The organism is Streptomyces sp. NPDC026515 (assembly GCF_055567595.1).
Genome location: NZ_JBVHQD010000020.1, coordinates 114214 through 171884, shown reverse-complemented (window position 1 = coordinate 171884; position 57671 = coordinate 114214). Strand labels below are relative to the sequence as shown.

The window sequence follows — 57671 nt, the reverse complement described above, 5'->3', positions numbered from 1 at the left end:
TCGGCGTTGCGGTACGTGGGGTACTGGCGGACCTTCGCCATGAAGGTCTCCACCAGGCCGACGGCGATGTCGTCCGCGCGGTCGTCGTTGTTGCCGTACGCCGGGAAGTCGCCCTCGGTCCGGAAGCCGACGGCGAGTCCGGCGGCGTCCCGGAACACCTTCACCCGCGCGTACTTGACGGCGGACAGGCTGTCGGCGGCGACCGAGAGGCCGGCGATGCCGCACGCCATGAAGCGGTGCACCGGGTAGTCGTGCAGGGCCATCTCGACGCGCTCGTAGGCGTACTTGTCGTGCATGTAGTGGATGACGTTGAGGGCGTTGACGTAGGTCCGGGCCAGCCAGTCCAGGACGTGGTCGTAGGCCTCCGAGAGTTCCTCGTGGTCGAGGTACTCGCCGGTCAGCGGGGGTGCCGAGGGGGCGATCTGTTCGCCGGTCATCTCGTCGCGGCCGCCGTTGATCGCGTACAGCAGCGCCTTGGCCAGGTTGACCCGGGCGCCGAAGAACTGCATCTGCCGGCCGACCTGCATCGCCGACACGCAGCAGGCGATCGCGGTGTCGTCGCCGGTGCGCGGGCGCATCAGTTCGTCGGACTCGTACTGGACGGCGCTGGTGTCGATGGAGACCCCGGCGCAGAACTCCTTGAAGGCGGCGGGCAGCCGGGACGACCAGAGGACGGTCAGGTTGGGCTCGGGGGCGGGGCCGAGGTTGTAAAGGGTCTGCAGGAAGCGGAAGGAGGTGCGGGTGACCAGGGTGCGGCCGTCCGCGCCCATGCCGCCGATGGACTCCGTGACCCAGGTCGGGTCGCCGGAGAACAGGGCGTCGTACTCGGGGGTGCGCAGGAACCGCACGATCCGCAGCTTGATCACGAAGTCGTCGATCAGCTCCTGGGCGCGCGTCTCGTCGAGGACGCCGTCGGCCAGGTCCCGCTGGAGATAGACGTCGAGGAAGGTGGAGGTGCGGCCGAGCGACATCGCGGCGCCGTTCTGCTCCTTCACGGCGGCCAGGTAGCCGAGGTAGAGCCACTGCACGGCCTCGTGTGCCGTGGTGGCGGGGCGGGAGACGTCACAGCCGTAGCCGGCCGCCATCCGGGTCAGTTCGCCCAGCGCCCGTATCTGCTCGGCGAGTTCCTCCCGGTCGCGGATGACTTCGGAGCCGGACCCGCAGGCGTCGAGCTTGGCCCGCTCGGCTTTCTTGGCCTCCACCAGCCGACTGGTGCCGTAGAGCGCGACTCGCCGGTAGTCGCCGATGATCCGGCCACGTCCGTACGCGTCCGGGAGGCCGGTGATGACGCCCGCCCTGCGCGCGGCACGCATCTCGGGGGTGTAGGCGTCGAAGACCCCGTCGTTGTGGGTCTTGCGGTACGTGCCGAAGACGCGGGTCACGAAGGGATCGGGCTCGTAGCCGTACGCGCGCAGCCCGTTCTCCACCATGCGCAGGCCGCCGTTGGGCATGATCGCGCGCTTGAGGGGGGCGTCGGTCTGGAGGCCGACGATCAGTTCACGGTCGCGGTCGATGTAGCCGGGGGCGTGGGAGGTGATCGTGGAGGGGGTGGCCGTGTCCACGTCGAGGATGCCCCGGCGACGCTCCTCGGGAAAGAGCGAGCTGACCTTCGCCCAGACCGTTCGGGTGCGGTCGGTGGGGCCGCTCAGGAACTCCGGGCCGCCCTCGTACGGCGTGTAGTTGGCCTGGATGAAATCGCGTACGTCGATCTGTTCGCGCCAGCGGGTGCCTGCGAAGCTTCGCCAGGCGTCCGTCGTCGTGCGGTCGCCGGCTGTCGTGGTTGCGGTCATCGTGGTTCCTCTCCCCTTCGCTCACCCCGGATGCTCGTCGCCCGCCGCGCGCGGCGGGAGTGCCGTCCGGTCCCCACGGCGGGGCCGGACGGCCCTGGGACCCGTCACCCGCCGTCGAGGTCCGGCCGGACGAGCGTGCCCGAGCGGGCATGGACGATCTCGTACGCCGCGTCCAGGGCGCCGATGGCGGCCAGCCCTCCGGTGCGCTCCACGAAACGGGCGGCCGCCTCCGCCTTGGGTCCCATGGAGCCCTCGGGGTATCCCGCGCCGCGCAGCCGGGCCGGGGTGGCGTCGAGCACCGGCCGCTGGTCCGGGGTGCCGTAGTCCGCGTACACGCAGGGGACGTCCGTGAGGATGAGCAGGAAGTCGGCCTTCAGTTCCTCGGCGAGCAGGGCGGCCGTGAGGTCCTTGTCGACGACCGCCTCGACGCCGGTGAGGGCCCCCGAGACACGGTCGGCGGTGACGGGGACGCCTCCGCCGCCGGCGCATATCACCAGCGTGCCGGCGTCGAGGAGTTCGCGGATTGTCTCGATCTCGACGATGCCCCGCGGCGACGGAGAGGGCACGACGCGGCGCCAGCCCCCGCCGTCCAGCCCCGTACGCCAGCCGCGGCGCCGTGCGAGTGCCTTGGCGACGTCCTGGCCGTAGACCTGGCCGACGAACTTGGCGGGGTGCTCGAAGGCCGGGTCGTCGGCCCGGACCAGGGTATGCGTGACCAGGGTGGCGACACGGCGGCCGGGCAGGGCGTTGTGCAGGGCGCGGGCCAGCAGGGCGCCGATCATGCCCTGGGTCTCGGCACCCAGCATGTCGAGCGGGTAGGCGATGGTGAGGGCGGGGTCGGCAGCGCTCTCCATGGCGAGCAGGCCGATCTGCGGTCCGTTGCCGTGCGTGATGACCAGTTCGTGGTCGTGGGCGAGCGCGGCGAGAGCGGTGACGACCCGGTCGACGTTCTCCTGCTGCACGGCCGCTTCGGGGCGGTCGCCGCGGCGCAGCAGCGCGTTGCCGCCGAGGGCGACGACGATACGCATGGCTCAGTCCTCCAGGGTGGCGACGAGTACGGCCTTGATCGTGTGCAGCCGGTTCTCCGCCTGGCCGAGGGCGATCGGCGCAGGGCGACGAGAAGACCTCGTCGTCGCCCTCCGGGCCGTCCAGGCCGTGGGCGGAACGCGGGTCCCGGCCCAGGCAGGTGCCGAGGTCGTGCAGGCAGGCAGGCCGTGCATGGACTTCACGTCGGGACTGCCGGTGCCGGCCGGCGTCATATCGGGATCCTGGACATGGCCGTGCTCCTTGTGCGTGGCGCCGTGGACGAATCGATGCGAAACCGATCGTTCGCGCCACGGAGGGGTGTGAGGAGGGCCTTACGGGTTCAGGGACGTACTGAAGGTCCCCGGCTGCCGGGACCGTTCGGCCCATGTCCGGTCCGGGATGTCCGCCGCACGCTGGCAGTACCAGTCAGTACGCCCTGCCGGGAGGTAGCCATGCTCACCACACCGACGCCCACCATGCTGCGTGCGCTTCCCGCCGAACACCGGGAACGGCTGATGCGCGTCGCCCGGGAGGTCTCGTTCCCTCAGGGGGCCCGGCTCTTCGAGGAAGGCGCTCGCGCCGACCGGTTCTGGATCATCCGTTCCGGCCGGGTCGGACTGGACATGCACGTTCCCGGCCGCCGGGCGGCCGTCGTCGAGGACCTCGGCCACGACGAGCTGATCGGCTGGTCCTGGCTGTTCGCACCCCATGTGTGGCACCTGGGCGCCGAGGCCACCACACCGGTGCGGGCCTACGAGTTCGACGCCGTCGCCGTCCGCTCCATGTGCCAGGACGACCCGGCACTGGGGAACACCGTGAGCCAGTGGGTGGGCCAGGTGCTCGCACACCGTCTGCGTGCCGCCCGTACCAGCCTGCTGGACCTGTACGCACCGTACGGCGCCGACGCCGGCGTCTGAGGACGTGTCCCCGCACCTTCGGTTCTCCTTGGGAGTGACCATGCACGGCACACCGCACATCGTGAGCGACGTCATGACGCAGACCGTCGTCAGCGTCGGACCGCAGGCGCCTTTCAAGGAACTCGTGCGGCTCATGCGGGACTGGCAGGTCAGCGCCCTGCCGGTCGTCGAGGGCGAGGGCCGCGTCGTCGGCGTCGTCTCCGAGGCGGACCTCCTGCTCAAGGAGGAGTTCCGGGACGGCGACCCGGACCTCCCCCCGTCTCGGCCGCGCCGGACGGCCGGCCTGACGAAGGCCGGCGCGGTGACGGCGGAACAGCTGATGACCTCTCCCGCGCTCACCACCCGCCCGGACGCCACCCTCGCCGACGCCGCCCGCACCATGGCACGGTCCAAGGTCAAGCGTCTCCCCGTGGTGGACCAGTTCGGTCTGCTCCAGGGCGTGGTCAGCCGGGCCGACCTGCTCAAGGTCTTCCTGCGCGAGGACGAGGAGATCGCCGAGGAGGTACGGCGCGAGGTGGTCTCCTATCTCTTCCCGCCGCCCTCCTCGGTGCTGCACGTCGAGGTCCACGAGGGGGTGGTGAAGCTCGTCGGCCGGATCCGGGACAACGCTCTCGTGCCTGTCGCGGCGCGGCTGGTGCGGGCGGTCGAAGGAGTGGTGGACGTCGAATTCGAGCTGACGGGCAACCGTCCGGAGGAAGCAAGTGGGGCCGGTCGGCCCTAGTACGACCGGCCCGGGCGGGCGATGATCGACCCGGGCGGTACGCAGTCCGCCCTTCAGTCGGGGAACAAGGGGACCTCAATGACACAGCCGCGCACCTTCTCGGAGCAGGACCCGATCCGCGTGTTCCTGCTGGACGACCACGAGGTCGTCCGGCGCGGCATCACCGACCTCCTGGACGCGGAATCCGACATCGCGGTCGTCGGCGACGCCGGCACCGTCCAGCACGCCCTCGCCCGCGGCCCGGCACTGCGCCCGCACGTCGCCGTCCTGGACGTCCGTCTGCCCGACGGCGACGGCATCACGGTCTGCCGGGAGCTGCGCGACCAGATGCCGGAGCTGGCCTGCCTCATGCTGACCTCGTTCGACGACGAGGACGCCCTCCTCGACGCGATCATGGCCGGGGCCTCCGGCTACGTCCTCAAGCAGATCAAGGGCTCCGACCTGGTCTCCGCGGTTCGCACCGTCGCCTCGGGCCAGTCGATGCTGGACCCCGCGACGACGGCCCGCCTCATGCGCTCCCTGCGCGCCGACCCGGCCGAGACCCCGTCCGTGGCACCCGAGCTGGCGGGCCTCTCGCCCCGCGAGCGGGACATCCTCGCCCTCATCGGCGACGGCCTGACCAACCGCGAGATCGGCAAGAAGCTCTACCTCTCCGAGAAGACCGTCAAGAACCACATCTCCCGCCTCCTCGCCAAGCTGGGCGTCCAGCGCCGCGTCCAGGCCGCCGTGCTCGCCTCCCACCTGGACCAGCCGGGGACCGGGGACCGGCCGGCGAGGTGAGCCGAACGGAGAGCCGGGTGGGCCGAACGGCCCCTGCCGCCGCGCACCGCCGCCCGGGAGGCTGGGCAGCCGCCGCCCCACCCGTCCCATGACGTCGCGGGGCGGCCCGGTCGGGGAGGGAGGCGCCATGCCCGCCACGGCTCCCGGCGCGTTCACCCTGGAGATACCGGTCGCCGCCGCCGTTGCCGCGCCGTCGGTCCACACCACTCAGCCGTGGCGCTTGCGTCCGCAACCTCGGCACGCTCACCCTCCGGATACGGGCCACCACCGACCGCGCGATGCGCCACATCGACCCGACCGGCAGGGCCCTGCACGTCTCGGTCGGCTGCGCCCTCTTCAATCCCAGGGCCGTGGCCGCCCACTTCGGCTGGGAGCCGGTGTCCCGGCTGCCGCCCTGCCCGGTGCAACCGGATCTGCTGGCCACGGTGCGTCTGGCCGGTGCGAGCAGGACATCGGTATCCCCGGCCCCGTACGAAGCGGTGTGGCGGCGCCACAGCAGCCGTTTCCCCTTCTCTGACCGCGCGCTGCCCGCCACCGTGGTCACGGAACTCCGCGACGCCGCGGGTGCCGACGGTGCCGATCTCCACCCCGTGTCGCCCACGGACGTGAGTCCCCTTCCCCGGCTGATCAGTGAGGCCGAACACCGCAACACCGCCGGCACCGGCCGAGCGGCGGAAGACCGCCGCTGGGTGCACGCGGCCGACGGCGCGGCCGACGGCCTCACCCCCGAGGTCCTCGGCCCCCAGGACTTCCGGGAACGGGTCCCGATGCGGGACTTCGGTGCTCATCGGCGTCCGGGCGCGCTGACCGCGGGTCCCGGAGCAGGCTCTCGAACACGTCCTGCCGGCTGTCACCGTGCAGGACGTGCGGGCCTCGCTTGCTCCACCAGGCGCTGGAGTGGCCCGATCTGCGGGACCGGCTGCTCCCGTCGGCGAACGGACGGCGTCGCCCCGCTCCGATGGTGATACGTACCGGGTACGGCCCGGAGGGACCCGCGTCGCCGCGTCTGCCGGTGCCGCCGGTCCGCCCGGGCCGTCCGGACCCGTCCGGTGACCCATGGCCCAGTGACCGCGCCCCTCGCGCGGGAAAACGTGGGAGGTGCGGTTCCCGAAGCACGGGCGCGAGCGACGAGGAGCGTTCTGATGGCGAAGGCATATCTGGTGGGCAGCGGGATCGCGGCGCTCGCCGCGGCGGCGTTCCTGATCCGCGACGGCGGCTTCGAGGGTCCGGACATCCACCTCTTCGAGGAGCAGATGGGCATCGGGGGCAGCCTGGACGCGGGCGGCACCGCCGAGGCCGGCTACACCATGCGCGGCGGGCGGATGTTCGAGGCCGAGTTCCGCTGCACGTACGACCTGTTGTCCGGCATTCCCACGCTGGACGATGCCTCGGTGTCGGTGACGCAGGAGATCATGGCCGGGCACGAGGCGTTCGCCTGGGACGACATCGCCCGGCTGGTCGACGGTGACGGGAAGATCGTCGACACCCGATCGATGGGGTTCTCCGAGCGCGACCGGCTGGACCTGGTCCGGTGTCTGGCCGCTCCAGAGGGTCACCTGGACGACAGGCGGATCAACGACTGCTTCGGCGAGCACTTCTTCACCACGAACTTCTGGTTCATGTGGTGCACCACGTTCGCCTTCCAGCCCTGGCACAGCGTGATCGAGTTCCGCCGGTACCTGCGCCGCTTCATCCACCTGTTCCCGCAGTTCGGCTCCATGTCCGGCATCCACCGGACCCGGTACAACCAGTACGACTCGATCGTGTGCCCCCTGGCGGCCTGGCTGCGCGGGCGCGGCGTGACCATCCACCCCGGATGCACGGTCACCGACCTCGACTTCGCCCCCGGGGAGGACGGCAGGACGGTGCGGGCCGTCCGCCTGTCCCGGGCCGACCACGAGGAGCGGATCGCCGTGGCCCCCGAGGACCTGGTCCTGGTGACCAACGGCTCCATGACCGACGCCTCCAGCCGCGGCACGCACACCTCTCCACCGCCGCCGCCTCCCCAGCGCTCGGACGCCTGGCTGCTCTGGCACCGGCTGGCCCGGGGCCACCGTGACTTCGGCAACCCCGACGCCTTCGACAGGCACGTGAAGGAGTCCCGCTGGGAGTCCTTCACCGTCACCGCCAGGGACCCCGCCTTTCTCGACGCCCTGGCCGAGTTCAGCGGCCGGGCCACCGGCAGGGGCGGGCTGATGACGTTCACCGGCTCCAACTGGCTGCTCACCATCGTCGCCAACCGCCAGCCCGTCTACCGCGACCAGCCGGACGGCGTCTGGGTCTGGTGGGGCTACGGCCTCTTCCCCGGCCGCGCCGGCAACCACACGCCCAAGCCCATGACCATGTGCTCGGGCCGGGAGATCCTCGAAGAGGTCCTGCACCACCTGCACTTCGGCGAACGCACCAGCGCCCGTGTCCTCGAGACGTCCACGGTCATCCCGTGCGTGATGCCCTACATCACCAGCCAGTTCCTGAACCGCCGCCGTGACGACCGCCCCGCCGTCGTGCCCGAGGGCTCGGTCAACCTCGCCTTCATCGGACAGTTCGCCGAGGTGCCGGACGACGTCGTCTTCACGGTCGAGTACTCCGTACGCACGGCGTGGACCGCGGTGTCCCGGCTGCTCCACCTCGACCGGCAGCCGCCTGCCGTCTACAAGGGCCACCACGATCCCCGCGTCCTGGCGGCCGCACTGGAGACCATGCACCACCGCTGAAGCACGCCCCCGGGCGGGTCACACGGGCCGACCGGGACCTTGGGAGCCGGGCCGACCGCTGGACGGCGCATCGTGGACTCTGTGCGCCGCCGCTCACCGTGACAGAGGCCTCGCAGCGGGCCGTGGGCGCTGCTCACGCACTATGCCGCCGCCTTCGGGCCCGCCGCCGGCCGGGCCCTGCTCGAACGGCGGCGACGGTCATGATGGGGGCCGACCGGCCCATCGCAGGGGACCGCCAGCACCTGGCCAGCCGGCTCCGGCGGGCGTTCGCTGGAGGAGCATCCAGCCGAAGCCCGACGGAGGAGACCGAGATCATGGTCCGTTACGTGTACGACTTCGCAGAAGGCGGCCGCGACCAGGCCGGACTGCTCGGCGGCAAAGGGGCGAACCTGGCCGAGATGACCACGCTGGGGCTGCCGGTGCCGCCCGGTTTCACCGTGACCACCGAGGCCTGCCGGACGTTTCTGAGCACCGGGAACGAGCCGTGCGGGCTGGCCGAGGAGATCTCCGAGCACCTGGCGGCTGTGGAGAACACGGCCGGCCGGAGGCTGGGGCAGGCCGACGACCCGCTGCTGCTGTCCGTCCGCTCCGGGGCACGCTTCTCCATGCCCGGCATGATGGAGACGATCCTGGACATCGGCCTCGGCGACGACTCCGTGCTCGGTCTGGCGAAGGTGTCGGGGAATGAGCGCTTCGCCTGGGATTCCTACCGCCGCCTGGTGCAGATGTTCGGCAGCACGGTGATGGGCGTCGACAGCGACGTGTTCGAGAGCGCACTGTCCGACCTCAAACGTTCCCGGGGCGCGGCCGACGATCTGGGCCTGGACGCCGCCGACCTGGCCGAACTCGTCGAGACGTACAAGACCCTGATCCGCAGGGAGACCGGCGAGGACTTCCCGCAGTCCCCGGACGAGCAACTGCGGCGGGCGGTGCTCGCCGTCTTCGAGTCCTGGAACGGCGAGCGGGCCCGGGTCTACCGGCGCCGCGAACGCATCCCGGACGACCTCGGCACGGCGGTGAACGTGCAGACCATGGTCTTCGGCAATCTCGGCGCCGACTCGGGCAGCGGTGTCGCCTTCACACGCGATCCCGCCACCGGGCGCCCCGGACTGTACGGCGACTACCTGCCGAACGCCCAGGGCGAGGACGTCGTGGCCGGCATCCGCAACACCGTCTCCCTGGCGGACCTGGAGAAGCTCGATCCCGTCTCGTACGCGCAGCTGCGCGGTCACATGGAGACCCTGGAGACGCACTACCGGGATCTGTGCGACATCGAGTTCACCATCGAGCGCGGCCGGCTGTGGATGCTTCAGACCCGGGTCGGCAAGCGAACGGCCGAGGCCTCGTTCGCCATCGCCTCCGAGCTGGTGGACGAGGGACTGATCAGCCCGGCCGAGGCGCTGGGACGCGTCGCCGGGGAAGGCCTGGCCCGGCTGATGTTCCCCCGTTTCGACACCTCCGCCGTCGGCGAGGCGCTCGCGCACGGCCTTCCGGCCTCACCGGGCGCGGCCGTGGGTCAGGCCGTCTTCGACTCCGCCGAGGCCGTCCGCCGCGCCGCGGCCGGCGACCAGGTGGTACTCGTCCGCCAGGAAACCGCCCCCGACGACCTGCCGGGCATGATCGCCGCCCAGGCGGTGCTCACCAGCCGCGGCGGCAAGACGAGCCATGCGGCCGTGGTCGCCCGTGGCATGGGCACGGTGTGCGTCTGCGGCGCCGAGGAGATCACCGTGGACACCGCGTCGCGTCGCTTCACGGTGGGTGACGTGACCGTCGAGGAGGGCACGGTCATCTCCGTCGACGGCTCCGAGGGGGCCGTGTATCTGGGCCCGGCTCCGCTGGTGGACTCCGCCGTGATGCGGTACTTCGAGTCGGGCGAGCGGTCGGCCGGGCTGGTCGACTCCGTGGCCCGTGCCATGGAACAGGCCGATCGCGTCGCCCGGCTGGAGGTGCGGGCGAACGCCGACACCCCGGAGGACGCGGCCCGCGCCCGGCGGTTCGGCGCACGGGGCATCGGGCTGTGCCGTACCGAGCACATGTTCCTCGGCGACCGGCGCAAGCTGGTCGAGGCGATGATCCTGGCCCGCGACGAGAACGAGCGCAAGGACGCGCTCGGCGCGTTGCTGCCGCTCCAGCGCCAGGACTTCATCGGCATCCTGGAGGCGATGGACGGCCTGCCGGTCACCATACGGCTCATCGATCCGCCCCTGCACGAGTTCCTGCCCGACCGCACCGACCTCGCCGTACGGATCGCCGCCGCCGAGGCCCGGGGCGAACAGCCGGACCCGCACGAAGTCGAGTTGCTGGCCGCGGTCAGCCGGATGCACGAGGAGAACCCGATGCTCGGCCTGCGCGGCGTGCGCCTGGGCCTGGTGGTGCCCGGTCTGGTCGCCATGCAGGTGCGGGCGATCGCCGAGGCCGTCGTGGCGCGCACGCGTGCCGGGGGCGCCCCGGAGGCGGAGATCATGGTGCCGTTGGTGGGCGCCGTCGAGGAACTGCGCATCGAGCGGGCCGAGGTGGAGCGGGTGCTTGCCGAGGTGTCCGAGGAGACCGGCGTGCCCGTGCACTGCCCGATCGGCACCATGATCGAGCTGCCCCGTGCCGCGCTCACCGCGGGCCCGATCGCCGGGGAGGCGGAGTTCTTCTCCTTCGGCACGAACGACCTGACCCAGACCACCTGGGGTTTCTCCCGCGACGACGTCGAGGCGGCGTTCTTCTCCGCCTACCTGGACAAGGGCATCTTCGCCACCTCTCCCTTCGAGACCCTCGACCGCGACGGGGTGGGCCGGCTGGTCCGGATCGCCGTCGACGAGGGCCGCGCCGCCCGCCCCGACCTGAAGATCGGCGTCTGCGGCGAGCACGGCGGCGACCCCGGCTCCGTCCACTTCTTCCACCAGGCCGGACTGGACTACGTCTCCTGCTCGCCCTTCCGCGTCCCGGTCGCCCTGCTGGAGGCCGGACGGGCCGCGCTGTCCGGGACGGCGGCGAGCGACAGCAGGTGAGCGCCGGGCCGGGGCTCGCGTCCCCGAGCCCCGGCAGAAAGGAGGTGGGTGCCATGCCCCGCATCGTCGGTGAGGTCATGACCTCCGATGTCGTCGAAGCGCACCCGGAGACGTCGTTCAAGGACGTCGTCCGGCTGCTGGACCGGCACCGGATCAGCGGCCTGCCCGTCGTGGACCACGACGACAAGGTCGTGGGCGTCGTCTCGCAGACGGACCTGATCCGTCACCAGGTGACCCGGTCCCCGGACGACCGGACCCGGCGGGCACGGAGACAGCCCTCCACCCGCCTCAGGCACCCTCGCTCCGGTGCCGTCGCCCACGCCCTCACGGCACGGGAACTGATGTCGACGCCCGCGATCACCGTCCATCCGGAACAACGCATAGCGGATGCCGCACGGGTGATGGAGCGGCACGGCGTCGAGCGTCTTCCCGTCGTGGACGAGGAGGACCGGCTGATCGGCATCGCCACGCGGCGGGACCTGCTGCGGGTCTTCCTGCGTACGGACGACGAGATCGGCCAGGAGGTCCGCGACGACGTACTGGACCGCGCGCTCGGTCTCCCGGCAGGCAGCGTGACCGTCTCGGTCAGGGAGGGCATGGTCACGCTGACGGGAGCCGTACCGCACCACGGCGACGTTCCGAACGCGATCCGGTTGACGTACCGGGTGGACGGAGTGGTCGGTGTCGTCAACGGCCTGGCCCTCCGCGCCGACGACGCGGCTTCCTCCGGAGTGCGCCACGACTAGGCCGGACGTCGGGAGACCTGGCTCCGGGGCCCTGGGCCGATGAGTCCCCGCCGGAGCCGGACGGGACCGGGGTGCGGTGCCACACGTCTCGGTGACCCGCCCGGTGACCAGCGGGCTCAAGGCCCTCGCCGACCACGAGGGGCTCGGGCAGGAGCTCCTGCGGCGGCCCGAGAACCGTCGTCTGGTCGTGGCCGCATGCCTTTGCCGACCTTCCAGGGGCTGGACGTGCCCGGACGCTCCCGCACGACGCGTGGGGGCTGCAACGAACGACGGAAGTGACGCGCGGGAGCGTGTGAGGAACGATAGAAGCGAGGTACGGGATCGACGTGGCGAGACCGGGCGCCTCGGGTCCATGGCCTTCGTGGCCTTCGTCCGGGGCCACGGTGGACGAGCCGGCAGGACGGGCGGTGACCGACATGCGCGATGCCATCCCATTCAGCGGAAGCCCGGGCGCACCGCCCGATCCGGTGGGACCGGCCACGGCGGTCGTCGACGACCGGGGAGTCGTGACGGAGGCCCTCGGCAGTCCCCCCAGCCGTCGGATCGTCTCGGTAGCGAGGAGCGAGGAGTCCCTTCCGGCCGCCGTCGCGCACGTCCGCGAGGCTCTGGGCCGGGACAGCCGGTCCCTAAAGGCGCAGGGGCGGCTGTATCCGTCGGTCAATCGCAGAGCCGCTCCCAGCGGGTCCTCATCGTGACGCCACCGCAGCGGTCACGACCGGACCTGGCGACGGCCTACGAGGCGTTCACGCAGTGTCAGCTACCGGTGATGGTGTACGACGACGAGCTGCGAGCGGTGCGAGCGAGCGCCGGCGCCGCACGTGAGCTCGGGCTGAGTGAGAAATGGATGCGGGGCCAACGCGTCACCGAGATCCTCCCGCACCACCTCTGCAACCGGGTCGAAGACGGCATGGAACGGGTGCTCATGTCGGGCGAAACCGAGCACTTCCATGTGCGGGGCAGAGCCCGGCCGGACGTATCGGAGAAGGTCTACTCCGTCACCGTGTCCCCGCTCGTCACACCGGCGGGCCAGATACGACACGTGGAGGTCTCCGCGCTCGACGTCAGCGAACAGTACCTGGCCAGAGAACGGCTCGCACTGCTGAACGAGGTCAGCACACAGGTGGGGAGCACCCTGGACGTGATGCGCACGGCCCAGGAAATGGCCGACTTCGCGGTGGGCCGGCTCGCGGACTTCGTCACCATCGACCTGCTCGACTCCCTGTTCCGCGGCGTCGAACCGAAGCCTTCCGCAACGGGTGCGGTCCCGCTGCGCCGTGCGGCACAGCAGTCGGTCCTGCCCGGTGTGCCCGAGGCGTTGATCAAACCGGGAGACGTGGACGACTACCCCGCCTCCGCACCCCCCGGCCGTTGCCTGGCCACCGGCAGATCCTCACTGCACAGCATCGAGGACGACGCGACCAGAGGCTGGATACGGGCCGATCCCGGGCGGGCGGCCGTGGTCCGCAGGTTCGGCATCCACTCCCTCATGGTCATTCCGCTGCGCGCCCGCGGCATCACCCTCGGCCTGGCGGTCCTCGTCCGGCACCGACGCGGGGACCCCTTCACCCGCGACGACCTGCTGCTCGCCGAGGAGATCGCCGCGCGCGCCGCCGTGGCCGTGGACAACGCCCGCCGCTACACGCTCGAACGCGGCACCGCGCTCGCCCTCCAGCGCAGCCTCCTGCCCCGGCGCATCTCGGCCCAGGACGCGGTAGAGGTGGCCCACCGCTACCTCCCGGCCCGTACCCGGGCCGGGTTGGGCGGCGACTGGTTCGACGTGATCCCGCTCTCCGGCGCGAGGGTCGCGCTGGTAGCGGGCGACGTGGTGGGCCACGGACTACGCGCGTCGGCCACCATGGGACGGCTGCGGACCGCTGTGCGCACGCTGGCCGACGTCGAGCTTCCCGCCGACGAACTGCTCACCCATCTCGACGACCTGGTCATCCTCCTGGCCTCGGAGGAGGAGGGCAGCGCGGACCACGAGTCCGACCTCCCCATCGCCGCCGACGTCATCGCCACCTGCCTGTACGTGGTCTACGACCCGGTATCCCGTCGGTGCACGGCTGCCAGCGCGGGCCACCCGCCCCCCGCCGTCGCCAGGCCGGACGGCCCGGCGGAGTTCGTCGACGTGCCGCCCGGCCCACCGCTAGGTGTGGGAGGGCTGCCCTTCGAGGCGGTGGAGTGGGAGCTGCCACCGGGCAGCCTCCTGACGCTGTACACAGACGGACTGCTCCAGGGCCCCGAGCACGACTTGGCCAAGGGGCAGGCTCGGCTGCTCCGATGTCTTGAGCAGCCCGTCCCCCAGCTTCTGGAACCCCTCTGCGACGAGGTGGTAGGGCGTCTGCTGCCCGCACAGCCCGAGGACGACGTCGCGCTGCTCGTCGCCCGTACCCGGGTGCTCGACGCTGACCGGGTCGCCACCTGGGACCTGCCTCCCGACCCGGCCCTCGTCGCCGACGCCCGCGCCCGGGTGCTGGACCGGCTGGAGGCCTGGCACCTGTCGGACGCAGCCTTCGCGGCCGAGCTGGTGGTCAGCGAACTGGTCACGAACGCCATCCGCTACGGACAGCCGCCCATCCAGCTCCGGCTGATCCGGGGGACCACACTGCTCTGCGAGGTCTCCGACGCCAGCGGCACCGCCCCGCACCTGCGGCGTGCCCGCACCTACGACGAGGGCGGTCGCGGCCTGCTGCTCATCGCCCAGCTCGCTCGCCGCTGGGGCACCCGCCACCAGCCCCCCGGAAAGACCATCTGGGCCGAGATCGAGCTGACGGAGCCAGACACCTGACCACCGACGTGCCGCCACCGACCGACTCTGACGAAAGCTGTTGATCACGGGACCGCAGGCTTGTCTGCTCGCTGGTGCGGTCGGGGGAAACGTCAGCCGCAGCCCGATCGTGTCGGATGAACTGTGGGCGCTGATCCAACCGTTGCCGCCCGTGCCGGCGCCGAAGCTGGTCGAGGACAGACCTCCGGCATCGTGTTCGTGCCGCGCACCGGCATCCCCACCTCATCACCCACCTCCTGCCTCTGTCCGACAAGATCCCGCCTGTCGACGGACGAGTCGACAGGCCGCGTCGGCGCTCCGGTGCACTGCCGGCCGATCCCGGCGGCGACCACGACACGTACCGTCGCTTGCTCTGGGTCCGCGGGATCCGACCGGTCATCGCGAAGCGGGGCGAGCCCCACGGCACCGGCCCGGGCCTCTTCCGCCACGTCGTCGAGCGCACGTGCCGCGCCTCGCGACAGCGCGGGCGGACGCCCCCCTGGGCACCCGGCCGGACAACCCCGGCCGGCTCCCACGATAGGGCCGGTCGGCCCTACGTCCATGCCCGCGGTACGAGGAGGATGACCAGATGTCCCGGGACAACGACTTTCGCGCACTCGACCGCCTGGAGTGTCTACGCCTGCTCGCCAAGGTGCCGGTCGGTCGCGTGGTCTACACCCGGCACGCGCTGCCTGCAGTACTTCCCGTAAACTTCTCGCTGGACGCCGATTCCTCGGTGCTCTTGTGCACCGCCCCGAATTCGGAACTGGTCCGTGCCGTCGAAGGCGTCGTGGTCGCCTTCGAGGCGGATGAATTCGATGCAGAGAACCGGTCCGGCTGGAGTGTGGTCGTCACCGGACGGGCCACCGTGGTGAGCAGCTCCGCGGAACGCGCGCGGCTGGCACAGACAGGCCCCCGCTCATGGATGCCGACACCGGAGCCGGTGTTCGTCCGGATCGATTGCGAGATGATCACTGGGCGCGAACTAGGGCATCGACAGCGTCCTGAGGTCCCACCGGAGCAGCCGCAGGACGGCTGACACAGGCCAGGCCGTCCGAGGCCGGAGTCGTCAGCCGGACGTCACCACCTCCGCGCCCCGCCGGTCCAGCCGAGTTGTCGGCAACCACGCGCCAGTTCTGCGAGAGGTCTCGTCGGTCAGACTCGTGCGCATGTGCTCGGGCGGTGGCCGAGAGCAGGACGCGGCGGTGCCTGGCCGACGGGCGAACGGTCTTCCCGCCGATGGTGACGTGACGCTCGGACCACAGTGCCGACGGCCGGGAACGGGCGGACCGCCGGACGTCAGGCGTCGGTGTCCGACCCGCGGGGTCGGGCCGTCCAAGAGACACCGCGCCCGGTTCAGATCCGAACCCACCACCGACGAACTCCCCGACACCGTCGCCCACGCCCGTTGGGTACGGAGCCGCCACGCTTACCGTCGTTCGTCCACCGCTGGCGTCGGCTCGTCGTCGGTCCCCACGGACGGGCGGCGCCCGGGAAGTCCAGCATGGACGAACAGTCCTTCGACGAGGCGGTAGTTGGAGCTCGGGGAGAGACAACGACACTGTGCCGGGATGAGGCGGTGTCACGGTGGGCACTGAGGCGAGCCGAGCCCGGCCCTGACGGGCAGGCCGGCGGTCGCCGTCGTCGCGGTGGTCGCCGGTTTCGCCACGGCGGTCGCAGGAGGGTCTCAGCAGATCTCCACCACGAACAGGCCGTGGTCGTCGCGCGGGGCCGCGGCGTCACTATCCGGCCTGGGCGGGATAGTCACCGGCGGCCAGGTCCGCCATCAGGCTCGGGTGGGTGGGCTCCCAGCCGAACCGCTTCTGGGTCAGCGCACTCGAGGATGGCATGTCGAGGGCGAACAGCCGGCCTATGAGGCCGAAGTCGTCCGGTGACGTCGACTCGACCGGCACCGCGAGCACGTCGCCTACCGCCTCGGCCAGGGACCGCATGGTGTCGCCCTCGTCGGCAACCGCGTGCAGGACCGTGCCGGGTGCAGCGTCCTCGAGGGCGATGCGGAACAGCCGGGCGGCATCGAGGCGGTTGACCGCCGGCCAGCGTTGAGCGCCATCGCCCACGTACATGGACACGCCTGTTCTCCGCGCGGCGGCAATGAGTACCGAACAGAAGCCGTAGTGCGTCGCACGTTGATGCACGGAGCGCGGCAGCCGTACGACGGAGGAGCGGACGCCCTGGTCGGCCAGGTTCAGCACTGTCTGTGAGTTGAGACCGCGGCCACCGACGGGGCCGTCGGTGGTGTCGGGATCATCCTCGGTGGAGACGTGGCCCGGTTCCATCGGTGTGAGGCCGGCGTGCACGAAGGGTTTCCCGCTGCCTGCGAGTGCGTCGGCGAGGGTCTGGATGGCTTCGGTCTCGGCTTCGATGCACGGCTGCAAGTTGCTCCAGTCGTTTCCAAAGGCCAGGTTGATGACGCCATCTGCCTGGGCGGCGCCCGCCCGGAGGCTGTCCAGGTCGGTGAGGTCGCCGCGGAGGGGCGTCGCGCCAGCGGTGGAGACGGCCGTAGCCGCAGCGTCGGAACGAACGAGGCCCAGGACTTCGTGGCCGGCAGCGATGAGTTCGGGAACTACAACTGAGCCAATGCTGCCGCTGGCTCCTGTGACGAACACACGCATGGGAGGCTCCGGATTATTGATGCGACGCTGTGTCGCGGAAAAGGAAGTGACGGCCGAATCGCGGGCCGACGGTGCTCGCCTCCGAATTCCCCCGACGAGGCGACTGCCTTTCCCCGGTCCGACTCGGCATCCCGGCAACGCATACCTATCGATATGCGGTATTGCCTGCTGTCAGATACCGCTCCGATGAGCGTAGGCCGTCTGCCGGCATACGGTTCAATAACTTCGGGAACTCGGAGATGGTCCAGGGAAGAAGCTTACCCTCGGAACGAGGTGTGGCGGTAGCTCTGACCACACGGGTGAGGACAGAACGCCACAGCCGATTTCCGCGTGCATTTACGGAAGCGATAATCCGTTCCGCCAGAAATCGAACCATGCAGATAGGGCCAGGGATGATGGACGACGTCAAGGCATCTTTCGAGGATCTGGCGATCCTTGAGCAGCCGAACGACGACTGCATCCGGTCCGATCAGCGCAACCAACTGGCGGGACGGGTTCGCCGACGTCCTCCAGCGTGTCGTTGTCGAGGTCCACGAACTCGTGCGAAGCCGAACGCGCTTGGGCCGTGGGCGCCGCGTCCGGTGCCGCCGACGTACTGCGCGAGGGTGCCGTCGCGGGTCCAGTCCGTGAGGCCGAACAGGCGCTGCCCGAACGACAGCCCTGCCGTCCCACAGCCGCGACAGGAGGCCACGCCCGCCACCTCATGTCCCGGGACCGAGGGCGTCCGGCCCCGGCCGCGGCGCTCGACCCAGGCCGAGGGCCGTTCCAGCTCGCCCCCAGCTCCGTAGCGGACGACTCGGGCGGCAGCCGGAACGCGTCCACGTCCAGTCACCGCACGCCCCGGCCTGAGGATCGGTCAGCGCTCGGGCGTGTCATGCGGGAATGAGCACGACCTTCTTACCGCCGGCACGTCCCGCAGTGACTCGGGTGAATGCAGCCGGCCCCTCGCTCAGCGGCAGAGGTTCCGGTGCGAGTTTCAAGGTTCCGGCCGCGGTCTGCTCCGCCAGCTGGGCAAGCTGCGCGGCGTTGGGCTCGATGTAGAGGTCCCAACTGGTGATCCCCCGTTCCCCGGAGGGAGCATCGGAGGTGAGCGAGCACAGCCGGCCGCCGTCGCGCACCAGAGGCAGAGCCGCGGCAGCCGTGCCTGCGGCGATGATGAGGGCAGCGTCGAATCCGCCGCGTACCGTGGTCGCCCAGTGCGGGTCGCGGTAGTCGACGACCTCCTTCGCTCCCAGACCGAGCAGACGCTCGGCACCGGTGGCAGACGCGGTCGCGGTCACCTCGACGCCCTGGGCCGCGGCGAGTTGGAGGGCCAGTGCTCCGGTGCCCCCGCCTCCGTTGGTGATCAGGAGCCGCTGTCCTCGGTTGAGTGCCAGCTTCTCCAAAGCCTGCAGCGCGGTGAGCCCGTTGACAGGCAGTGCCGCTGCGTGGGCGGCGTCCAGGTCGGGTGGGCAGGCCGCCGCATGATCCGCGCTGATCAGAACGCGTTCGGCCCAGAAGCCGCTCCCTCCGGGCAGCGGGGCTTCGTGCGCGAGCACCCGGTCGCCCACCGCAAACCGAGTGACACCCGCACCGACTCCCAGCACCTTCCCCGCGCCCTCCACTCCCAGCGCCGCCGGGAGCCGCAACCCCACGTCCCACCGAGCGTCGATCTCCAGTTCGTCCCACGGTCCGACCCCGGCAGCCTCCACCGCGACCAGGATCTGGCCCGGCCCGGGCGACGACGGTTCGGGCAGTTCCAGCAGGGCGACTTCCGCCTCCGCCGTGGACACTCCGCACGCCTTCATAGTGGATCGTTGTCCTCTCATTCGGTCCGGCCGACCGGGAGGTACTGGCCGGAATTCACATCAGGCATCGGTGTCGGACAGGGACATTCCGCACACTTTCACGGTAGATCTCCGTCCTCGCGCTCGGTTCGACCGACCCGTCCGGATCCGCAGCGGTCAGGGCCGCGGCGTTGCGTTGCCGGGACTCCGCGGAAGGTGCTGCCCAGCCGTTCGGTGGCGGCGAGACGGGCTCAGCCAGGGCGACGGCTCGCGGAGTTCCCGGTGCCGCGGTCGTCTAGACGAACGTGAACAGCTGGTCGGTCTCGAAGCGCGAGACCGGGCTGTGGTAGGCCTTCGCCGGGTCGGGGTAGCCGAGGGCCAGCAGCACGGTCGTGGTGTGTCCGGTTTCGCGGATCTTGAACGCCTTGTCGACACTGGTCGGGTCGAAGCCTTCGAGCGGCATGGCTTCGACGCCGAGTTCGGCGGCCGCCATCATGGTCAGACCCATCGCGAGGTAGGTCTGCTTTTCCATCCAGTGGTTCAGGTCCTTGTAGCCGTAGTTGCGCAGGTTGAGGAAGTCGCGGGTCATCGACTCCCACCGCGCTTGCTTGGCCGGGTCGGGGAACCGGCCGTCGGCCCGCTCCTTGTCGAACACCGCCTGGAGGTGGCCCTCGGGAAGGTCCGCCCTGGTGGTGAGGATGACGGTGTGCGAGGCGTTCAGGATCTTCTCGCTGTTGTCCTGGAACCGCTCACCGAGGTTGGCCGCCAGCCGCTCCTTTCCCTCGGGCGTGGCGAGGACGTAGAAGTGGTTGGGCTGCACGTTCGTCGACGACGGCGTCGAGCGCAGGAACCCCAGCAGTTGCTGGAGTGTCTCGTCGGGGATGGTCTTGCTGGGGTCGAAGTACCTGGTGAGGTGCTTGTTCATGAGCTTGCCGAGGTCCATGTCATCCTGCCTTTGGGTTGTGATCACGAGTTGAAGAGTCTGTGATTCGTGCTGAGCGGGTCAGTTCTTGGCGCGGGCGAGCAGTTCCTCGACGCGGCCGAAACTCATGCCTGTCGTCGCCGAGGCGAGGTCACCCGCGAGGAGTGCCTTCGCCGCCTCGTCGACCGCCCCCATCGCGTGGGTGTAGAGCAACGGCCCCAGGCTGATTCGCCTGACCCCGGCCTGCTGCAGTTGAGCGACGGTGAGCACCTTGTCCGCCGGTGACACCAGGACGTTGACCGGTGTGGGGGCGAGCGCGGTGACGATCGCGACGAGTGCGTCGAGGTCGGGTGGGAACGGCGCGTAGACCACGTCCGCGCCCACCTCGGCGAAGGCCGTCAGACGCCGGACGGTGTCGTCGAGATCGGGGCGCCCCTGGATGAAGTTGTCGGTCCGGCCGGTAACGACGATGCGTCCCCTCGACGCGGCGACGGCGCTACGGACGCGACTGACCGCTTCGTCGAAGTCACGGATCGGCCTGTCGGGATCGCCCGAGGTGTCCTCCACCCCGATACCGGCCAGGCCCACCTCCACGGCGGCCTCGACGGTCGCGGCGACGTCCTCGGGCGTGTCGCCGTATCCGTCCTCGAAGTCTCCGTTGACGGGCAGCCCTGTGAGGCTGCCGAGCAGCCGCGCGTGCTCAAGGTGCTCTTCACGGGTGACTTGGTGACGCCCGTCGAGGCGGCCCAGTGTGGCGGCGATCGCCGCGGACGATGTCGCGATCGCCTCGAAGCCGGCATCGGCCAGCATCAGCGCCGAGAGGCCGTCCCAGGCGTTGGGCATGACGAGGCCACCGTCGCGGGTGTGCAGCGCCATGAATTGCTCATAGAGTTCGGAGCCCGGCATGTCGCGCCTTCCTGAATGATCACCGACTCGGTGGCGGTCGCCGACCGCGTGTCCGAGCCGCGTCCTGACTCCGCCGGGGCCTCGGCAGACGAGACGATGCGGACCGTGAACGATTGCCGCGGACTCGATGAGCCGGGAGGACTCGCGGCCCCCGCCCACCGGGCTCACATGTGTCGCGCAGCAGGGCGGTGGGTCTCTCCGCGGGCCGCGCGGGGTACCGGCGGATCGGGCGCAGGGTTCACTGGCGCACGGTCGTATCGACCGGGTCGACGGCGGGGATGTCGAGGTCGGTCTGGTTGACGTTGTTGATGAAGTTGGTGAGCAGGAACTGCACCGCCACCGCGACGATGGCCAGGATCTGGGCATCGGTGTATCCGGCGCCCCGTACGTCCGCGAGGTCGGTGTCGCTGACCTGCCCGCGACTCTCGACCACCTGCCGCGCGAAGCGGGCGGCCGCGGCACGTTGGGGGTCGACGGAGCTTCCGGCGCGGCCGAGCTCGATGTCGTCGCCCGACATACCGCCGAATTCGGTCGCGACGTGGGTGTGCATCGCCAGGCAGTAACCGCAGCCGTTGGCCTGCGACACGGCCAGGGCAATGCTGTGCCGGGTCTTCCCGTCGAGAACCCGGCTCAGGGCGCCTTGCAGAGTCGTGACGACCTCGAGAACGACGGGGTTCGACGCGAGGGTCTTGAACATGTTCGGGACGAAGCCCAGCTGCGCACCAACGGTGCCGAGTATCTGCTGTGCGCCGGCAGGCACATCGTCTGGAGCGGGAGCGTTCAGTCGTGACACGGGGAATCGACCTTCGATCGGCGGGTGAACAGTTGTCGAGCCCGAGCCGGGCTCGCAGTGTTTCGGAGTTCCGCCGCAGCTCTTCCCATGGCGGCCACAGCCTCGAACTCGCCCGGGGTGCGGCCGGCCAAGGAGACCCGGAGGGGGAGGGGCGGCTCCGTCGGTGCCGAGTTCCGGTTCTCTTCCCTACCTCGAGCACCACACAGAAAGGACTATACAGACCAGAAATTTCTATGCAACCTCCCCTTGGAGGGAAGGCGTCCATCCGATCGCCCGCAAGACGCCCGAGACCGCGTCGGACCAGCAAAGTTGCAGTTCAACACTATTTCACAGCGCGGTTGCGAGAGAGTGCACTGACTGGATCGAGTGGATGCGGACCATGTCGCGCTGGTTCGTCTCGGTCCAGATCGATTGACATACCTGGACTATTTAGTCCTCGACACGGTGAGGCTCGACCAGGTCGAAGGCAACGCCCCGGATGCCTGCGCCGCCGTCTCGCGTCCGTCGAGGAGGAGGTGCTGGTCGCCATGGCCGTCGCAGCACAGAACCTCGGCTCCGCAATGCCGCGCCGGCTCGGCGTCACGACCCCGACCGGCGCCCGCCCGACCCTGCCCGCACCTCCGGCCGGGCGGAACCCTGCCGGAGGTCTTCGCCGAGGAGGCCCGGCGGTCACCGGCCGCCGGGGCGCACCGCGGCCGGTGAGTGCGGAACTGAGCGACGCGGGGCAGGTCCGGTCCCGTCTCACGAGCCACGACACCTTCGGCACCTTCGTGGAGGATCACCGGGCTGCCTTCTCTCGTCGGTCGCCCCTTATGGTCGTATTGGGGTCACAACTGATCCGGCCCCGTCGCTGCCCCTGGGGATCGAGGCCACCGCGCTTGTGATGCGCTCCACGACCGAGCAGCACGAGTGAGTAACGCACCCGAGGGAGACGCCATGCCCGCAGCCAGCGACGCTCGCCGCACGTCACGCGGTCTGGAGACCCGTTCACGGATCGTTGATTCGGCAGCCAAGCTGTTCTATGTCAGGGGCGTCAACGCCACCACGCTCGATGACATCCGCGTGGCGAGCGGAACGAGCAAGTCGCAGTTGTACAACCACTTCAAGGACAAGCGCGCGCTGGTCCACACCGTGATCGATGTCCAGTCGAGATCCGTCCTCGCCCGCGAGGAACAGCGCCTGCGCGGCGTGAAGACCCTCGCCGGTCTGCGCCGCTGGCGTGACGCCTTGGTCCAGGCCAACGCACTGCAGGACGGTTCGTACGGGTGCGCGCTCGGCGCGATGTCGATCGAGCTGTCCGACAACGACGAGCAGTCCCGCCAGGCGCTCAACGCATCATTCGACGCCTGGCAGCGGATGCTCGTCGAGACACTGGACCGGCTCCGCGACCTCGGCGTGCTCTCCGAAGACGCGGACCCGCGACGCCTGGGTACGGGTCTGCTCGCCGCCCTGCAGGGGGGTTACGTGCTCGCGCAGAACGCTCACAGCTCCGAGCCGATGGCCGTCGCGCTGGACATGGCCCTGGACCACATCGCGATCTTCGCTCGCGACTGAGCCCTCGCGGTCCGCAGGGCACCTTCGCGTCCGCTCCGGCAGGTCAGGCGAGCCTCGCGCACGACCTTGCCCGGCGCCCGGACGATTCGAGTCATGCGCGCCGGATGACCAGCACGGCCACGTCGTCCAGGTGGTCCACCGCTGCTACCGCGTCGAGCAGCCGGTCCGCGGTCGCCTCGACGCCGAGCCGGTCGTGGAGCGCTCGGCCGGCCAGCGCTCCCGCACGCTCCAGTCCGGCGTCCAGGGTCAGGCTTGGCCCTTCGACCACACCATCGGTGACCATGACCAGCGCGGTGCCCTCTTCCAAGGTGAAGGTCTCCTCGGGGTATTCGGTGCCGGACACGATTCCAAGGACCGGCCCCGGGGGAAGTGCGCGGACGGTGTGGCTGCCGTTGTCGCGCGCCTGAAGCAGTGGCACGTGGCCTGCGCTGGTCCCGACGACCTTTCCGTTCCGCGGATCGAGGTGCAGCATGGTGCAGCTTGCGAAGCGTGGCGCGTCCATCGCGACGAGCAACTCGTTCGTACGCGCCAGGACCGTTGCCGGGTCGGGCTCCTGGGCCGCGATCGCACGCATGGACAAGCGCACCTGGCCCATGAACACCGCGGCATCCACGTCGTGCCCTTGAGCATCGCCGATTTCCAGTGCCACCGCACCGTCGGGCAGGAAAAACGCGTCGTACCAGTCGCCACCGACATCCAGTCCATCCCGGCTGGGCTGATACCGGACGGCGATCTCCAGTCCCGCGAGGTGGTGCGGCAGCGTGGGGAGCATGCTCTCCTGGAGCGCCACGGACAGCTCGACGTGGGCTTGCTGCAGCCTGCTGGTCTTCAGCGCCTGGCCTGCCAATTCGGCCAGGGTCGTCAGGAAGGCGAGCTTCTCCGCCGACGGAACATGCTCCCTCTCGTACGTCACCACCCAGGCTCCGAGTGGCCGGTCGCCCTCCGGGCTGAGGGGGGTGATCGACAAAGCGGTGCCAGGGGCGGATCGCGGCAGGGGCAGGCCCTCGTCGTCCGGCCACCGGCGGGCCAGCTCCTCCTGGTTGCGGAAGATCTGCGCCTGACCGGTACGCATCGCATACGGCAACGGCCCGTCCTCATCCAGCGACAGACCGAGCAGAGCATCCACCTCCCACGTGGGGATCCCGCCGTCCGAGGAGACCCGCAGGCGACCCTCGTCGACGAGGGCGAAGAGAGCGCCGGAACCTCCCGCGGCCGCAGCGAGCCGGGCCAGGACGACCTGCTGCAGTTCCTGCTCGGTCGATGCGCTGAACAGGGCGGAGGAGAAGGCGGTGATCGCGTCCGCGCGGTCCCGCTCCGCGCTTGCCTCGGCCAGCGTCTCCTGACGGTGTGCCTCCGACTGGGTGTCGTCGCGAATCACCAGGAAGACCCGTTCGGGTCCGCCGTATCCCAACTGGATCCGGCGGACCTGACCGCCGAGAACGGCCCAGCCGTCGCGCTCGGTGAGAAACCGCAGTCTGGTCCACGAGGACCGGGCGGTCGCCGGGCCCGCCAGCCGCCGCACGTCCTTCCGGTCATCGGGGTGCACGCGCCTGATCATCTTTGACCTGGGCACCAACGCCTGCGGGAAGAGTGCGGCCAGGGCGGGCGCGCCGCCCAGCCACTCCAGCTGCTCGTCGGGGCGACACATGCACAGGCCGAGGCCGGCAGTCTTCGCCGCAAGCTGGAAGGGGATCAGCAAGCCGTACAGGTCGTGTCTCGCGTCCAGCGAATGCACCCACACAAGGCGCTCGCCGGTCGAGGATTCCGTCACCGCTCGGGCCTCCACCAGACAGACCACCGTCGCGGTGCCGGAACCGGGAAATTCCAGTACACGTATCGCGAGCGTCTTCGCCGTGGCCCCGTGCGTCAGCAGGCCCTCTGCCGAGATGCGCTGGTCCTCATGAAGGAGATCAATGAAGCAGCGGCCTGTGCACTGCTGCCGCGGCCTGCCCAGCTGCGCGGCCATCGCGGAGTTCAGGGAGCGGATGACACCATCCAGGGTCAAAAGCGCGGACGGTGTAGCCATCTGAAGAAGTTCGTCCGAGGCGTCCATTGGCCGCTCACTCCCGATCGTCGAGCGATATGACCTCGTCGTCCTTCAACAACTATCTGCCGCAGAGCGGGCCTCGTCCACGCAGCCGGTCTCTCTGGCCCGCACCGGCCGTCGGCGTGGATCGACCAACGCCGGTGATCGTCTTCGGACCGCGAAGGCCCTTCGCGGGAGCATTCCCCGACCGGGCGGAGACCCAGGCCGGTCCGGTCCTCCCGGGCGACCAAGAAAAAGGACCTTGAGGTCCCTTTTGGATCCTGCTAGCCTGCACAGCGGTAATCTGGCCCACGTGGCGGAACAGGCGCGCGACAGAAATGACTCCCGGCTGACCGAGCGCGGGCGGGCGACTCGGGAGCGCATTCTGAGGGCTGCCGCCGACATGATGTACGTCCGGGGCGTGTCTTCCACGACCCTCGACGAGGTCAGGGCGGCCAGCGGAACGAGCAAATCCCAGCTCTACCGCCACTACCCCGACAAGGATGCACTGGTGCGGGACGTTGTCGCATTGCAGGCCGCTGAACTGCTCAAACGTCAGCACCAGCTCCTTCAGCGGCTCAACTCCCTCCGCGGGCTGGAGCGCTGGCGGGACGCGCTGGTCGAACACAACGCGCTCCGTAACGGGGCGTACGGCTGCCCGCTCGGATCCCTCGCGAGCGAGTTGGCCGATCAGGACGAAGAGGCACGCGAGGCGCTCTCCCGGCACTTCGACACCTGGGAAGGACTGCTGGAGGCCGGGCTCGACCGTATGAAGGACTCAGGAGTCCTCCGCGCCGAGGCAGATGCCGAAGAGCTGGCCACCGGCCTCATGGCCGCGCTTCAGGGTGGCTACCTCCTTGCGCAGACAGCCCAGGACGTCAAGCCCATGAGGATCGCCCTGGACATGGCGATCGGCCACGTCAAGACCTACGCCGTACCCGCCGGGGACGCCGGTCCGCCGACGGAGGATCCGTCAGGGCACTGAGCCGGCTGCGCCAGGGCGGCACCGGAGGAAATCCGGTGCCGCACGTCAGGCGGGTCACGTCTCCGCCTCCGCCACCGGACCTTCACCGCCTCCCGGCGACCGCCACCGGACCTTCACCGCCTCCCGACGACCGTCGGCGGGCCCGACGGATTTTCGACGGCACAAGCCTGCGTCCGTCCTCACATTCCGCACCCGGCACAGTCCCTTCTGTGCCTGTGCGCAGCCCAGCCTTCAGTCGAAAGCGGAGAACCTCTCCCCATTAGAGGACTATTTAGTCCTGAAAACCGGCCGACTTACGGTACGTTTGGAGAGAGCGGTCCACTGCGGGCAGCTTGCAGTGAAGCCTCACGAGGATCTCCAGGGCGGTAAGCACCATGCACGTCGACCTCCAGTTCCCAACGGTCGGTCGCGTCCGGCTTCGCCAACAGGGGGCGAGGCCGGAGCCGGCCGCGGCAGCGTGCTGTCTGGGCTGCGTCGTTGCTCGGTTCAGGCGAACCGGCGAGCCCCTCGAAACCGGCGGAGCACGTGCCGGTCGGCTACGCCCCGACGGCGGACGCAGGTCACGTCCGCGCGCATGTCCGCCCGCCTGGGCGGTCTCTGCGGAAGCCGGGCGACAGTTCCGTGAACCCAGCCGACGGAAGCCGCCTGCCGGAGAGCCAACGGGACGCTCTGGACCTGAACAGGTTCAAGGTGACGACGACAGGGGCGCCGAAAGACCGTCGCGCCGGCAGCCGACCGGCTGAGGGACGGGCGTGCCGGGCGCGACCAGAGCGGCGTTCACCGGGCGCGTCGCGCGGCCGGGCCCAGCTGACCCGATACGCCGTCGGCTGCCGTCACTGCCGACGCCGTGCGGACACCGCTGTTCGTCCGGCGATGAGGAAGACACCACCCCGGGGCCCCGGCCGGCCGGTCCGGGCACTCGATGAACGAGGAGTTGATCACCATGGACGGAGAGCAACTGCGGAAGATCGCGGGCGCCAGCACCGCGGAGCTGCCCGGCGCCGGCCTGGAGCACCGCTCCGGCCCCGACTGGGACCTCTACAAGGTCGGCGGCAAGGTCTTCATGCTCATGACTGACATGCCGGGGCACCCTGTCGTGATCCTGAAAGCCGATCCGGACGACGCCGTGGCCCTGCGGGAGCGGCACAAGGACATCACCCCCGGCTATCACATGAACAAGAGGCACTGGATCACGGTGGAAGGCGGGGGCACCGTGGACGAGGAGCTGGTGAAGGAACTCGTGATCGACTCCTACCGTCTCGTGGTCGGCGGCCTTCCCACGTCCGAGCAGCCCGTGGATCCTCGCACCTACGGCCGCCGGGCCTGACCGTCGTCATGCCCGCCGAGCCTCCCCATGTCCGCACCACGGCCAGTCCGGCACAGCTGCGGCAAGCCTTCCGAAGTGATGTGAAGCGAGCGGGGCGGGGGGTCCGCCGCGCGCTGACCGAAGCCCTGCGCGAAGCGGTCCGCAGCGGCCGTCTGACGCCCGGGACACGGCTGCCCTCCTCCCGCCGGCTCGCCGCCGAGCTCGGGGTTGCCCGCAACACCATGGCGGCTGCGTACGGCGACCTCGTCGCCGAGGGATGGCTCACCGCCCGCGCCGGCTCGGGCACACTCGTGACCGACACGATGCTCACTCGGCCGGCCCTGGCCCGCGCAGCCGCCGAGCCGTCAGGAGAACTCCGGTACGACCTGATCCCAGGCAGCCCCGACCTCACCGCATTTCCTCGTGCTGCCTGGCTGAAGGCCACACGCCGCGCCCTCACCGCGGCTCCCGACGACGCGTTCGGCTACGGTGACCCCCGCGGCCGGCCTGAGCTACGGGCCGCACTCGCCGACCATCTCGCACAGGCCCGGGGCGTACACACGAGTCCGGACCACATACTGATCTGCGCCGGCGTCTCCCACGGTCTCCAGATCCTCGGCGAAGTCCTGGCCGGCCGGCGGGCACGGAGTGTCGCCGTCGAGCCCTACGGGCCGGACAGGTACCGCGGCCTGCTGGCCGCCGCGAGCCTGGAGACCCTCCCGCTTCCCTGGGATCCTCACGGAACCGACCCGGTCCCGCCTGAGGGCACCGATGCGGTCCTGCTCACGCCGGCCCACCAGTTCCCGCTGGGCACGACGCTCCAGCGCGATCGCCGGACGGCTGTCGTGGACTGGGCCAGACGGACAGGCGGGCTGGTCCTGGACGATGACTACGACGGCGAGTTCCAGTTCGACCACCAGTCCGTCGGAGCGCTGCAGGGACTGGCTCCAGACTGCGTGGTCTACCTGGGTACCGCCAGCAATACCCTCGCTCCTGGCCTGCGGCTGGCCTGGATGGCGCTGCCTCCCGCGCTCGCTGAGGAAGCTGTGGCGGCCAAGGGACAGATCGACTCGTGCGAGGTGTTGAGCCAGCTGACCATGGCGGAATTCATCACCTCCGGCGCCTACGGCCGTCACCTGCGTGCCGCCCGCCGGCGTTACCGCGATCGGCGAGACTCCTTGGTCACAGCCCTGGCCCGGCACGCCCCCAAGGTGCAGGTGACGGGGACATCGGCCGGCCTGCATACCATGCTCAGTCTGCCGTCCGGCGCCGAGCAGGGTGTCCTTCAGTCGGCGGCCCGGCAAGGACTCAGAGTGGCCGGCCTGTCTCGATACCGCCATGCGCGGTCCCGGCACGCCATGCCCGACGCCCTCGTCGTGGGCTACGGGACGCCCTCCGACGCCGTGTGGCCTCAGGCACTCTCCGCGCTCATGGGGATCCTTTCCTGACGCGCCCCAAGCGGCCGAGAGCTCGAACGCTGTGCTCTCCAGGTACGAGGTCTCACGTCCTGGCCGCCCGGGGTGCGCCGCCGGGAAGCCACTCGCGGAGGGAGCCGGCCGGCGGGTTTCGAGGGAGCCGGGCGCTCCTTCCGAGGCGCCGAACGGCAATGCCCTCCACCGGGCGCCGGTGATGGGCTGATCGGTCCAGGCGGCTTGTTGCTGCTTGCCGGACACAACCTGCTGGCCTGCTTGGCCGGGGTTGGAACTGGCTGTCCGGTTGAATGGTGTCCGTGGAGGGCGGCGTCCTGGATGGTGTCTGAGGGGCCGAAGGAGGTGCCGGGCCCCAGTGGGGCAATCAGTACGGCCAATCCCACGACGATCCACAGTCGCGGCGTGCCATGGGCGGGTACGCGGTCCCGCCGCAGGGGTTCGCTGCCGCCGGATTCAGACAGAAGGCCAGCCAGCCGTACGGCCCCACGACCACCCCGCCGCGCGCCGTACCTGTCTGCAAGGATCCCGGGTTCGGATGGCTAGGCTGGATCCGGAAGCTCAAGGAGGTTGCGATCTGTATGGGTGACGGGCACGGGCCCGGGCGGTCCGAGCAGGAGGAGTCGCTCGGAGCCGGATGGGAGAGGCACCGGCCCGCCGTTTTCGGTGTGGCCTACCGGGTGTTGGGAAGCGTGGCCGATGCCGAGGACGTGACCCAGGATGTGTGGCTGCGGGCGGCCGGCGCGGATCTGCAGGGCATCGGTGATCTGCGGTCCTGGCTGGTGACGGTGGCCGCGCGGCGGTCGTACGACATTCTCAAGAGCGCCCGGGTCCGGCGGGAGACCTACGTCGGACCGTGGCTGCCTGAGCCGCTCCTGACGGGGCCGGACGCGTCGCAGCCGGTACTCGTCGATGAATCCGTCAGTTCGGCGATGCTGCTGATCATGGAGGAGCTGTCCCCGCCGGAGCGGGTGGCTTTCGTCCTGCACGATGTCTTCGGTGTCGAGTTCGGCGAGATCGCCGACGTACTGGACGTCTCCGTGCCGGCTTCCCGGCAGCTCGCCTCTCGGGCACGACGGCGGGTGGCCAAGGCGAAGCAGTCCGTGCCGCAGGCGTCGAAGGCGGAACGCGAACACGTCCTGGCGGTCTTCCGCTCCGCGTACGAAGCAGGGGACCTGGCCGGCTTGGTCAGACTCCTCCACCCGGACGCCGTCTATGTCACCGACGGTGGCGGCAAGATCTCCGCGGCACGCAAGCTCATCCACGGCGGCGAGCGCGTCGCCGCGGTCATGGTCCGCGTGGGGCGCCAGTGGCACCCGGACCGCATCGACTTCGCCGAGGTCGGCGGCGAGCTCGCTTTGGTGTTCTACCGCGAAGGCCGGGTCTACTCCGTCGACACGGTCCAGATCACAGGCGGTCTGATCACCGCGTACCGCAGGGTCGTCAATCCCGAAAAACTTCTGCGCGTCTGAGTTGTCACACCCGGAGGGGCTGCCTCGTCTCCCTGATGAGAACGCGAAACGGGCGACGAAGGAATACGCGAGCAGGAAATCGATCATGCCGAACGGCATACGTCCCGCCGCATCCGCGTCTTCCCGATGCCGAGCCGCTACGAGCTCTGCGTAACGGACTGCGTGTTCGGGTCGCCCCTCCCCGTAAGGACCTGTATGCAAGCCATCACTGTTCGAGACCGTGACGCCGGTCTTGCCGGGCTGTCCCTGACGGACATGCCCTACCCCCATGCGGCCGAGAACGACGTCATCGTGCGGGTGCACGCTGCCGGGTTCACCCCTGGCGAGCTGGACTGGCCGGGTACGTGGGTCGATCGGGCGGGCCGCGACCGAACGCCAAGCGTGCTCGGGCATGAGTTGTCGGGGGTCGTCGTGGAGCTCGGGTACGGCACCACCGGCCTGAGTGTCGGCCAGCGGGTGTTCGGCCTGGCCGACTGGGCCCGCAACGGCTCGCTCGCCGAGTACGCCGCGGTGGAAGCCCGAAACCTCGCGCCGCTGCCGGCGGACATCGACCACTCCCTGGCCGCCGCACTGCCGATCTCCGGGCTGACCGCCTGGCAGGGCCTGTTCGACCACGGCCGCCTCACCACCGGCCAGACCGTGCTGGTCCATGGTGCCGCGGGCGGAGTCGGCTCGATCGCGGTACAGCTCGCCCGCGAGGTCGGCGCCCGCGTCATCGGCACCGGCCGGGCATCCGACCGGGACAGGGCACTCGCCCTGGGTGTCGACACCTTCCTGGACCTGCAGAACGAAAAGCTGGAGGACGTCGGCGAGGCCGACGTCGTGTTCGACGTGATCGGCGGCGACATCCTCGACCGCTCGGCCACCCTGGTCCGGGCCGGTGGCGTGCTCGTCAGCATCGCCATGCCGCCCAAGGTCCGGCCCAGGCACGGGCGGGCCGTCTTCTTCGTGGTCGAACCCGACCGTGCCCGGCTCATCGACCTCGCCACGCGGCTGAGGGACGGACGGCTCAAGCCGATCGTCGGCGCCGTGCGGCCGCTTGCCGAAGCACCCGCCGCATTCGCCCCCGGCCCGCGCACCCCCGGTAAGACGATCATCCGCATCACCGAAGACCGAACAGGAGGCGCCTCGTGATCACCATGCGGATCGCCGGCGGCCTCCTGGCCGTCGCCACGCTGGCTGGGGCCACCGGCTGTACCGCCGTGGCCCAGCGCACCCACGCCAAGACGCCGACCGCCACCGCGACCTCGACGCACCCCGCCGAAAGCCTCACCCCCCTGCTCCAGCAGGCTCTGCCGAACGTGACGGGCAAGACGTTCACCTCTGCGGTCGTCGACTTCCCGCCCAGCGCACGCGCCGTGCCGCACCGTCACGGCCAGGCGTTCGTCTATGCCTACGTCCTCGAAGGAACCGTACGCAGCAGGCTCGACGGCCAGCCCGTGACCACCTACCACCAGGGCGAGAACTGGGTCGAGCAGCCCGGCGCGCACCATGTCCTCACCGAGAACACCAGCCGGGCCGAACGAGCCGAGCTCCTGGTCGTCTTCGTCTCCGACACCGGTGACAAGCTCAAGGTCGACGACCCGAGAGCCTAGCCCGGGGCACGCAGCGGGCAGCAACGCACCGCACGAACTCGGCCTCTGCCAAAACACCCCCCATCGGCCACCAAGAAGCGCCCGAAGCGCGACGCAAGGCCGCACGAACACATCGCCACACGAACACATCGAAGGAACCAAGACCGACACCCAGCGCGTCAACATCGGCAAGCAGCATCCGGCCGCCTACAAGGCTCTTCTCGCCCTGTCGTCAGAGGTTCAGGAGACCGTTGCCGCAGCGGGACTTGACCCACTCCTGGTCGAGTTGCTGAAAATCCGCACCTCCCAGATCAACGGCTGTGCGTTCTGCCTGCGCATGCACACCCGCGACGCCCTCGAGAAGGGCGAGAACCCCGACCGGATCGCCGTGCTGCCCGCATGGGAGGAGACCGGCTACTTCTCCGACACCGACCGCGCAGCCCTCCGCTTGACCGAGGCGATCGCATACGTGGCCGACGGACACGTCGGCGACGAGGACTACAACGCCGCCTCGGCCGTACTCACCACGGACCAGGTCTCGGCGGTCGCCTGGCTGGCAACCGTGATGAACGCCTTCAACCGTGTCGCGATCACCAGCCGGTACCCGGTCGGCAACTGACCCGACAGTGGCACCGGGGGTGATGCGGGCTGCCGGGGTGTTCACCGTCGTGATGATGGGAGCGCGCCACCGGGCCGCGGATGATGGATTCCCTCGTCGGGACGGCGGCCCTGTTCGGTGTCGCACGCTGTCAGGGTGACGGCATGGTGCGCCGGGTGCGCGGATCGTGCCGGCTGGTCGTGCCGGTGTGCGGGTTGCGTGCCGCGATGACGGTGAACACGGTGGCGAGGAGGGCGAAAGCGCCGTAGCCGAGCGCGATCCTCGGTAGCGAAAGGGCGTGGGACAGCTGGCCGGTGATGAGGCTGGGAACGGTCGCGCCGCTGTAGCTGAGGAGGTACACCACGGCGAAGATCGGAGCCCGGTCCGTCAGACCGCTCCCGGACAGAAGGCCGCGGGTCGTGCCACTGATGGCGATGCCCTGACCTGCCCCGGCGACGATGGTTGCGGTGATGAACAACGGAAGCGAACCGGTCGCGATCGCTGTGATGATGCCGCTCCAGCCGGCGAAGAAGGCCGCCATACCGATGCGTTGCGCTCCCGCCGGTGCGAATCGGCCGCTGAGGGGAGCCCCCAGCGCGCTGGGGGCCATGTAAGCGGCGAACACCAGTCCCAGGACGAGTGGACTGTGCGTGCGGAGCTGGTCTTCGACCAGCGCGGGCACGAAGGCCTGGTAGAACGCCCCGGTGGCCCAGGTGGACAGGAGTATCGCGGCTGTGACGGCGAGCAGATGCCTGACCGGGACCGGTATGCGGACAGTGGGCTTCAGCGATCGCCACGCGCCTGGGGCCGGGGCCACGGTGTCCGGGCTGATGGCGATGAGCACGGTGGACAGCAGAAGCAGGCCGATGGAAATGAGGTAGATGAGGTCGCGTGGCCAGGGGCCGAACTGGACCAGGGCACCGGAGACGATGGCCCCCGCGGCAAGGCCGAGCATGACTGTCTGGCTGGACGCGACGGAAGCCAGCCAGGCCGGCCTTGCGGGTGCGGTGTCGACGATGTACGCGGTGAGGCTGCTGCTGGCCAACCCGGCCCCCAGGCCCATCAGGAGCCGGCCTGCGATCAGGACGCCTATGTGGTGCACGTTCAACAGCACCAGGCAGCCCAGCACGAGCAGGCCGAGGCTGGCGAGGGCCGCGTGCCGCCGGCCCACATGGTTGGACAGCCGCCCCAGTACCAGCAGCGTGCTGATCGTGGCGGCCGAGTAGGCGACGACTGTCATCGAGATGCCCGCGTTGGTGAACCCGTCCTGGGCCCGGTAGACGTTGAACAGAGGGATCGTCGAGCCCACCGCGGCAAACGCCGCCGCCAGGGAGAACACCGCGGACAGGAATGCGCGCCTGAATGTTCTGCCCTGACGATCCTGGCTGGGCGCTGGGGCCACATCATGCATCGAGCAGTGTCCTTTTCTCGTTCTGCGTCGGACGGCACACCGGCTTCTGCCGTGGACGGTGGCAGCCGGCCCTGCGACTGCTGGCACCTGCGGGTTCCGTCTTGGCGTCACGGCTGTGGTTCGCCCCGTAGGTTCGCCCGGCCCGTCGATCATGCATTAACGGGACTGTTTCGTCCAGACGACGATGCATCTCACCATCACATGATGCTCACACTCTCACATTCTTGGACCCTGACGTCCTCTTTGGAGTTAGGCTGAAGGTGGTGAACCGAGGGCCGAGCCGAGACGCAGCAGCCCGCTGGATCGGCCGGCTCGAGCAGGACGGACCGTCCTGCGCAGGCAGGGCCCCAAACACAAGGAGGCGTCCCGTGAAGGCGATTGTGGTGACGGATCAGGCAGCGGGGACGTCCGGGATGGCACTGACCGAGCGTCCGGAGCCGCAGGCCGCGGGCAACGACGTGGTGGTTGAGTTCACGCGTCGGGTTTCACGCCGGGCGAGCTGGAGTGGCCCTCGACCTGGGTCGATCGTCTCGGCCGTGACCGGACGCCATCCATTCCCGGCCACGAGGTGGCCGGAGTGGTGAGCGCCCTCGGCTACGGCACCAGGGGGCTGTCGGTCGGACAGCGGGTGTTCGGGCTGGCGGACTGGACGCGTGACGGCACTCTCGCGCAGTACGTGGCCATCGAGGCCCGTAACCTCGCGCCGCTGCCGGGTGATGTCGACTTCACGGTGGGTGCGAGCCTGCCGGTCTCCGCCCTGACGGCCTGGCAGGGACTGTTCGTGCACGGCCGCTTCCACGCCGGGCAGAGCGTTCTCGTACACGGCGCAGCGGGAGGCGTCGGCTCGCTGGTGACGCAGTTGGCCCGCCAGGCCGGCGCCTACGTCATCGGAACCGGACGCACCCCCGACCGGCAGGCCGCGATGGAGTTCGGGGCGCAGGAGTTCGCCGACCTCGGCAACGACGCGCTGGAAGACGTCGGGGGCATCGATCTGGTCTTCGACGTGATCGGTGGCGACATCGGGAAGCGGTCGGCAGGTCTGGTACGAGCCGGCGGGATGCTGGTGACCATCGCCGGTCCGGCCGAGACGCAGCCGAAGGACGGCCTGGCGGTCGACTTCGTCGTCGAAGCCGACCGCGCACAGCTGACTGAGGTCGTCCAGCGAGTCCGGGACGGACGCCTACGCACGAACATCGGCCAGGTCGTCACCCTCGACGACGCCGTTTCCGCTTTCGACCCGGCCGAGCGGGTCAAGGGCAAGACCATCGTTCGCCCGTGAGGCCACCGCGCCCGCCCGGACACATCCAGCAAAGGACCACACCGTATGACCAGCCCAACCGAGCCGAACCGCTCGACCGTCGGCGACGTGGCGAGGGCAGACCCAGGCCTCACCGCGCAGGACCGTGCCGCCCTCGTCGACGATGGCCGCGACGATCCCCGTGCTCTGGCGTTCGACTTCGACGTCGTCAACGACGCGAGGACCGGTGTCTACGAGGCCAAGGCGGGTGACACAGAGGTGGCAGGACTGACCTACAAGTCCGCCGGCGAGAACCGACTCGTGCTGCTGGCGACCTCTGTGCTCCCCGGATTCCGCAACCGGGGGATCGCCACCGAGCTGATCCGACGTGTCCTGGAGGACGTGCGCGCACAGGGGAAGACGGTCACCATCACGTGCCCGATCGTGCGCACCTTCATCGAGCGCAACCCGGCGTACGCCGACCTCGTCGACCCCGAGCACCCGGGAGCCAAGAGAGCCGCACCGGTCCTGGACCAGCCCTTCAGGCCGCCCCGGGGAGAAGTCCAGACGGTGACGACGGGCGCCGAGGCCGAGGCAGCCGCCCTGGAGGAGAACAACGCGACCCTCATCGCCGCCCTGGACAAGGAGGGTCCCGACGAGGTGGAGTCGAGCTGGGAGCTCGATGTCATCCATGACACGGAGCGCAGCCGGTGGTTCGCGGCCATCGGACCCGAAGCGATCGCGGAACTCTCGTACCGGTTCGTCGGCGGCCGCATCGTGTTGCTGACGACCTGGGTCGACCCCGCCTATCGCCACCACCGGGTCGCCGGGGAGCTCATCGCGCGCGTGCTGGACGCGATACGCCCAACCGGAAAAACAATCACCGTCATCTGCCCGGTCGTGGGCGAGTTCATCGCCCGCAACCCGCAGTACCGCGATCTCATCGACAAGGTCCGTCCTGGGGCCGGCGCCTACCCCCAGCACAGCCCCGCACATGGGGCGGACGACCGGAAACAGACCGCCGCGTGCGACAACGACCTGACATAGCCACCGGGCATCCGTATGCGGTTCGACTCTTCCAGTGCGCGTCATCACACCGCGCCGGCCGCCCCCGGTCAGGGACCGACACAGCGATCGCCGGCAGCGGCAGCGGCTGCGCAGCGCGGGCGGTGGTCCGGCGACCGCCAGAGGCGTCAGGAGTCGCCGGACACCTCGGATGGGTGACGGAGCAGTCCGGCGCTGGTTTCACGTCAGGAACCGGCAACGTGCTTGCGAACGTTCACGGATCCCGGTCGCGTGCATCGCCGAGGCGCTGACGTCTCACGAGGACGGCCCTCGGCCCGCAGTTCGAACCATATTGTCTTGCCGGTGGCCGTCCGGACACTGCCCCAGGCGCCCGCGAGCAGGTCGAGAAGTTCGATGCCCCGGCCGTTCTCGGCATCCGTGCCGGCGGCGCCGCGCGCGGGGCTGGAGGATTCGGTGTCCTCGACCTCGCACAGCAGGCGGGAGTGGCGCAGCTGCAGGTTGAGCCGGAGCGGGCCGCGGGTGTGCCGCAACGCGTTGGTGACCAGTTCGCTGACCAGAAGCTCGGCGGTGTCGGCGAGATCACTCACGTCCCAGGCGCCCAGTTGTGCGGTCACCAGGCGCCGGGCCTGCCCCACGGAGGTCAGTTCCCGCCGCAGAGGCCAGGAGGCGTCCCAGGCGGTGGCGCAGCCGCGCGGTGCGTCGAACGGGCGCAGCGGCGCGAGCAGGCGGGACCACAGAGCCCACTGCCGGGCGAGCCGCGACGGTGCAGCGGGGCGAGAGGACTGCCTTCCCCGGCGAGAGGCCGTGCGGTGGCCGATGACCCAGGCGGCCATGGGGATCAGTCCCTTCGCTGCCGACCGGGCGGACGGCTTGCCGACGATCGGGTCCGGCGTACGCCAGACCCGTATGTAGCAGTCGCTACACCTAAAATATATATGTAGCTACCGCTACAGTAAATACGTACCCAAAACTCCCATAAAGGACGGTCGGGAATGCCTGGCCGCCCACACCCAGGAGCCTTCATGCCCCGCCCGCCCGATCCAGCCAAGCGACGTGATCTTCTCGACCGGATCCGCGAGTACGTCACGCGCAACGGCGTCGCGGACCTGTCCCTGCGCCCTCTCGCCAAGGCCCTGGGCACCAGCGACCGCATGCTCCTGTACTACTTCGGCACCAAGGAACAGATGGTCGCCGAGGCCCTCGACGTCTACGAGCGCCGGCCCCTCCTGCGCACCCGAGTACTGCTGGAGACCATCGGCGCGCCCGCGAGCCCCGCGGACCTGCGCCGCTTCCTGGAGGAAGTGTGGCGCCAGTTCAGCGACCCCGAGCTCCGCGGGGCACTTCCTCTCTACTTCGAGATCATGAGCACCAGCGTGCTCCATCCCCACCGCTACGGACCCGTCATGCGCGACATCGTCGCCGAATGGACCCTCCTCTACACCACCGTCTTCCGCGACCTCGGCATGCCCCAGGAGCAAGCACGCACACAGGCCACCCTGCTGACCGACGCCTCCCTCGGCCTGCTGATCGCCCCGCTGGCCGACGGCCACTGGGACCGGTCCCACAAAGCCTTCCACGCCCTCCTCGACATCCTGGAACCCGGATGGCACACCCCGACGTGAACCTCCCTGCCGGACACCGGACCGGGCATCGACATCGCCTGGCCGGCTCCAGCACCCGCTGGAACTGGCGCGCGGGCCTGGCCACGCGCAGGCGGTGGCCGTGGTGGACGTTCAGCAGCGCGTTCAGGACGCTGGAGTCGCCGAAGGCCATCTCGGCCGCGTCCACGACGACCGCGGCGTGAGTGGCGGCCGCGCCCAGCGGCGCGGAAGCCGGCAGGGACACGGAGTTGGGGTCGAAGGCGCCGTGGACGACCACGACCCACACCCCCTGCCCCTCGTACCTGACCGGCCCGCGATCGCCGACATCGACACCGTCACCACCCACCTGCCTCTCCGGCGCGGTGCCGTCCTCGCCGCCCTCCCCCGCGCCGAGCGCACAGCGATCCCGCACCCCGCGAGGTCAGCGGGCGGGGGACGGGCACGAGGGTGAAGTCCGTGCCGGATCGGGCGCGTTGGGGCCGACTGCCCGGCTTTAACGGTCTATACCAATGCCGGAGCGCCTGGCGTCCTCCCTTCACGGTCGGGACCACGGTGCGATCGCCGCGCCGCAAGGGCACTCACCCCGTGACGTCGAGGGCGGTGCCGCCCTCGCCCCTCACACGTCCGGGGCGGTCGTCGTGTCGGGAGAGCCGCCCCCCTGCCGGCCCCTGGGGCGCGGCGAGTGGTCGCAGTCGCTTGTCCGGGCGGCGCCGGCCTGCCCGTGGCGGTGACGCGGGCTCAACCCTCCGGGGCGGCGCGACTCGGGGTACCGTGCCGTGGCCGAACGGCTGATACGCGACAGGGGAGCCGGAAGACGGGCGTCCGTTTAATTCATGACGGATATCCCACCCCCCGTAACCCTGCCGGGAGTTCTTCTACGTCCACGGTCGAGGCTTGAGTTCCGTTTTCGGGATTTGAACAATGTTCACGTCTCGTCGGCGCCGGAAAGCCTCGGCAGAAGTGCCGCGCGGGACCACGGAATCAGCGAGCCAGCCGGCATTCGTGACGGAAAAGGCGCGGCGCGATTCCACGGTGCGCGGTCCGCCAGGAAGGCTCCGGAACCGCTGCCCACTCGGGTGCGCATCGCAGGCGATCAAGGACATGCGACGCCTTCACGGAAAAGGCAGCATCGCGGACAGAACCTCACTCAACTCCGCGAAGGGGCAGGCTCATCGCGGTACCGAGGGGCGGAGCCGAGGGGGAAACGGGCCTTTTCCGGCACCGCTCCGGCGACGCAGCCCCCTACGCCTCCATCCGCGGGTGACCGGGCGTCACGGACGGCACCCTGCGCGTGCAGGCCGGGCCGAGGCGCTCCCCGCGGCGCGAGGAGTGGCACGACAAACGGCTACCGGCGGTAACGAGGGTGCCACACACCGGTCACCGGTCTGGACCAGCGCAGGCACCCCGTGACCTCGGCCCGCAACCGACGCGGCGGTCGCCTCGCAGCTCAGTGGCCGTCGGGGTAACGCCCCCGTCCGTTGGGCAGTTCACCGGAGGTGGATTCCTCCAGGAGCTGGGTGTATTTGCGCGAGAGTGCCTCGTAACGCTCGTCCGTGCCGCGTGCACCCCGTTTGCGCCGGGTCATGACATAAAGAGCGACAGGCCCGGTGATCATCGAGACGACCGGTATCAGGCCCCACCACGGCATGGGTGTTCCTCCGCTGAGTCTGGTTTCGAGGGAGCACGGCGGCTGCCCAGGCCCACAGTATGCCCTCGGCTCAGTCCGACCAATCTCGTTGCCCCCGCACCCGCTTTCTTTCCCATAAGTCGTCTGGTGTTTCGCTTCTACCTCTGGACGCACGGCGTGATCGCTTCTAAGTTCCCGTCCCGGCAACGTTTTTGTTCGCGACCTGTGACCCGGGTGCGGACAACTGCGCCCCTTTGCGACCCAGTTGGTGCATCAATCACCCCAATGATGTGAGAGGCTGTGGAAAAAACAGGCGCCCCGCCAACCGACGGTATGTTTTCCGTGCAGCCCCCCACCGAACCGTCCCCCGGGCGGCCGCGGTTCCTGGTGCTCGGGCTGCTCGCCATCACGGACGGCCGCGAGACGGTCGTACTGACCCCCTCCCGGCCCGCCTCGCTCCTCGCCGCCCTCCTGCTCCACCCCGGCTCCGTCGTCTCCACCGGCTTCCTCCAGCGCGTCGTCTGGGGCAGCAGCCCGCCCGCCGGCGGCAAGTCCGCCCTGCACACCTGCGTGCTGCGCCTGCGCCGGCTGTTCGCCAAGTACGGCGTGGCCGACCACGCCATCGAGGCCGTCCCCGGCGGGTACCGGCTGCACGCCGACGCCGACACCCTCGACCTGCTGCACTTCCGCGACCTGCTCGCCCGTTCGTACGCCGAGGACGACCCCGAGGCCGCGCTCCGGCTGGCCCGGGCCGCTCTCGGGCTGTGGAAGGAGCCACTCCTCGGCAACGTCCACTCCGACGAGCTGCACCGCGACCATGTTCCGCGCCTCGCGGAGGAGCGGCTGCTCGCCGTGGAGCGGGTCTTCGACGGCGAACTGCGCCTGGGGCGGCACCGCGAGCTGATCGCCGAGGCCCGTGAGGCCGTCCGGGTCCATCCCGGACACGAGGGGCTCTCCGCCCTGCTCATCGAGGCGATGTACCGCTCCGGGCGGCGCGGCGAGGCCCTCGCCGAGTACCGCAGGATCCACAGCCATCTGGCCGGGGAACTGGGGGTGGAACCCGGAGCGGTGCTGCGGCGCCTCCAGTTGGCCGTGCTGCGCGGCGACCCGTCCGGCGGACCCCTCGTACTCCCCCCGGCGGGCACCCCGCCGGCGGCCGGCGGTACCCCGGCCGCCGAACCCGGTGGGTCGGCCGGCACCGCCTCCGGAGCGCTCGTGCTGCGGTCGCTCGTCGACGCCGGACTGCTTCAGGAGGGCCCGGCCGACCGCTACCGCGTCCATGACCTGCTGCGCCTCTTCGTCAAGGCGGCCGGCACCACCCTGGCGGCCTCCGCCACGCACGACCCGACCGACCTGCGTCCGTCGGCCGTCGGCTGACCACCCCCTGCTCCCCGGAGGTTTCGAAACCCATGGCCCACACCCCCTCGTCCTACGAGGAGATCGCGCAGTCACGGCCTCGCATCCGCAGGGACGTGCTCTTCACCCGGACTCCGTCCGGCGTGCTGTTCCACAACGCTCACGGCGGGTTCAACGTCGTCACGCAGTCCGCGTACCGGTTCGCCGCGCTGATGGTCCCTCACCTCGACGGGGAGCGGCGGGTCGAGGAACTGTGCGCCGGCCTGGGGGACAAGCAGCGCGACATGGTGGTCCAACTCGTGCGCGCCCTCTACGCGCGTGGCTTCGCCCGGGACGCGGCCCCCCGGCCGCCGGTCGAGGTGCTCGCGCCGCAGGTCGCCGAGCGTTTCGCCCACCAACTCGACTATCTCGACCACTACGCGGACCATGCGAGCGAAAGGTTCCTGCGGTTCCGCTCCACCCCGGTCGCCGTCCTCGGTGACGACGCGCTCGCCCGCTGGGCCGCGCTCGGGCTGCTGCGCAACGGCTGCGCCGCGGTGGCCGTCACCGACCGGGGTGGTCCTGGAATCCTCAGCCGCGAACTGCACGGTGTGGAGGGCATGGCCGAGCTGGAGGCCGAGGCCGCGACCCTCGCCGAGGCGGGTTGCGCCCCCGCTCTGACCCGCCTGCCCGAGGCCGGCGACGGCACCCACGACACCTACGGCTGGGGCGATCTCGACGGCTGGGACACCGTCCTGGTCACCGGCGCCGCCGGACACCGGCAGATGCTCCGCCTGCTCGGCGAGGGCGTACCCCCGGGCCGGCGGCTGCTGGGCGCCTGGACGTTCGGCGACCGGGCCGTCGTCGGCCCCGTGATGACGGCGGGCGCCCCCGGCTGCTGGTGCTGCGCCGCCCTGCGGCTCGGAGCGGGCGCAGACGCAGCCGACAGCGCCCACCTGTGGGCCTCCGTCGGCCCCGGCGCGCCGCTCGGCACTCCCCCGCGCGTGCTTGCCGGGCCGCTCGCCGGAATGCTCGGCAACCTGCTGGCCTTCGAGGTCTTCCGGCTCGTCACCGAGGCGCTGCCGGCCGAGACCCGCAACCAGGTGATCGTGCAGGACCTCGACTCCCTCGACGTGCTCTCCGAGCCGCTGCTGCCGCACCCCCGCTGCCCGTTCTGCCCGGCCCGCGACGCCGGCACCCGCGAGGCCGCCCCGCTCCCGGGTGAGAGACTGCGCGCGCCCCACACGGACGACGAGCCCGGCGCCCTGCCGGTCGGCGGGGACGCCGACGAGGACACCGCCCGCGCCGCCCTGTCCGCGCTGGAGTTGCGGGACGTCCTGGTCCGGGAGAGGGCCGGCGTCTTCACCGCGTACGCGGACGACGAGTGGGAGCAGACCCCGCTCAAGGTGAGCACGGTCCGCCTGGGCACCGCACCCGGCCGGGTGCGACGGATATCCGCCACCGACGTCCACCATGTCGCGGGCGCCCGCCTCACCGCGCTGTTCCGCGCCGCCGAGGTCTACGCCGAACACGTCGTGCCGCCCCGGGTGCTGGAGGCCGCCGCCCTGGAGGCCGCTCTCGGCAAGTGGGACCGCGTGACGCCCGCCGCGCTCACCCTCTCCAGCGGCCTCGACGTGCCCGCCGAGCGGGTCGCCCACTGGTGCGAGGCCACCTCGCTGCTGGACGGCCGTACCGTCCTGGTGCCCGCCGGCGCGGTGCGCACCCTGGGCGGCTGGAACGACTCCGGACTCTTCGAGCGGACCTCGGCCGGGACCGGAGCGGCCGGCAGCCCGCGCGCCGCGCTCGCCCGTGCCCTGCGCACCGCCCTCGCCCACGACGCGCTGCGCGGCGCCGTCCGTCGCACCGCACCGGTGCGCACCGTGAACCCGGCGTCCCTCGCGGACGACCCCGAACTCCTCTTCCTGCTGCGGTCGGCGGAGAACCTGGGTGTCGCCGCGGAGGTCCTCGACCTGACCGCCGCGGGCGGCGGTCTGCTGCCCGTCGGCCTGGCCCGGTTCACGGACGCGACGACCGGTGAGGTGCGCTGGGCCGTCGGCGGCGGTCTTCGGCACCGTGACGCCGTGCTGGAGGCGCTGCGTGACCTGCTCGGCGCCGAGCAGTTGCGCCGCACCGCGGGTCCGGCCGACACCGGCGACCCGCTGTGGGACGACCTGGACGCCGCCGCCCTCGTCGCCGAGGGCACCGCGCCTGCCGCGCCGGATGGCACCACCTGGGCCGCCGCGCTGGACGGACTGGCCGCGGCGGGACGGGACGCCCTCGCCGTCCCCGTGAGCGCCCCCGACCTGGCCGCCGGTCAGGTCCACGCCGTGCGCGTCCTGCTGACCGGTGAGGAGCACGGTGCCCACTGAGACCGTGGCGGCACGCGTCCAGGGCGCTCCCCGGGCCGCCGACCCGGCCGGCCCGTGGGAGGCGGTGTGCGCCGACCTCACCGCGGCGATCGACGGCGCCCTCGCCCGGCGGCATCCGGGTGCGCCGCGCGCCGTCGTGAGCCCGCTCGGCGTCCGGGACGAACTGGCGGCGGCCGCCCGGGATTTCGTCCCGCGCGCCGTGCCGGTCGGCCTGTACGGGCACCACGCGGTGGTGGGCCCACGTACCGCCGCCGACGGTCAGGGCTGCCCGCAGTGCCTGGCGCGCCGCTGGCAGGCGGTGCGGGCCGGCTTCCTGCGGGACGCGCTGGAACTCGGCGGGGATCCCGTCGCCACCGGAACCCCGCCCTGGCTGGTCGCCTTCGTGGCGGACACCCTCGCCGCCCTCGTCGCGGCGGCTGCCGCCGTGCCCGCGACCGGCCCGCACCCGTGGGTGTGGCTGCTGGACCTGGAGACCCTGCGCGTCTCCCGGTTCCCCCTGGTGCCCGACGGCGAGTGCCCCTCCTGTGGGACACCGGAGGACGACACCGCCGACGGCGCCCGCGTCGACCTGGAGGCCGCGCCCAAGCACGCCCCGGACGGCTTCCGTCAACGTCCGCCCGGCGCCTACGGCCTGACGCTCACGGCGTTCGCCAACCCGGTCACCGGGGTGCTCGGCCCGTCCGTCGCCCCCGACCTGACCTCAGCCTCCACATCCTCGGCGATCGGCGCGTTCACCACCCGCTCCGGCAGCTACCTGCGGGAGTGCTACTGGGGCGGTCACACCGACTCGTACGGCACGAGCGTCGCAGTCGGGCTCCTCGAGGGCCTGGAGCGGTTCGCCGGGATGCGCGCCCGGTCCAAGCGGACCACGGTCACCGCCTCGCTCGACGAACTCGGCGCGCTGGGTGCCGGGGCGGTCGACCCGCGCACGACCGGCCTGTACTCCGCCGCCTTCCACGCCGCCGATCCGGATGTGCCGCGCTTCGCGCCGGACCGTCCGGTGGACTGGGTGTGGGGCTGGTCGCTGCGCGACGCCCGGCCCGTCCTCGTCCCCGAGGTGGTGGCGTACTACCACGCGCCCGGCGGCATCGCACGGCGCTTCGTGCAGGAGAGCTCCAACGGCTGCGCCTCCGGCGGCAGTCTGACGGAGGCCGTCTACCACGGGCTGATGGAGACCGTCGAACGGGACGCCTTCCTGCTGGCCTGGTTCGGCCGGGCCCGGCTGCCGGAGATCGACCCGGCGAGCAGCACCCGGCCCGAGACCCGCGCCATGGTCGACCGGCTGGCGATGTACGGCTACCGTGCCCGGTTCTTCGACACCCGGATCACGTTCCCGGTGCCGGTGGTGACGGCGGTCGCCGAACGCGTCGACGGCGGGGCAGGGCTGCTCTGCTTCGGCGCGGGCGCCTCCCTCGACCCGGAGGCCGCGCTCGCCTCCGGGCTGTGCGAGATCGCCACCGACTCCGTCAACCTGCGCCGCCGCACCACCCGCGAGGAACGCAGGCTGCGCCGGATGGCGGCCGACTTCCACCAGGTACGGGTCCTGCACGACCACCCGCTGCTGTACGGGCTGCCCGAGATGGGGCCGTACACCGACTTCCTGCTGCGCGGCCGGGACGACGCGGAGCGGGTGCCGCTCGCCTCGCTCACCTCCGGGCCTGATACGCCGCGCGCCTCCGGGCCCGGCGATCCGCGTGCCTCGGACGACCTGCGCGACGACGTGGCGGCGTGCGTCGCCGCCGTGGCGGCGCACGGGTTCGACGTGGTGGTGGTCGACCAGTCCGCACCGGAGCAGCGGACCCTCGGCCTGAGCACGGTCAAGGTCCTGGTGCCCGGCCTGCTGCCGATCGACTTCGGCTGGAGCCGCCAGCGCGGCCCGCTGATGCCCCGCGTCCGCACCGCGCTGCGCGAGGCGGGGCTGCGGGCGGGCGACCTGGGCGACGGCGATCTCAACCCGGCGCCGCATCCGTTCCCCTGACGACCCACATCCCCACGCCGGCCGCCCGCCTCCCGGCCGGCCGGCGCCCACCAAGACGAGCAGAAGAGGGAGTGACCATGGGATACGCCCATGAGTACGCGACCGCGGTGATGCGGCGGGGCAGGATCCCCATGGAACCGGCCGACTTCGTCCCCGACTGGTCCGACCGCCCCCGCAAGGGCAAGTTCTTCCCGGGCGCGCCGTCCTTCCCGCTGCCCGACGGGGGCTGCGCGGACGATGCCACCCTGGGCCGGGGGCTGTTCGGGCAGCCCGGCACCGGGGCGTTCACCCTGCCGCTGCTCGGCGCGATGCTGCGCGACTCCTACGGTCTGACCGGCCGTCGCCTCGCCGTCCAGGCCAACACCGACCTGGGGTCCCTGCCCTTCCACTCGCACGCCAACTGGTCGCGCGGCACCGCCTCGGGCGGCGGCCTCTACCCTGTCGGCGTCCACTGGATCAGCGGCGCGAGCGGACCGCTCGCGCCGGGCGTCTACTACTACGACACCCCCGGCCACCGGGTCACCCGGCTGCTGTCCGGCGACGTCACCGGCGACGTCCGGGCCGCGCTGGGCGATCTGCCGGAGGCCGCCGGCACCGACCAGTTCCTGGTGCTCGGGGTGACGTTCTGGCAGAACTCGTTCAAGTACAACAGCTTCTGCTACCACGCCGTCACCATGGACGTCGGGGCCCTCCTGCAGACCTGGCGGATGTGGGCCCGCGCGCACGGCCTGCACCTGGGCAGCGCCCTGTGGTTCGACGAGCCCCGGCTGGGCCGGCTGCTCGGCCTGGATCCCGAGGACGACGGCGTGTTCGCCGTCGTACCGCTGCGCTGGGACGGACCGGCCCCGGAGCGGGACGCGCCCCGCACGCCCGAGGCGCGGGTGCGCCGGGTGCCCGACGAGAAGTCCCGCCGGGTACTGGCCTTCCCGACCCTGCGCCGTATCCACGACGCCACCCTGGAGGGCGCCGCCGAGCGGCCCGCGCCCGGCGCGCTGGACGTCGCGCTGGCCGCGGTCGCGGGCGACGGCGAGCGCTGCCCGCTGCCCGAGCCCGCGCCACTGGACACGTCCGTGCGCCGGGCGTTGCGCGAACGCCGCAGCAGCTTCGGCCGGTTCAGCGCCGTCGCACCCCTGGAGGCCGACCGGCTGTCGGTCGCGCTGCGCGCCGCGGTCGCCGCGGGCACCCTCGACAGCGACACCGAGACACCCGGCGCGGCCCCGCTGACCCGGCTGTACGTCTTCGTCAACCACGTGCGCGACGTGCCGGCCGGTCTCTACGAGTACGACCGGGACACCGGGGACCTGGTGCTGATGAAGGCCGGCGACCACGCCGGTTTCCTCCAGGACAACTACTTCCTCGCCAACTACAACCTGGAGCAGGCCGCCGCCGTCCTGGTGCCGGTGGCCCGTACCCACGCGGTGCTGGACGCCGTCGGTGACCGGGGTTACCGCCTGGTCAACGCGGCGGTGGGGGCGACCGCCCAGGCCGTCTACACCGCCGTCTCCGCGGCCGGCACCGCCTGCGGTGTCGCGCTCGGCTTCGACAGCGTCTCCTACGAGGAGGAACTCGGCCTCGCCGACCGCGGTGAGATCCCGCTGCTGATCATGTTGATCGGCCACGAACGGCCCCGCCCCGCCGACTACCGCTACGACATCGTCGCCCCGTGACCCGCGTGCCGCCGCCCGCACCGGGCCGCCGGACGACGATCCGGCGGCCGCGGGGCGCGGCGGCGGCACACCCCACCCGAAAGGAGGAGGGCGTGAGCCCGACCGCCACCACCCCGGCCCACGACACCCCCGCCCCCGCCGCAGGGCGTACGGCCCTGCACAGCCGCTTCATGCTGCGCGTCGCGGGTCTTCCGGCCGACACCGTCCTCGCGCTGCGCGCCCCCGAGGCGGCCCGCTGGGCCGCCCGGACCGCCGCGGAGGAGGACCGGCTCACCGAGCTCGGCGCCCGGCTCAGCGACCCGCTCGCAGGCGCGGTCGGCGCCACCGACGACGCCGTGCTGCGCCGCCGTCTGCTCGGCCTGCGCCGGCAGGTCTTCAACAACCGGCTGCCCGGTGATCTGGACGCGGCCCGCGCCCTCGCCGCCGGCCTCGGGCCCGTCACCGCGGCCGACCTGACGGCCTGGCTGGACGCCCGGGTGCGGTGGGAGCGGCTGCGTGCCGAGGGCGGCACCGTCCTCACGGACGCGCTGGCCCGCACCCGCGCCACGCTGCGCGACCTGGCCCGCGACGACCGGCTGCGCCGCGGCCTGCTGCTGGCCTCCCCCACCCTGGAGGAGCGGCTGGACGCCTTCGCCGCCGACCCGGTGCCGGTACCCGGCAAGCGGGCCCGGAAGATGGAGCGCTCGCTGCTGTCCTACCTGTACCGCACCGCGTGCAAGACCAGTCCGTTCAGCACCCTCACGGGCGTCGCCCTGGGCTGCTTCGAGAGCGCGGGCCAGGCCGGCGCACAGGCAGGCACGCCGGTCGGCGCCGACTGGAGGGGGCACCCGAGGCTCAACGTCGTCGTTCTGACCCGGCTCGCCGAACTCGTCGCCGCGGACCCGCAGCGCCGCGCCGACCTGCCGGTCACCCTCGCCTCCGGCTGGAAACTGGACGAGGACCGCGTCCGCTATGTGCAGCGGGCGGTCAGCGCCGGTGACGACAGCGCCACGGTCAGCTTCGACGCGGCGCAGGACCGGCTCTTCTTCCTCCGCAGGCAGGGCACCCTCGACGGGATGCTCGCGCTGCTGCGCGGCCAGGAGGGCACGCTGCGCCACGGCGACCTGGCGCGCTGGCTGACCGCCACCACCGGCGCCGGCGCCCAGGAGGCCGAGCACTACCTGACCGCCCTGCTCGACCTCGGCATGCTGCAGCTGCCCAGCCTCGACACCGGGGTGCACAGCGGCGACCCGCTGCGCGCCTTCCAGCGTGCGCTGCGCGCGCTGGACCGTTCCTGGGCCGACGCCCTCGCCACCCGTCTCGACGTCCCCGGCGGTGTCGTCGAGCGCTACCCGGCGGCGGACCTGGACACCCGCCGGACCCTGCTCACCGAGCTGCGCGCCGACCTCACGGCGCTTCAGGCCGAACTGGGCGCCGATCGGCCCACGCTGCCGCAGACCCTGCTCTACGAGGACGTCTCGGCCGGCACCACCACCGCCGACCTCACCGAGTGGACCGCCCTGGCCGGCCCGCTGCGTTCGATCGGCCGCGTCCTGCCCGCGTTCGACGTGGCCCTGCCGCAACGGCTCACCCTCAAGGGCTTCTTCCTCGCCCGTTACGGCCGCGGCGGACGCTGCGACGACCTGCTTCGCCTGGTCCACGACTTCCACGAGGACATCTTCCGGCAGTACCTCCAGTTCACCGCCACCAAGGACGACTTCCTCCCGGACGGCAGCCACGCCCCGGAGGAGAACTGGCTCGGCATGCCGGAGATCACCGCCCTGGACCGGGCCCGGTCCGCGTTCACCGCCCGGATGCGCACCGGCTGGGCCGGACTCCCGGCCGCGGCCGAGGAGTTCGTCCTCGACGATGCCACCGTGGACGCGGTGGCCGGGGCGCTCGGCGGGGCCGCGCCCGCCTTCCAGCCGTACAGCCACTTCCTCCAGCCAGGGCGCCGGGACGGCGAGCTGCGGGCCGTTCTCAACGACTCCTTCGGCGGCCTGTGCTTCCCCTTCACCCGCTTCACCCACTGCTTCGACGGCCCGGGCGGCGTGGCAGGCCCGGGTCTGACGGCGGCGCTGCGCGACGAGTTGCGACGGCTGTGCCCACCCGGCGCGGTCTTCGCCGAGATCACCGCCGGTGCCGCCACCACCAACCTCAACCTGCACGGCGCCCTGACGGACTACGAGATCGTCTGTCCCGGTGAGAACAGCACGGCGCCCGAGGAGGCACGGCTGTCCCTGGACGACCTGTACGCCGTGCACGACGGTGCCGGCGACCGGCTGATCCTGCGCTCGGGACGTCTCGACCGCGAGGTCGTCCCGCTGTACCTCGGCTACCTCGTCCCCATGGTGCTGCCCGAGATCCCGCGCACCCTGCTGCTGTTCTCCCCGACCGCCCGCTCCGTGCTGGACGTGTGGCGCGGAGTGCCGGCCGGTCCCGCCGAGGACGGCGTCACCCGGCGGCCGCGGGTCCGCCATCACTCCCTCGTCCTCCAGCGGCGCTCCTGGACGGCCGCCGACGGCAGCCTGCCACAGCGCGCTCCCGGCACCGCCGACAGCGACTGGTACCTCGCCTGGCACCGCTGGCGGACCCGGCACGGTCTGCCCGGCCGGGTCTTCGTGACCGTCCACGAGGAGGCCGCGGACGGCGAGGAGAGCGCCGGCGCCTGGTTCGGTGGCGCCAAGCCCCAGTACGTCGACTTCGACAGTCCGCTGTCGCTCATCGCCCTCGAAGGGCTCCTCGCCGGCAGACGCGCCCGGTGCGTCTTCGAGGAGATGCTGCCCGGCGAGGACGAGCTGTACGTCACCTCCCCGCACGGCCGGCACGTCGCCGAACTCGCCGTCGAGATGCTGCCCGGCCCGGCCGGCCTGCCCGAAGAGGACCCGACCCGATGACCGCACCCCTTCCCTCCCCCTTCCCCTCCCACTCCCCCGCCTCCGGCTCCGATACGACCGCCCCCGACGCCCGCGCCCTGGACGCGACCGCCGGCGAGGCTGCCGGCGACGCCCCCGGCGAGTGGCTGGCCGTCCACGTCTTCTACGCGGCGAGCCCCCGCCCGCTGCTGCTGACCTGCATCAGGCCGCTGGTGGACGCCCTCACCGAGGAGGGCCTGCTCGACGGGTACTTCTTCATCAACTACTGGCTGGAGGGCCCCCACCTGCGGCTGCGGCTCAAGCCGCGGCGGGCCGCGGACGCGGAGCTGGTGCGGGAGCGGACGAGCGCCGCGCTGGAGGAGTTCCTGCGCGGGCGCCCGGCCCTGTACGAGGTCAAGGCCGGTTTCCTCGCCGACCTCTACGAGACCCTCTTCACCCTGGAGTACAGCGAGGAGCAGCGCGCCGGATACCTGGGCGAGGACGGCCGGATGAAGCTGCGGCCCAACAACTCCTTCGAGGAGCGCCCCTACGATCCCGAGTTCGGCAAGTACGGCGGGCCCGCCGGGATCGAGCTGGCCGAGTGGCACTTCCAGCACTCCAGCGACCTGGTCATCGAGGCCGCCCGCACGATGAACCTGCATCTGCGGACCGTGCTGCTCGGGCTGTCCGCCCAGCTGATGATGGTCATGTCCGGCACCTTCCTCGCCGACGACGAGTCCCTGCTGGGCTTCCTGGACAGCTATCACACCTTCTGGAACGAGGCGTTCAGCGGGACCACGTTCACGGCCGACCAGGGCTACGACCGCGCCTACAACGCGATGGGCGACCGGCTGCCCGAGCGGTTCCGGCGCATCCGGCAGGCGGTCGCCACGGGCGAGCTGCACCGGCTTCCGGTGTTCCTGCTCGGCTGGGCCACGCATTGCGCCGAACTCCGCGACCGCGCCGCCACCCTGGCCCGGGCCGGTGAGCTGACGTTCCGCTCCTGGGACGGCACCCGGGACATACATGCCACCGACCCCGCGTACGCGCTGCCCATGCTGCTCTCGCCGTACATGCACATGACCAACAACCGGCTGAGCATGACCATCCGCGACGAGGCGTTCCTCTCCTACGTCCTCGCCCGAGCCCTGCGCGACGGATCCCCGGACGGCGAGGAGTGAGCGCCGGTGTCTTCCTCGCGGCCCGGCCACGCGTCCGCCCGGACATCGTGGCCGGCCCGAGCCTGGTGCGCGGGGCGGCCCGCATCCACCTGTTGAAGGATCCGCGCACCGGACGGCGCATGGAGGTCGGCCCCAAGGAGCACTTCCTCATCACCCGCCTGGACGGCACCCGCACGCTGGAGGAGATCGGCCGGCAGTACACCGGAGAGTTCGGCACCCGCCTCGGCGAGGCGCAGTGGGGACAGCTGCTGCGGCTGCTGCACGGCCGCGGCCTCCTCGACGGCGCCCCCGCGCCCGCCGCACCGCCCGCCGCCGCAACGCCGGCCCCCCGGCCGAACGGCCTGCTGGCCGGACGGACCCGGTTGGTCGCCGACGCGCCCGCGCTGATGGACCAGTTGCACCGCGCCACCGCTCCCCTGCGGCGGCCCGCGGTGCCGGGCGTGCTCGTCGTGCTGGCCGTCGCGATGGTCACGGCCGTCGCCGTCCAGTGGGGCACCCTGTGGCGGCAGACCGAACAGACGGCCCGGCAGCCCGTACTGCTCCTCGCGGTCGGCTGCGTCCTGTGGTGCAGCCTCGCCCTGCACGAACTGGCACACGGCCTGGCCGCGCGTGCCTGGAACGGCCGGGTCACCGAGATCGGGCTGCGCTGGATCCTCGGCGCCACCTATCTGTACTGCGAGATCGAGGACGTCCAGTTCCTGGGCGGCCGAGGCCGCAAGGTGGCCACCGCCTGTGCCGGGGTCCTCGCCAACATCCTCTTCCTGGTGCCGTTCTACCCGGTGTGGGCGCTGCTGCCGCACGGCGCCGACGCACGGCCCGCGCTCGGCGCGCTGCTGCTCCTCGGCACGGTCTGCGGCCTCGCCAACCTGCTGCCGCTGGCACCCCTCGACGGCTACAAGGCGCTGGGGCACGCGCTCGCGGTCATCGATCTCGCGGCCGGCAGCCGCACGTTCACGGCGCTCGCCCTGCGGGCACCGCTGCGCCGAGGCCCGGGCCTCGGCGCCTACCCCGCCCGGCTGCGCCTGGTGTACGGGGGCTTCGCAGTGCTCACCGCGGTGCAGTGCGCGGCGCTGCTCGTGCTGTGCGGGGCGGCGCTGCGCACCGTCCTGCCCGACGGGCTGGCCGTGCTCGCCTGGGCGCTGCCGCCGGCGCTGCTGGGCGCCCTCCTGCTGCTGTGGGCGCTCGGCACGCTCGGCCGCGCCCTGCGCGCCCGCCGCGCCCCGGCCCCCTCGGCCGGCCCGGCAGCGGCCCCGGCGGCTGTTCCCGCCGAGTCTCCCGGCGGGCGGCGGGCCCGGCCCGCCGCCGCACCCATCGAACGTGTGCCGGGGCGGTCCGCCGCGGCACGGACGGACACCGAGGGCGCCGCCGGCGTCCCGGAGCCGTCACCGCACCCAAGGAAAGGCGAGATGAGCGGACCCGACACGCAGACCGAGGCCGTCCCCGGCGGCACGGAGACCGAGCCGGTCGTCGTCCTGGCCGGCGTCACCAAGCGGTACGGGGAGGTGACGGCCCTCGACGGCGTCTCCCTGACCGTGCGGCACGGCGAGTTCTTCGGCATCCTCGGCCCCAACGGCGCGGGCAAGACCACCCTGGTGGAGATCGTCGAGGGGATGCGCGAGGCCGACTCCGGGACCGTCACCGTCCTCGGCAGGAGCCCCTGGCCGCGCGACACCGCACTGCTGGCCCGGATCGGCGTGCAGACCCAGGCGCCGGCGTTCTTCGCCCGGCTCACCGCGGTCGAGCACCTGCGCACCGTCGCCGCGCTGTACGGCATGGAGCCGGGCGTGGCGCGCACCGCGCTGGAGCGCGTCGGCCTCACCGACAAGGAGAACGCCCGGATCGACCACCTCTCCGGAGGCCAGCGCCAGCGGCTCGCGGTCGCCACCGCACTGCTCAACGAGCCGGAGATGATCTTCCTCGACGAGCCGACCGCCGCCCTCGACCCCGAGGCCCGGCGCGAACTGTGGGACCTGTTGCGCTCGTTGCGTGCCGAGGGCCGCACCATCATCTGCACCACCCACTACCTCGACGAGGCCGAGGCGCTGTGCGACCGGGTGGCGATCATCGCCGAGGGCCGGCTCGTGGCGCTCGACTCGCCCCGCGGCCTCATCCGCTCCCTCGCCGCACCCACCCGGCTGCTGCTGCCGGCCGCGGACCTCTCGGCGAAGGACGCCCTCGCGCTGGACGGGGTCGACCGGGCCGCCGTCGAGGGCGACGAACTCGTCATCGAGACCACCGCCGCCAACCGCGTCCTCACCGCCCTCGGCGACCTCGTGGACATCTCCACGGTCTCGGTGCGCACCGCCACCCTCGAGGACGCCTACCTGAACCTGACCCACACCGGATCGGAGCACCACCGTTGAGCGCGTACGCCGCACTGACCAGGGCCACCTACGTCGCGAGCGTGCGCGACAGAACGACCCTCTTCTTCACCTTCGCCTTCCCCCTCGCCTTCCTGATCCTCTTCGGCCTCATCTTCCGGGGCCAGCAGGTCGACGGCGGCCTGTCCTCCATCAACTACATCGGCCCGGGAGTCCTGTCCTGGGGCGTCGGCAACGCCGCCGTGTTCTCCGTCGGCTTCGCCCTCATGCAGTGGCGCCGGGACGACGTGCTGCGCCTCATCTGGCGCTCCCCCACCCCGCTGCGCACCCTGCTCGCCTCCCGCTGGACGGTCGCGCTGGGCGTGGCCCTCGTGCAGGCCGTGCTGTTCACCGCCGTCGCCCTGCTGCCGTTCTTCGGGCTCCAGCTGAACGGGCCCTGGTGGGCGGCGCTGCCGCTGCTGGTGCTGGGCGTCACCGCGTTCCTCGCCATGGGTCTGGTGGTCGGCAGTGTCGCCGACACCCCGGAGGCGGTCGCCGCCATCGCCAACATCGTGATGGTGCCGATGGCGTTCCTGTCCGGCTCGTTCTTCCCCGACGACCTGATGCCGGGCTGGCTGCGCACGGTCGCCAAGGTGCTGCCGCTGCACTACCTGAACGACGGCCTGACCGATGCCATGGGCGGGCGCGGGGACCTCGGTGACATCGGCGTGGACTGCGCCGGACTCGCCGTCTTCGCCGTCGTCTTCGGGCTGATCGCCACCCGGATCTTCCGCTGGAGCAACCGGCCATGACCCCCGTCACCGCCCCCGCGACGGTCCCCTCCCCCCTGGAGGCCGCCCGCGCGGACCTCCAGGCCCGGCTGGCGGCCCGCGCCGCGGCCGCGGGCCTGCCCACTCCCGCCGTGTCCCGGATCGGCGACGCCAACGTACTCGGTGACGCGGGTGTGCCGGTCGCCTCCGACGTACCGGTCGCCTCCGCCGTCCCCGGCGACACCGACGCCGCCGGCGCGTGTCCCGGCCAGGACGCGCCCGCGCACACCGCCGCGGTGCACCTCACCGCTCAGGCCGTGCTGCTCGGTCCCTGGGGCGGCACCGCGGACGCCGGACCGGCCTGCGGCATGTGCCTGGCCATGCGCCGGCAGCGACTGCGCACCCGGACCGAACGCGAGGCGCTGGAAACCGGCTCAGCGACCACCGCCGCCGGCCACTGGCCCGCCCTGCCCGACCACACGGTGGACGCCGTCTGGTCCCTGCACCGGCTCATCGCCTCCGGCGCCTCCCGGCACACCCCGGACGGCCCCGACGCCGCACTCCCCCGGGTCACCGAACTCGACCTGGAGAGCCTGCGGGTACGAACCTTCCCGCTCGTGCCGGAGCCGATGTGCCCGTACTGCCGCCCGCTCACCGAACAGGCAGCGCGGCAGGCCGCGCAGGAGGCCGTGGTGGGACCGCTCGCCACCCGCCCCAAACCGCATCCGGACACCTACCGGCTGCGCCGCCCCGCCGACTACCCGCTGCCCGTGAAGGGCCTCGCCAACCCGGTGTGCGGGGTACTCGGCGGCGGAACCTGGATCGACGTCACCTCCCCCACCACCGCGCCCGTCGCCGGCAGCGTCTTCATGCGCGGCTACGCCGGACTCACCGACGTCACCTGGAGCGGCCAGGCCAACTCCTTCGTCCGCAGCCGCGACCTCGCCTTCCTGGAGGGGCTGGAACGCTACGCGGGCACCCACCGCCGGCACCGCGCCCCCGTCGTCACCGCTTCCTTCGACGAGCTCGGCGACCGCGCCCTGGACCCGCGCTCCTGCGGCCTGTACGCGCCGCACACCTACGCCGAGGATCCGATGGTCGAGCCGTTCGACCCGGCCCGGCCGATGCCGTGGGTCACCGGCTGGTCCCTGCGCGACGAACGGCCGGTGCTCGTCCCGGCCCGGCTCGTCTACTACAGCGCCGGGACCCGCGAGGACAACTTCGTCTTCGAATGCTCCAACGGCTGTGCCACCGGCGGCTCCCCGGAGGAGGCCATCCTCTTCGGCCTGCTGGAACTCGTCGAGCGGGACGCCTTCCTGCTCGGCTGGTACGGAGGTCTGCCGCTGCCGGAGATCGACCTGGACTCGGTGCGCGGTCCCCAGGTGCGGGCCATGGTGGCGCGGGCCGCGCTACAGGGCTACGACGTCCACGTCTTCGACAACCGGGTCGACCTGCCGCTGCCGGTCGTCACCGGCCTCGCCGTCCGCCGTGACGACGGGCCCGGCACCCTGGCGTTCGCCGCCGGCGCGTCCTTCGACCCGGAGACGGCGGTGGAGTCCGCGATCTCGGAGATCCTCACCTACATCCCGCACCTGCCCCGGCAGGTCGCCGAGCGGCCCGCCGAACTCACCGCCATGGCAGAGGACTTCGAACTGGTCAGGCAACTGCCCGACCACGCCGCGCTCTTCGGACTGCCGGCCATGCGCCATCACGCGCACAGCTATCTCGCCCCACCACAAGTGGCCTCCCTGCCCGCCCTGTTCGGCGGATGGCAGGAGCGGCGGCCGCGCACCGGCGACCTCCGTGACGACCTGACGCTCCTGCGCGACCTGCTGGTCTCGGCCGGGTGCGACGTCGTCGCCGTCGACCAGACCACGCCCGAGCAGCGCCGCATGGGTCTGCGCACGGTCGCCACGCTCGCTCCGGGGCTGCTCCCCATCGACTTCGGATGGCTGCGCCAACGTGCGCTGCACATGCCGCGGCTGCGGACCGCACCGTACCGCGCGGGCCTGGTGCCGACGCCACTCGAAGACGGTGACCTGCGGCTCGTGCCGCACCCGTTTCCCTGACGGCGGCGGGCGCACGACAGGGTCCCCGCCGCCTGGAAGCGCCGGGGACCCTCGCGGCCGGACGGGGAACGTCAGGCGGTGCAGGAGGTGGTGCTGGTGGTGCTGGAGCAGGTGCTCGTCGAGGAGCAGCTCGTGGAGGAGCCGAGCATGACCTCGCTGGCGTCCGAGTAGTCCGTGATCTCGAAGGTCTCGGACTCGAGGTCCAGGATCTCCTGGGCGAGAGAGGCAAGGGTGTTGTCAGCCATGACGACTCCTTCTGGTACGCGGGACCCGACGCCGGGCGGAACGGGACGGCTCCACCCGGTGGTGCGCCGAACGCCCCCTGAAAGTCGGGGACTTGCGGCACATCCTTTTCTACGCGGCGCGGCCGTCACCACCCTCGCCGTCCGCTGTCACCCCGCTGACACCCATCCCAGGAGACCGCACATGAGCGACCACCGGCACAGACCCGACGCCGGCCCGAACCTCGGCCGCCCCGTCCCCGCCGCAGACATCACCGCCCCCGGCCTCGCCGCGCTGCTGACGCCCACCGCGGAGCTGTACCTCGACCTGCACCGCCATCCCGAACTCTCCGGAGCCGAGCGCCGCACGGCGGGCCGCTTCGCCGACTGGCTGGCGTCGGACGGCTTCCGCGTCCTGCGTGAGGTGGGCGGTCACGGCGTGGCCGCCGAGCTCCGCAACGGCGACGGTCCCGCCGTACTCCTGCGTGCCGAACTCGACGCCCTGCCCGTCGCCGAGGACACCGGCGTGCCCTACGCGAGCACCGTCACCGTGCCCGGCCCGGACGGCGGCAGGGTCCCGGTCATGCACGCCTGCGGGCACGACGCCCACCTCGCGTGCGCGGCGGCGGCGGCCCGCTGGCTCGCCTCCCGCCGCGACCGCTGGCGCGGCACACTCCTCGTCGTCGGACAGCCCGCCGAGGAGACACTCAGCGGCGCCCGGGCCATGCTGGAGGACGGCCTGTACGAGCGGATCACCCCGCCCGACGAGGTCCTCGCCCAGCACACCGCGCCCTTCCCGGCCGGCATGGTGGCGCACGCCGACGGGCCCGTGCTGGCCGGCAGCGTCACGCTGGAGGTGGTCTTCGAAGGCGACGGCGGCCATGCCGCCACCCCGCATCTCACCGCCGACCCGCTGCTGGCCGCCGCCGGTGTCGTGACGCGGCTCGCGTCCGTCGCGGCCCGCGAGGCCGATCCCGCGGAACGGCTCGTCGTCACGGCGTCCTCGCTGCGCACGGGTAACGCGGGGCATGCCGGGAACGTCATCGCCTCTCGCGCCGAACTGCACGTCACCGCAAGGGCGTTCACCGAGACCGCCCTCGACCGGGCCGTCGCCGCCGTGCACCGGGTGGTCCGCGCCGAGGCTTCGGCCGCCGCCCTGCCACCCCGCGTCACCGTCACCCCGGTGACCCGTTCCGGTGTCACGCTCCCCGACCCGGAGGTCGCCGCCGCCGTCCGCGACGCCCACCGGGCGCGCTTCGGAGCCGGCCGGGTCACCGGGTGGCCGGGCGCCACCGCGACCGAGGACTTCCCGCTCCTGACCGGCGCCGGTGCCCATCTCCACGGGCGGCCCGGAATCCGCGGCGCCTACTGGATGCTCGGCTCCACCGGACCCGCGCAGTGGTCGGCCGCGCCCGGCACCGGTGCCGCGCAGAAACTCCGGGCCCTGCCCGCGAACCACTCGCCCCGCTACCTGCCGAGCGTCCGCCTCACGCTGGAGACCGGCACGGCCGCCCTTGTGACGGGTGCCCTGGCACGGCTTGGACGGGGTCCGGACGGTGAGGAGGTACGACCGACGACGGCCAGGGACGATACGGCCTCGGGGACCGGCCGGTGACGTACGGC

General features: G+C 71.5%; 43 protein-coding genes and 1 pseudogene (1 of these 44 running past the window's edge). 31 read left to right on the top strand and 13 right to left on the bottom strand.

Annotated elements, in window-relative coordinates; translation table 11 throughout:
* From pflB to ACZ4O3_RS34425, 3 genes are all read right to left on the bottom strand, one after another.
* A protein-coding gene (pflB, locus tag ACZ4O3_RS34435; protein ID WP_467726068.1) for a formate C-acetyltransferase crosses the window boundary here: on the bottom strand, positions 1 to 1790 show its 5' portion. Its footprint begins 472 nt before the window's first position; the window shows 1790 of its 2262 coding nt (coding positions 1-1790); it begins with the start codon at positions 1788 to 1790; its stop codon lies beyond the left edge, outside the window.
* Positions 1791 to 1894: 104 nt separating this feature from the next.
* Positions 1895 to 2818, bottom strand: coding sequence for a carbamate kinase (locus ACZ4O3_RS34430; RefSeq protein ID WP_467726066.1), 924 nt, complete (start codon positions 2816 to 2818; stop codon positions 1895 to 1897).
* A gap of 3 nt (positions 2819 to 2821) precedes the next feature.
* Complete coding sequence (locus tag ACZ4O3_RS34425; protein ID WP_362729659.1) at positions 2822 to 3049, bottom strand: Rossmann-fold NAD(P)-binding domain-containing protein; 228 nt, start codon at positions 3047 to 3049, stop codon at positions 2822 to 2824.
* Positions 3050 to 3268: 219 nt separating this feature from the next.
* Between ACZ4O3_RS34425 and ACZ4O3_RS34420 the strand changes: the two genes are divergently transcribed.
* The 9 genes from ACZ4O3_RS34420 (at position 3269) to ACZ4O3_RS34380 (ending at position 15499) form a co-directional block, all read left to right on the top strand.
* A complete protein-coding gene (locus ACZ4O3_RS34420; protein ID WP_362729657.1) occupies positions 3269 to 3733 on the top strand; it encodes a cyclic nucleotide-binding domain-containing protein in 465 nt (154 codons plus the stop codon).
* Between the two features lie 40 nt (positions 3734 to 3773).
* Positions 3774 to 4454: a CBS domain-containing protein gene (locus tag ACZ4O3_RS34415; RefSeq protein WP_467726064.1), complete on the top strand. Its 681-nt coding sequence runs from the start codon at positions 3774 to 3776 to the stop codon at positions 4452 to 4454.
* 78 nt (positions 4455 to 4532) lie between these two features.
* Positions 4533 to 5234: a response regulator transcription factor gene (locus ACZ4O3_RS34410; protein WP_362729653.1), complete on the top strand. Its 702-nt coding sequence runs from the start codon at positions 4533 to 4535 to the stop codon at positions 5232 to 5234.
* A gap of 278 nt (positions 5235 to 5512) precedes the next feature.
* The gene (locus tag ACZ4O3_RS34405; protein WP_467726062.1) at positions 5513 to 6199 is read left to right on the top strand and encodes a hypothetical protein; all 687 of its coding nucleotides are present in this window, start codon (positions 5513 to 5515) and stop codon (positions 6197 to 6199) included.
* Between the two features lie 126 nt (positions 6200 to 6325).
* Complete coding sequence (locus ACZ4O3_RS34400) at positions 6326 to 7948, top strand: oleate hydratase (protein ID WP_467726060.1); 1623 nt, start codon at positions 6326 to 6328, stop codon at positions 7946 to 7948.
* A 314-nt stretch (positions 7949 to 8262) separates the two neighbouring features.
* Entirely contained in the window at positions 8263 to 10947 is a 2685-nt protein-coding gene (gene ppdK / locus ACZ4O3_RS34395) for a pyruvate, phosphate dikinase (RefSeq protein WP_467726059.1), read from the top strand.
* Positions 10948 to 11000: 53 nt separating this feature from the next.
* Entirely contained in the window at positions 11001 to 11693 is a 693-nt protein-coding gene (locus tag ACZ4O3_RS34390) for a CBS domain-containing protein (protein ID WP_467726057.1), read from the top strand.
* Between the two features lie 352 nt (positions 11694 to 12045).
* Positions 12046 to 14481 (top strand): ATP-binding SpoIIE family protein phosphatase, encoded by a 2436-nt coding sequence (locus tag ACZ4O3_RS34385; RefSeq protein WP_467726055.1) that lies wholly within the window; start codon positions 12046 to 12048, stop codon positions 14479 to 14481.
* Between the two features lie 568 nt (positions 14482 to 15049).
* On the top strand, positions 15050 to 15499 hold the full coding sequence (locus ACZ4O3_RS34380) for a pyridoxamine 5'-phosphate oxidase family protein (RefSeq protein ID WP_362713714.1): 450 nt from the start codon (positions 15050 to 15052) through the stop codon (positions 15497 to 15499).
* Positions 15500 to 16202: 703 nt separating this feature from the next.
* On the opposite strand, the gene ACZ4O3_RS34375 is transcribed toward ACZ4O3_RS34380, so the two are convergent.
* The 5 genes from ACZ4O3_RS34375 to ACZ4O3_RS34355 all read right to left on the bottom strand — a co-directional run bounded on the left by ACZ4O3_RS34375 (position 16203) and on the right by ACZ4O3_RS34355 (position 21480).
* Entirely contained in the window at positions 16203 to 17093 is an 891-nt protein-coding gene (locus ACZ4O3_RS34375; protein WP_467726054.1) for an SDR family oxidoreductase, read from the bottom strand.
* A gap of 872 nt (positions 17094 to 17965) precedes the next feature.
* A complete protein-coding gene (locus ACZ4O3_RS34370; protein WP_467726052.1) occupies positions 17966 to 18865 on the bottom strand; it encodes a zinc-binding dehydrogenase in 900 nt (299 codons plus the stop codon).
* Positions 18866 to 19154: 289 nt separating this feature from the next.
* A complete protein-coding gene (locus ACZ4O3_RS34365) occupies positions 19155 to 19802 on the bottom strand; it encodes a nitroreductase family protein (RefSeq protein ID WP_362713709.1) in 648 nt (215 codons plus the stop codon).
* Positions 19803 to 19862: 60 nt separating this feature from the next.
* Positions 19863 to 20687, bottom strand: a complete 825-nt coding sequence (locus ACZ4O3_RS34360; protein ID WP_467726050.1) for an isocitrate lyase/PEP mutase family protein — start codon at positions 20685 to 20687, stop codon at positions 19863 to 19865.
* Between the two features lie 238 nt (positions 20688 to 20925).
* On the bottom strand, positions 20926 to 21480 hold the full coding sequence (locus ACZ4O3_RS34355; protein ID WP_467726048.1) for a carboxymuconolactone decarboxylase family protein: 555 nt from the start codon (positions 21478 to 21480) through the stop codon (positions 20926 to 20928).
* Positions 21481 to 22416: 936 nt separating this feature from the next.
* On the opposite strand from ACZ4O3_RS34355, the gene ACZ4O3_RS34350 reads away from it, so the two are divergent.
* Entirely contained in the window at positions 22417 to 23034 is a 618-nt protein-coding gene (locus ACZ4O3_RS34350; RefSeq protein WP_467726046.1) for a TetR/AcrR family transcriptional regulator, read from the top strand.
* A gap of 91 nt (positions 23035 to 23125) precedes the next feature.
* On the opposite strand, the gene ACZ4O3_RS34345 is transcribed toward ACZ4O3_RS34350, so the two are convergent.
* A complete protein-coding gene (locus tag ACZ4O3_RS34345; RefSeq protein ID WP_467726044.1) occupies positions 23126 to 25087 on the bottom strand; it encodes a SpoIIE family protein phosphatase in 1962 nt (653 codons plus the stop codon).
* A 286-nt stretch (positions 25088 to 25373) separates the two neighbouring features.
* On the opposite strand from ACZ4O3_RS34345, the gene ACZ4O3_RS34340 reads away from it, so the two are divergent.
* The 7 genes from ACZ4O3_RS34340 (at position 25374) to ACZ4O3_RS34310 (ending at position 32443) form a co-directional block, all read left to right on the top strand.
* Positions 25374 to 26045: a TetR/AcrR family transcriptional regulator gene (locus ACZ4O3_RS34340; RefSeq protein ID WP_362713700.1), complete on the top strand. Its 672-nt coding sequence runs from the start codon at positions 25374 to 25376 to the stop codon at positions 26043 to 26045.
* 943 nt (positions 26046 to 26988) lie between these two features.
* On the top strand, positions 26989 to 27372 hold the full coding sequence (locus tag ACZ4O3_RS34335) for an MmcQ/YjbR family DNA-binding protein (RefSeq protein ID WP_362713698.1): 384 nt from the start codon (positions 26989 to 26991) through the stop codon (positions 27370 to 27372).
* A gap of 80 nt (positions 27373 to 27452) precedes the next feature.
* Positions 27453 to 28799, top strand: a complete 1347-nt coding sequence (pdxR, locus tag ACZ4O3_RS34330; protein ID WP_467726042.1) for a MocR-like pyridoxine biosynthesis transcription factor PdxR — start codon at positions 27453 to 27455, stop codon at positions 28797 to 28799.
* Between the two features lie 560 nt (positions 28800 to 29359).
* Complete coding sequence (gene sigJ, locus ACZ4O3_RS34325) at positions 29360 to 30250, top strand: RNA polymerase sigma factor SigJ (protein ID WP_362713694.1); 891 nt, start codon at positions 29360 to 29362, stop codon at positions 30248 to 30250.
* 195 nt (positions 30251 to 30445) lie between these two features.
* Positions 30446 to 31384 (top strand): NADP-dependent oxidoreductase, encoded by a 939-nt coding sequence (locus ACZ4O3_RS34320; RefSeq protein ID WP_467726040.1) that lies wholly within the window; start codon positions 30446 to 30448, stop codon positions 31382 to 31384.
* A gap of 5 nt (positions 31385 to 31389) precedes the next feature.
* Positions 31390 to 31845, top strand: a complete 456-nt coding sequence (locus ACZ4O3_RS34315; protein ID WP_467726114.1) for a cupin domain-containing protein — start codon at positions 31390 to 31392, stop codon at positions 31843 to 31845.
* Positions 31742 to 32443, top strand: a complete 702-nt coding sequence (locus tag ACZ4O3_RS34310) for a carboxymuconolactone decarboxylase family protein (protein ID WP_467726038.1) — start codon at positions 31742 to 31744, stop codon at positions 32441 to 32443. The genes ACZ4O3_RS34315 and ACZ4O3_RS34310 overlap by 104 nt, the downstream gene beginning before the upstream one ends.
* Positions 32444 to 32573: 130 nt before the next feature.
* Here ACZ4O3_RS34310 and ACZ4O3_RS34305 read toward each other — a convergent pair whose 3' ends face one another.
* Entirely contained in the window at positions 32574 to 33761 is a 1188-nt protein-coding gene (locus ACZ4O3_RS34305; protein WP_362713689.1) for an MFS transporter, read from the bottom strand.
* 440 nt (positions 33762 to 34201) lie between these two features.
* On the opposite strand from ACZ4O3_RS34305, the pseudogene ACZ4O3_RS34300 reads away from it, so the two are divergent.
* Both ACZ4O3_RS34300 and ACZ4O3_RS34295 read left to right on the top strand, forming a co-directional pair.
* Positions 34202 to 35112 (top strand): annotated as a pseudogene (locus ACZ4O3_RS34300) (NADP-dependent oxidoreductase).
* 45 nt (positions 35113 to 35157) lie between these two features.
* The gene (locus ACZ4O3_RS34295) at positions 35158 to 36117 is read left to right on the top strand and encodes a GNAT family N-acetyltransferase (RefSeq protein WP_467726036.1); all 960 of its coding nucleotides are present in this window, start codon (positions 35158 to 35160) and stop codon (positions 36115 to 36117) included.
* Between the two features lie 203 nt (positions 36118 to 36320).
* Here the strand turns inward: ACZ4O3_RS34295 and ACZ4O3_RS34290 are convergent, their stop codons facing one another.
* Positions 36321 to 36929, bottom strand: coding sequence for an ATP-binding protein (locus tag ACZ4O3_RS34290; RefSeq protein WP_362713684.1), 609 nt, complete (start codon positions 36927 to 36929; stop codon positions 36321 to 36323).
* 189 nt (positions 36930 to 37118) lie between these two features.
* Here ACZ4O3_RS34290 and ACZ4O3_RS34285 point away from each other — a divergent pair, with 189 nt between their 5' ends.
* Both ACZ4O3_RS34285 and ACZ4O3_RS34280 read left to right on the top strand, forming a co-directional pair.
* The gene (locus tag ACZ4O3_RS34285) at positions 37119 to 37718 is read left to right on the top strand and encodes a TetR/AcrR family transcriptional regulator (RefSeq protein ID WP_362713682.1); all 600 of its coding nucleotides are present in this window, start codon (positions 37119 to 37121) and stop codon (positions 37716 to 37718) included.
* On the top strand, positions 37700 to 37900 hold the full coding sequence (locus ACZ4O3_RS34280; RefSeq protein ID WP_467726034.1) for a hypothetical protein: 201 nt from the start codon (positions 37700 to 37702) through the stop codon (positions 37898 to 37900). The genes ACZ4O3_RS34285 and ACZ4O3_RS34280 overlap by 19 nt, the downstream gene beginning before the upstream one ends.
* Before the next feature lie 1244 nt (positions 37901 to 39144).
* On the opposite strand, the gene ACZ4O3_RS34275 is transcribed toward ACZ4O3_RS34280, so the two are convergent.
* The gene (locus tag ACZ4O3_RS34275; RefSeq protein WP_362731930.1) at positions 39145 to 39345 is read right to left on the bottom strand and encodes a hypothetical protein; all 201 of its coding nucleotides are present in this window, start codon (positions 39343 to 39345) and stop codon (positions 39145 to 39147) included.
* Positions 39346 to 39666: 321 nt separating this feature from the next.
* On the opposite strand from ACZ4O3_RS34275, the gene ACZ4O3_RS34270 reads away from it, so the two are divergent.
* The 9 genes from ACZ4O3_RS34270 (at position 39667) to ACZ4O3_RS34230 (ending at position 55827) form a co-directional block, all read left to right on the top strand.
* Positions 39667 to 40701, top strand: a complete 1035-nt coding sequence (locus ACZ4O3_RS34270; RefSeq protein ID WP_467726032.1) for an AfsR/SARP family transcriptional regulator — start codon at positions 39667 to 39669, stop codon at positions 40699 to 40701.
* A gap of 32 nt (positions 40702 to 40733) precedes the next feature.
* Positions 40734 to 43028 (top strand): TOMM precursor leader peptide-binding protein, encoded by a 2295-nt coding sequence (locus ACZ4O3_RS34265; protein ID WP_467726030.1) that lies wholly within the window; start codon positions 40734 to 40736, stop codon positions 43026 to 43028.
* Positions 43018 to 45006 (top strand): TOMM precursor leader peptide-binding protein, encoded by a 1989-nt coding sequence (locus ACZ4O3_RS34260; protein ID WP_467726028.1) that lies wholly within the window; start codon positions 43018 to 43020, stop codon positions 45004 to 45006. Before ACZ4O3_RS34265 ends, ACZ4O3_RS34260 begins: the two co-directional genes overlap by 11 nt.
* A 77-nt stretch (positions 45007 to 45083) precedes the next feature.
* Positions 45084 to 46673 carry a nitroreductase family protein gene (locus ACZ4O3_RS34255; RefSeq protein WP_467726026.1) on the top strand — a complete coding sequence of 530 codons (1590 nt, stop codon included), beginning with the start codon at positions 45084 to 45086 and terminating at the stop codon, positions 46671 to 46673.
* 92 nt (positions 46674 to 46765) lie between these two features.
* Positions 46766 to 49549 carry a lantibiotic dehydratase gene (locus ACZ4O3_RS34250; RefSeq protein ID WP_467726024.1) on the top strand — a complete coding sequence of 928 codons (2784 nt, stop codon included), beginning with the start codon at positions 46766 to 46768 and terminating at the stop codon, positions 49547 to 49549.
* Entirely contained in the window at positions 49546 to 50688 is a 1143-nt protein-coding gene (locus tag ACZ4O3_RS34245; protein WP_467726022.1) for a lantibiotic dehydratase C-terminal domain-containing protein, read from the top strand. The genes ACZ4O3_RS34250 and ACZ4O3_RS34245 overlap by 4 nt, the downstream gene beginning before the upstream one ends.
* Complete coding sequence (locus ACZ4O3_RS34240; RefSeq protein WP_467726020.1) at positions 50685 to 53051, top strand: ATP-binding cassette domain-containing protein; 2367 nt, start codon at positions 50685 to 50687, stop codon at positions 53049 to 53051. The genes ACZ4O3_RS34245 and ACZ4O3_RS34240 overlap by 4 nt, the downstream gene beginning before the upstream one ends.
* Positions 53048 to 53800, top strand: coding sequence for an ABC transporter permease (locus tag ACZ4O3_RS34235; protein ID WP_362732062.1), 753 nt, complete (start codon positions 53048 to 53050; stop codon positions 53798 to 53800). Before ACZ4O3_RS34240 ends, ACZ4O3_RS34235 begins: the two co-directional genes overlap by 4 nt.
* Positions 53797 to 55827 (top strand): TOMM precursor leader peptide-binding protein, encoded by a 2031-nt coding sequence (locus tag ACZ4O3_RS34230; RefSeq protein ID WP_467726018.1) that lies wholly within the window; start codon positions 53797 to 53799, stop codon positions 55825 to 55827. Before ACZ4O3_RS34235 ends, ACZ4O3_RS34230 begins: the two co-directional genes overlap by 4 nt.
* Positions 55828 to 55898: 71 nt before the next feature.
* Here the strand turns inward: ACZ4O3_RS34230 and ACZ4O3_RS34225 are convergent, their stop codons facing one another.
* Positions 55899 to 56072 carry a thiazolylpeptide-type bacteriocin gene (locus ACZ4O3_RS34225; RefSeq protein WP_031179489.1) on the bottom strand — a complete coding sequence of 58 codons (174 nt, stop codon included), beginning with the start codon at positions 56070 to 56072 and terminating at the stop codon, positions 55899 to 55901.
* Here ACZ4O3_RS34225 and ACZ4O3_RS34220 point away from each other — a divergent pair.
* Positions 56071 to 57663, top strand: coding sequence for an amidohydrolase (locus ACZ4O3_RS34220; protein ID WP_467726016.1), 1593 nt, complete (start codon positions 56071 to 56073; stop codon positions 57661 to 57663). The genes ACZ4O3_RS34225 and ACZ4O3_RS34220 overlap by 2 nt on opposite strands.
* Positions 57664 to 57671 lie beyond the last annotated feature (8 nt).

Excerpts from the sequence above, each read along its gene's own strand:
- ACZ4O3_RS34285 (WP_362713682.1), top strand. The coding sequence starts at position 37,119 with ATGCCCCGCCCGCCCGATCCAGCCAAGCGACGTGATCTTCTCGACCGG.
- ACZ4O3_RS34315 (WP_467726114.1), top strand. The coding sequence starts at position 31,390 with ATGCGGATCGCCGGCGGCCTCCTGGCCGTCGCCACGCTGGCTGGGGCC.
- ACZ4O3_RS34350 (WP_467726046.1), top strand. The coding sequence starts at position 22,417 with ATGCCCGCAGCCAGCGACGCTCGCCGCACGTCACGCGGTCTGGAGACC.
- ACZ4O3_RS34380 (WP_362713714.1), top strand. The coding sequence starts at position 15,050 with ATGTCCCGGGACAACGACTTTCGCGCACTCGACCGCCTGGAGTGTCTA.
- sigJ (WP_362713694.1), top strand. The coding sequence starts at position 29,360 with ATGGGTGACGGGCACGGGCCCGGGCGGTCCGAGCAGGAGGAGTCGCTC.
- ACZ4O3_RS34345 (WP_467726044.1), bottom strand. The coding sequence starts at position 25,087 with ATGGACGCCTCGGACGAACTTCTTCAGATGGCTACACCGTCCGCGCTT.
- ACZ4O3_RS34280 (WP_467726034.1), top strand. The coding sequence starts at position 37,700 with ATGGCACACCCCGACGTGAACCTCCCTGCCGGACACCGGACCGGGCAT.
- ACZ4O3_RS34365 (WP_362713709.1), bottom strand. The coding sequence starts at position 19,802 with ATGGACCTCGGCAAGCTCATGAACAAGCACCTCACCAGGTACTTCGAC.
- ACZ4O3_RS34425 (WP_362729659.1), bottom strand. The coding sequence starts at position 3,049 with ATGACGCCGGCCGGCACCGGCAGTCCCGACGTGAAGTCCATGCACGGC.
- ACZ4O3_RS34220 (WP_467726016.1), top strand. The coding sequence starts at position 56,071 with ATGACGACTCCTTCTGGTACGCGGGACCCGACGCCGGGCGGAACGGGA.
- ACZ4O3_RS34385 (WP_467726055.1), top strand. The coding sequence starts at position 12,046 with ATGGCCTTCGTGGCCTTCGTCCGGGGCCACGGTGGACGAGCCGGCAGG.
- ACZ4O3_RS34390 (WP_467726057.1), top strand. The coding sequence starts at position 11,001 with ATGCCCCGCATCGTCGGTGAGGTCATGACCTCCGATGTCGTCGAAGCG.
- ACZ4O3_RS34275 (WP_362731930.1), bottom strand. The coding sequence starts at position 39,345 with ATGCCGTGGTGGGGCCTGATACCGGTCGTCTCGATGATCACCGGGCCT.
- ACZ4O3_RS34265 (WP_467726030.1), top strand. The coding sequence starts at position 40,734 with ATGGCCCACACCCCCTCGTCCTACGAGGAGATCGCGCAGTCACGGCCT.
- ACZ4O3_RS34225 (WP_031179489.1), bottom strand. The coding sequence starts at position 56,072 with ATGGCTGACAACACCCTTGCCTCTCTCGCCCAGGAGATCCTGGACCTC.
- ACZ4O3_RS34420 (WP_362729657.1), top strand. The coding sequence starts at position 3,269 with ATGCTCACCACACCGACGCCCACCATGCTGCGTGCGCTTCCCGCCGAA.
- ACZ4O3_RS34405 (WP_467726062.1), top strand. The coding sequence starts at position 5,513 with ATGCGCCACATCGACCCGACCGGCAGGGCCCTGCACGTCTCGGTCGGC.
- ACZ4O3_RS34230 (WP_467726018.1), top strand. The coding sequence starts at position 53,797 with ATGACCCCCGTCACCGCCCCCGCGACGGTCCCCTCCCCCCTGGAGGCC.
- ACZ4O3_RS34335 (WP_362713698.1), top strand. The coding sequence starts at position 26,989 with ATGGACGGAGAGCAACTGCGGAAGATCGCGGGCGCCAGCACCGCGGAG.
- ACZ4O3_RS34245 (WP_467726022.1), top strand. The coding sequence starts at position 49,546 with ATGACCGCACCCCTTCCCTCCCCCTTCCCCTCCCACTCCCCCGCCTCC.
- ACZ4O3_RS34415 (WP_467726064.1), top strand. The coding sequence starts at position 3,774 with ATGCACGGCACACCGCACATCGTGAGCGACGTCATGACGCAGACCGTC.
- ACZ4O3_RS34255 (WP_467726026.1), top strand. The coding sequence starts at position 45,084 with ATGGGATACGCCCATGAGTACGCGACCGCGGTGATGCGGCGGGGCAGG.
- ACZ4O3_RS34310 (WP_467726038.1), top strand. The coding sequence starts at position 31,742 with ATGTCCTCACCGAGAACACCAGCCGGGCCGAACGAGCCGAGCTCCTGG.
- ACZ4O3_RS34290 (WP_362713684.1), bottom strand. The coding sequence starts at position 36,929 with ATGGCCGCCTGGGTCATCGGCCACCGCACGGCCTCTCGCCGGGGAAGG.
- ACZ4O3_RS34375 (WP_467726054.1), bottom strand. The coding sequence starts at position 17,093 with ATGCGTGTGTTCGTCACAGGAGCCAGCGGCAGCATTGGCTCAGTTGTA.
- ACZ4O3_RS34295 (WP_467726036.1), top strand. The coding sequence starts at position 35,158 with ATGACCAGCCCAACCGAGCCGAACCGCTCGACCGTCGGCGACGTGGCG.
- ACZ4O3_RS34320 (WP_467726040.1), top strand. The coding sequence starts at position 30,446 with ATGCAAGCCATCACTGTTCGAGACCGTGACGCCGGTCTTGCCGGGCTG.
- ACZ4O3_RS34410 (WP_362729653.1), top strand. The coding sequence starts at position 4,533 with ATGACACAGCCGCGCACCTTCTCGGAGCAGGACCCGATCCGCGTGTTC.
- ACZ4O3_RS34430 (WP_467726066.1), bottom strand. The coding sequence starts at position 2,818 with ATGCGTATCGTCGTCGCCCTCGGCGGCAACGCGCTGCTGCGCCGCGGC.
- ppdK (WP_467726059.1), top strand. The coding sequence starts at position 8,263 with ATGGTCCGTTACGTGTACGACTTCGCAGAAGGCGGCCGCGACCAGGCC.
- ACZ4O3_RS34360 (WP_467726050.1), bottom strand. The coding sequence starts at position 20,687 with ATGCCGGGCTCCGAACTCTATGAGCAATTCATGGCGCTGCACACCCGC.